At 36.8% G+C, this 57,671-nt stretch carries 56 protein-coding genes, 1 pseudogene, 1 riboswitch and 2 other annotated features (2 of these 60 cut by a window edge); of the genes and pseudogenes, 45 read left to right on the top strand and 12 right to left on the bottom strand.

What is annotated here, in order from left to right; genetic code table 11:
• From OWO01_RS04250 to OWO01_RS04245, 3 genes are all read right to left on the bottom strand, one after another.
• Positions 1 to 433, bottom strand: the 5' portion of a protein-coding gene (locus tag OWO01_RS04250) for a GNAT family N-acetyltransferase (RefSeq protein ID WP_268779189.1). 83 nt of this gene lie to the left of the window's left edge; the window shows 433 of its 516 coding nt (coding positions 1-433); the start codon lies at positions 431 to 433; its stop codon lies off the left edge, out of view.
• Between the two features lie 88 nt (positions 434 to 521).
• The gene (locus tag OWO01_RS16120; RefSeq protein WP_418936199.1) at positions 522 to 947 is read right to left on the bottom strand and encodes a VanZ family protein; all 426 of its coding nucleotides are present in this window, start codon (positions 945 to 947) and stop codon (positions 522 to 524) included.
• A gap of 342 nt (positions 948 to 1,289) precedes the next feature.
• Complete coding sequence (locus tag OWO01_RS04245) at positions 1,290 to 1,763, bottom strand: LiaI-LiaF-like domain-containing protein (protein WP_268779188.1); 474 nt, start codon at positions 1,761 to 1,763, stop codon at positions 1,290 to 1,292.
• 152 nt (positions 1,764 to 1,915) lie between these two features.
• Between OWO01_RS04245 and hemA the strand changes: the two genes are divergently transcribed.
• The 3 genes from hemA (at position 1,916) to spoVID (ending at position 6,061) form a co-directional block, all read left to right on the top strand.
• Positions 1,916 to 3,187: a glutamyl-tRNA reductase gene (gene hemA / locus OWO01_RS04240; protein WP_268779187.1), complete on the top strand. Its 1,272-nt coding sequence runs from the start codon at positions 1,916 to 1,918 to the stop codon at positions 3,185 to 3,187.
• Positions 3,188 to 3,226: 39 nt separating this feature from the next.
• Positions 3,227 to 4,510, top strand: coding sequence for a glutamate-1-semialdehyde 2,1-aminomutase (gene hemL, locus OWO01_RS04235; RefSeq protein ID WP_268779206.1), 1,284 nt, complete (start codon positions 3,227 to 3,229; stop codon positions 4,508 to 4,510).
• Positions 4,511 to 4,843: 333 nt separating this feature from the next.
• The gene (gene spoVID, locus OWO01_RS04230; RefSeq protein ID WP_268779186.1) at positions 4,844 to 6,061 is read left to right on the top strand and encodes a stage VI sporulation protein D; all 1,218 of its coding nucleotides are present in this window, start codon (positions 4,844 to 4,846) and stop codon (positions 6,059 to 6,061) included.
• A gap of 346 nt (positions 6,062 to 6,407) precedes the next feature.
• On the opposite strand, the gene OWO01_RS04225 is transcribed toward spoVID, so the two are convergent.
• The gene (locus tag OWO01_RS04225; protein WP_268779185.1) at positions 6,408 to 6,596 is read right to left on the bottom strand and encodes a hypothetical protein; all 189 of its coding nucleotides are present in this window, start codon (positions 6,594 to 6,596) and stop codon (positions 6,408 to 6,410) included.
• 242 nt (positions 6,597 to 6,838) lie between these two features.
• Positions 6,839 to 7,108: a binding site (T-box leader), on the top strand.
• A gap of 231 nt (positions 7,109 to 7,339) precedes the next feature.
• Between OWO01_RS04225 and OWO01_RS04220 the strand changes: the two genes are divergently transcribed.
• From OWO01_RS04220 to OWO01_RS04210, 3 genes are all read left to right on the top strand, one after another.
• Positions 7,340 to 9,988, top strand: a complete 2,649-nt coding sequence (locus tag OWO01_RS04220) for a valine--tRNA ligase (protein ID WP_268779184.1) — start codon at positions 7,340 to 7,342, stop codon at positions 9,986 to 9,988.
• 213 nt (positions 9,989 to 10,201) lie between these two features.
• Positions 10,202 to 11,482, top strand: coding sequence for a bifunctional folylpolyglutamate synthase/dihydrofolate synthase (locus tag OWO01_RS04215; RefSeq protein WP_268779183.1), 1,281 nt, complete (start codon positions 10,202 to 10,204; stop codon positions 11,480 to 11,482).
• A gap of 269 nt (positions 11,483 to 11,751) precedes the next feature.
• Positions 11,752 to 13,500, top strand: coding sequence for a sensor domain-containing diguanylate cyclase (locus OWO01_RS04210; protein WP_268779182.1), 1,749 nt, complete (start codon positions 11,752 to 11,754; stop codon positions 13,498 to 13,500).
• Positions 13,501 to 13,584: 84 nt separating this feature from the next.
• Here OWO01_RS04210 and OWO01_RS04205 read toward each other — a convergent pair whose 3' ends face one another.
• Genes OWO01_RS04205 through OWO01_RS04195 form a run of 3 tightly spaced genes read right to left on the bottom strand, consistent with a single transcriptional unit; the run spans position 13,585 to position 16,274 of the window.
• Positions 13,585 to 15,351: a hypothetical protein gene (locus OWO01_RS04205; RefSeq protein ID WP_268779181.1), complete on the bottom strand. Its 1,767-nt coding sequence runs from the start codon at positions 15,349 to 15,351 to the stop codon at positions 13,585 to 13,587.
• A 6-nt stretch (positions 15,352 to 15,357) separates the two neighbouring features.
• On the bottom strand, positions 15,358 to 15,876 hold the full coding sequence (locus tag OWO01_RS04200) for a type IV pilus modification PilV family protein (protein ID WP_268779180.1): 519 nt from the start codon (positions 15,874 to 15,876) through the stop codon (positions 15,358 to 15,360).
• Positions 15,873 to 16,274 carry a type IV pilus modification PilV family protein gene (locus OWO01_RS04195; protein ID WP_268779179.1) on the bottom strand — a complete coding sequence of 134 codons (402 nt, stop codon included), beginning with the start codon at positions 16,272 to 16,274 and terminating at the stop codon, positions 15,873 to 15,875. Before OWO01_RS04195 ends, OWO01_RS04200 begins: the two co-directional genes overlap by 4 nt.
• 280 nt (positions 16,275 to 16,554) lie before the next feature.
• On the opposite strand from OWO01_RS04195, the gene OWO01_RS04190 reads away from it, so the two are divergent.
• The 28 genes and pseudogenes from OWO01_RS04190 (at position 16,555) to pheA (ending at position 42,445) form a co-directional block, all read left to right on the top strand.
• Complete coding sequence (locus tag OWO01_RS04190) at positions 16,555 to 18,216, top strand: GspE/PulE family protein (protein WP_268779178.1); 1,662 nt, start codon at positions 16,555 to 16,557, stop codon at positions 18,214 to 18,216.
• A gap of 8 nt (positions 18,217 to 18,224) precedes the next feature.
• Positions 18,225 to 19,259: a type IV pilus twitching motility protein PilT gene (locus tag OWO01_RS04185; RefSeq protein ID WP_268779177.1), complete on the top strand. Its 1,035-nt coding sequence runs from the start codon at positions 18,225 to 18,227 to the stop codon at positions 19,257 to 19,259.
• Positions 19,256 to 20,470, top strand: coding sequence for a type II secretion system F family protein (locus OWO01_RS04180; protein ID WP_336283713.1), 1,215 nt, complete (start codon positions 19,256 to 19,258; stop codon positions 20,468 to 20,470). Before OWO01_RS04185 ends, OWO01_RS04180 begins: the two co-directional genes overlap by 4 nt.
• 8 nt (positions 20,471 to 20,478) lie before the next feature.
• Positions 20,479 to 20,560: riboswitch (cyclic di-GMP riboswitch) on the top strand.
• Positions 20,561 to 20,587: 27 nt separating this feature from the next.
• Positions 20,588 to 21,010, top strand: a complete 423-nt coding sequence (locus tag OWO01_RS16000) for a type II secretion system protein (RefSeq protein ID WP_272505990.1) — start codon at positions 20,588 to 20,590, stop codon at positions 21,008 to 21,010.
• Positions 21,011 to 21,049: 39 nt separating this feature from the next.
• On the top strand, positions 21,050 to 21,802 hold the full coding sequence (locus OWO01_RS04170) for a prepilin peptidase (RefSeq protein ID WP_268779175.1): 753 nt from the start codon (positions 21,050 to 21,052) through the stop codon (positions 21,800 to 21,802).
• Between the two features lie 19 nt (positions 21,803 to 21,821).
• Positions 21,822 to 22,787 carry a type IV pilus biogenesis protein PilM gene (pilM, locus tag OWO01_RS04165; RefSeq protein WP_268779174.1) on the top strand — a complete coding sequence of 322 codons (966 nt, stop codon included), beginning with the start codon at positions 21,822 to 21,824 and terminating at the stop codon, positions 22,785 to 22,787.
• 3 nt (positions 22,788 to 22,790) lie between these two features.
• A complete protein-coding gene (locus OWO01_RS04160) occupies positions 22,791 to 23,363 on the top strand; it encodes a PilN domain-containing protein (protein ID WP_268779173.1) in 573 nt (190 codons plus the stop codon).
• Positions 23,353 to 24,003, top strand: coding sequence for a type 4a pilus biogenesis protein PilO (gene pilO / locus OWO01_RS04155; protein WP_268779172.1), 651 nt, complete (start codon positions 23,353 to 23,355; stop codon positions 24,001 to 24,003). Before OWO01_RS04160 ends, pilO begins: the two co-directional genes overlap by 11 nt.
• Positions 24,004 to 24,250: 247 nt before the next feature.
• Positions 24,251 to 25,102: an SPOR domain-containing protein gene (locus tag OWO01_RS04150; protein WP_268779171.1), complete on the top strand. Its 852-nt coding sequence runs from the start codon at positions 24,251 to 24,253 to the stop codon at positions 25,100 to 25,102.
• A 439-nt stretch (positions 25,103 to 25,541) separates the two neighbouring features.
• Positions 25,542 to 26,111 carry a RadC family protein gene (gene radC, locus OWO01_RS04145; RefSeq protein WP_268779170.1) on the top strand — a complete coding sequence of 190 codons (570 nt, stop codon included), beginning with the start codon at positions 25,542 to 25,544 and terminating at the stop codon, positions 26,109 to 26,111.
• 523 nt (positions 26,112 to 26,634) lie between these two features.
• Positions 26,635 to 27,786 carry an RNA-dependent RNA polymerase family protein gene (locus OWO01_RS04140; protein ID WP_268779169.1) on the top strand — a complete coding sequence of 384 codons (1,152 nt, stop codon included), beginning with the start codon at positions 26,635 to 26,637 and terminating at the stop codon, positions 27,784 to 27,786.
• A 110-nt stretch (positions 27,787 to 27,896) separates the two neighbouring features.
• Positions 27,897 to 28,037: pseudogene (locus tag OWO01_RS04135) on the top strand (JAB domain-containing protein); the annotation flags it as partial.
• Between the two features lie 196 nt (positions 28,038 to 28,233).
• The gene (locus tag OWO01_RS04130; RefSeq protein WP_268779168.1) at positions 28,234 to 29,274 is read left to right on the top strand and encodes a rod shape-determining protein; all 1,041 of its coding nucleotides are present in this window, start codon (positions 28,234 to 28,236) and stop codon (positions 29,272 to 29,274) included.
• Between the two features lie 15 nt (positions 29,275 to 29,289).
• Entirely contained in the window at positions 29,290 to 30,225 is a 936-nt protein-coding gene (gene mreC / locus OWO01_RS04125; protein ID WP_268779167.1) for a rod shape-determining protein MreC, read from the top strand.
• Positions 30,225 to 30,764 carry a rod shape-determining protein MreD gene (gene mreD / locus OWO01_RS04120; RefSeq protein ID WP_268779166.1) on the top strand — a complete coding sequence of 180 codons (540 nt, stop codon included), beginning with the start codon at positions 30,225 to 30,227 and terminating at the stop codon, positions 30,762 to 30,764. The genes mreC and mreD overlap by 1 nt, the downstream gene beginning before the upstream one ends.
• Positions 30,765 to 30,825: 61 nt before the next feature.
• Complete coding sequence (gene minC / locus OWO01_RS04115; RefSeq protein WP_268779165.1) at positions 30,826 to 31,509, top strand: septum site-determining protein MinC; 684 nt, start codon at positions 30,826 to 30,828, stop codon at positions 31,507 to 31,509.
• Entirely contained in the window at positions 31,502 to 32,302 is an 801-nt protein-coding gene (gene minD, locus OWO01_RS04110; protein WP_268779164.1) for a septum site-determining protein MinD, read from the top strand. The genes minC and minD overlap by 8 nt, the downstream gene beginning before the upstream one ends.
• Before the next feature lie 657 nt (positions 32,303 to 32,959).
• Positions 32,960 to 34,114, top strand: coding sequence for an N-methyl-L-tryptophan oxidase (gene solA, locus OWO01_RS04105; protein WP_268779163.1), 1,155 nt, complete (start codon positions 32,960 to 32,962; stop codon positions 34,112 to 34,114).
• Between the two features lie 116 nt (positions 34,115 to 34,230).
• Positions 34,231 to 35,004 (top strand): M23 family metallopeptidase, encoded by a 774-nt coding sequence (locus OWO01_RS04100; RefSeq protein WP_268779162.1) that lies wholly within the window; start codon positions 34,231 to 34,233, stop codon positions 35,002 to 35,004.
• Positions 34,988 to 35,851, top strand: a complete 864-nt coding sequence (locus OWO01_RS04095) for a M50 family metallopeptidase (RefSeq protein ID WP_268779161.1) — start codon at positions 34,988 to 34,990, stop codon at positions 35,849 to 35,851. Before OWO01_RS04100 ends, OWO01_RS04095 begins: the two co-directional genes overlap by 17 nt.
• 9 nt (positions 35,852 to 35,860) lie before the next feature.
• Positions 35,861 to 37,324 carry a ribonuclease E/G gene (locus OWO01_RS04090; RefSeq protein WP_268779160.1) on the top strand — a complete coding sequence of 488 codons (1,464 nt, stop codon included), beginning with the start codon at positions 35,861 to 35,863 and terminating at the stop codon, positions 37,322 to 37,324.
• A 39-nt stretch (positions 37,325 to 37,363) separates the two neighbouring features.
• Positions 37,364 to 37,446: a sequence feature (ribosomal protein L21 leader region), on the top strand.
• Between the two features lie 15 nt (positions 37,447 to 37,461).
• Positions 37,462 to 37,770 carry a 50S ribosomal protein L21 gene (rplU, locus tag OWO01_RS04085; RefSeq protein WP_268779159.1) on the top strand — a complete coding sequence of 103 codons (309 nt, stop codon included), beginning with the start codon at positions 37,462 to 37,464 and terminating at the stop codon, positions 37,768 to 37,770.
• A gap of 12 nt (positions 37,771 to 37,782) precedes the next feature.
• Entirely contained in the window at positions 37,783 to 38,115 is a 333-nt protein-coding gene (locus OWO01_RS04080; RefSeq protein WP_268779158.1) for a ribosomal-processing cysteine protease Prp, read from the top strand.
• 14 nt (positions 38,116 to 38,129) lie between these two features.
• Entirely contained in the window at positions 38,130 to 38,420 is a 291-nt protein-coding gene (gene rpmA / locus OWO01_RS04075; RefSeq protein ID WP_268779157.1) for a 50S ribosomal protein L27, read from the top strand.
• A gap of 626 nt (positions 38,421 to 39,046) precedes the next feature.
• On the top strand, positions 39,047 to 39,574 hold the full coding sequence (locus tag OWO01_RS04070; RefSeq protein ID WP_268779156.1) for a Spo0B domain-containing protein: 528 nt from the start codon (positions 39,047 to 39,049) through the stop codon (positions 39,572 to 39,574).
• 12 nt (positions 39,575 to 39,586) lie between these two features.
• Entirely contained in the window at positions 39,587 to 40,867 is a 1,281-nt protein-coding gene (gene obgE / locus OWO01_RS04065) for a GTPase ObgE (RefSeq protein ID WP_268779155.1), read from the top strand.
• A 246-nt stretch (positions 40,868 to 41,113) separates the two neighbouring features.
• Positions 41,114 to 41,563: an ACT domain-containing protein gene (locus OWO01_RS04060; protein WP_268779154.1), complete on the top strand. Its 450-nt coding sequence runs from the start codon at positions 41,114 to 41,116 to the stop codon at positions 41,561 to 41,563.
• A gap of 18 nt (positions 41,564 to 41,581) precedes the next feature.
• Positions 41,582 to 42,445, top strand: a complete 864-nt coding sequence (pheA, locus tag OWO01_RS04055) for a prephenate dehydratase (RefSeq protein WP_268779153.1) — start codon at positions 41,582 to 41,584, stop codon at positions 42,443 to 42,445.
• 219 nt (positions 42,446 to 42,664) lie between these two features.
• Here the strand turns inward: pheA and OWO01_RS04050 are convergent, their stop codons facing one another.
• Positions 42,665 to 43,207: a transcription repressor NadR gene (locus OWO01_RS04050; protein WP_268779152.1), complete on the bottom strand. Its 543-nt coding sequence runs from the start codon at positions 43,205 to 43,207 to the stop codon at positions 42,665 to 42,667.
• Positions 43,208 to 43,222: 15 nt separating this feature from the next.
• The gene (locus tag OWO01_RS04045; protein ID WP_268779151.1) at positions 43,223 to 44,338 is read right to left on the bottom strand and encodes an IscS subfamily cysteine desulfurase; all 1,116 of its coding nucleotides are present in this window, start codon (positions 44,336 to 44,338) and stop codon (positions 43,223 to 43,225) included.
• A 116-nt stretch (positions 44,339 to 44,454) separates the two neighbouring features.
• Here OWO01_RS04045 and nadB point away from each other — a divergent pair, with 116 nt between their 5' ends.
• Genes nadB through nadA form a run of 3 tightly spaced genes read left to right on the top strand, consistent with a single transcriptional unit; the run spans position 44,455 to position 47,975 of the window.
• Entirely contained in the window at positions 44,455 to 46,011 is a 1,557-nt protein-coding gene (nadB, locus tag OWO01_RS04040; RefSeq protein ID WP_268779150.1) for an L-aspartate oxidase, read from the top strand.
• Positions 46,008 to 46,841 (top strand): carboxylating nicotinate-nucleotide diphosphorylase, encoded by an 834-nt coding sequence (gene nadC, locus OWO01_RS04035; protein WP_268779149.1) that lies wholly within the window; start codon positions 46,008 to 46,010, stop codon positions 46,839 to 46,841. The genes nadB and nadC overlap by 4 nt, the downstream gene beginning before the upstream one ends.
• Positions 46,842 to 46,868: 27 nt before the next feature.
• Positions 46,869 to 47,975, top strand: coding sequence for a quinolinate synthase NadA (gene nadA / locus OWO01_RS04030; protein ID WP_418936198.1), 1,107 nt, complete (start codon positions 46,869 to 46,871; stop codon positions 47,973 to 47,975).
• A gap of 74 nt (positions 47,976 to 48,049) precedes the next feature.
• On the opposite strand, the gene OWO01_RS16115 is transcribed toward nadA, so the two are convergent.
• The 3 genes from OWO01_RS16115 to OWO01_RS04020 form a co-directional block, all read right to left on the bottom strand.
• Positions 48,050 to 48,199: an IS3 family transposase gene (locus tag OWO01_RS16115; RefSeq protein WP_418936196.1), complete on the bottom strand. Its 150-nt coding sequence runs from the start codon at positions 48,197 to 48,199 to the stop codon at positions 48,050 to 48,052.
• Between the two features lie 132 nt (positions 48,200 to 48,331).
• Positions 48,332 to 48,637 (bottom strand): hypothetical protein, encoded by a 306-nt coding sequence (locus tag OWO01_RS04025; RefSeq protein ID WP_268779147.1) that lies wholly within the window; start codon positions 48,635 to 48,637, stop codon positions 48,332 to 48,334.
• 106 nt (positions 48,638 to 48,743) lie between these two features.
• Entirely contained in the window at positions 48,744 to 49,727 is a 984-nt protein-coding gene (locus OWO01_RS04020; RefSeq protein ID WP_268779146.1) for a D-alanyl-D-alanine carboxypeptidase family protein, read from the bottom strand.
• Between the two features lie 507 nt (positions 49,728 to 50,234).
• On the opposite strand from OWO01_RS04020, the gene safA reads away from it, so the two are divergent.
• From safA to queA, 8 genes are all read left to right on the top strand, one after another.
• Positions 50,235 to 51,611, top strand: a complete 1,377-nt coding sequence (safA, locus tag OWO01_RS15995) for a SafA/ExsA family spore coat assembly protein (protein ID WP_336283706.1) — start codon at positions 50,235 to 50,237, stop codon at positions 51,609 to 51,611.
• Between the two features lie 363 nt (positions 51,612 to 51,974).
• A complete protein-coding gene (gene nadE / locus OWO01_RS04010; RefSeq protein WP_268779145.1) occupies positions 51,975 to 52,715 on the top strand; it encodes an NAD(+) synthase in 741 nt (246 codons plus the stop codon).
• Positions 52,716 to 52,849: 134 nt separating this feature from the next.
• Positions 52,850 to 53,578 carry a YebC/PmpR family DNA-binding transcriptional regulator gene (locus OWO01_RS04005; protein WP_268779144.1) on the top strand — a complete coding sequence of 243 codons (729 nt, stop codon included), beginning with the start codon at positions 52,850 to 52,852 and terminating at the stop codon, positions 53,576 to 53,578.
• Between the two features lie 198 nt (positions 53,579 to 53,776).
• On the top strand, positions 53,777 to 54,097 hold the full coding sequence (locus OWO01_RS04000) for a hypothetical protein (protein ID WP_268779143.1): 321 nt from the start codon (positions 53,777 to 53,779) through the stop codon (positions 54,095 to 54,097).
• A gap of 628 nt (positions 54,098 to 54,725) precedes the next feature.
• On the top strand, positions 54,726 to 55,379 hold the full coding sequence (locus OWO01_RS03995) for a BofC C-terminal domain-containing protein (RefSeq protein WP_268779142.1): 654 nt from the start codon (positions 54,726 to 54,728) through the stop codon (positions 55,377 to 55,379).
• Positions 55,380 to 55,597: 218 nt separating this feature from the next.
• Complete coding sequence (gene ruvA / locus OWO01_RS03990; protein WP_268779141.1) at positions 55,598 to 56,203, top strand: Holliday junction branch migration protein RuvA; 606 nt, start codon at positions 55,598 to 55,600, stop codon at positions 56,201 to 56,203.
• Between the two features lie 18 nt (positions 56,204 to 56,221).
• Positions 56,222 to 57,223: a Holliday junction branch migration DNA helicase RuvB gene (ruvB, locus tag OWO01_RS03985; RefSeq protein ID WP_268779140.1), complete on the top strand. Its 1,002-nt coding sequence runs from the start codon at positions 56,222 to 56,224 to the stop codon at positions 57,221 to 57,223.
• A gap of 103 nt (positions 57,224 to 57,326) precedes the next feature.
• Positions 57,327 to 57,671, top strand: the beginning of a protein-coding gene (gene queA, locus OWO01_RS03980) for a tRNA preQ1(34) S-adenosylmethionine ribosyltransferase-isomerase QueA (RefSeq protein ID WP_268779139.1). It continues 684 nt past the right edge of the window; 345 of the gene's 1,029 nt are visible here — the first part of the coding sequence; the start codon lies at positions 57,327 to 57,329; the stop codon falls past the right edge of the window.

The following is a 57,671-nucleotide window of genomic DNA, read 5'->3' as shown; positions in this document are numbered from 1 at the left end:
AACCATATTTCAATAGTAACGTTTGTCCTGGTAGGTTATTAGCAGCGATTGTATCAATCATTTTTTCACCGCCAAATTCATTAAAAAAGTACAATAATAAATGAGTAATTGCTTCTTTTGCATAACCATTGCGACGATATTTATCGGCAATTTTTATATTAAATTCTGCTGTACTATTTAAACAATCGTATCGATGAAAGCTTACTTCACCTACTGGCTTATCTTCGTTGTTGTAGATGAGACAGTAAAAGTTATTACCGTCAGTTGGGTTAACCATCCTGTTATACCACGCTTCTTTTTCACTTTCATCTAAACATACAGGTCCCCCCACACCACACATTGTTTCGATGTCAGCCCATAACCACTGTACAAAGTCTAATTCATTATATTCAGGTTGTTTAATATACATATTTCTTCCTTTGCTTAAAAACATTTATCATTCCTTCTTTCTTCTATAAAACATCCATAATAAATCAGCAATACTCTCTCAACAAATAACCATTCGTTGAAAAAGGGCAGCTCTATAACCCAAAATCAAATTTGTTTAACAAGTATGAATTTTTAAATTTTCTTAAAGTAATAATCAGTATTTTATATATAAAATAGCCTATTATAGCTCCAGATGTGTTCAATATAATATCATCCACATTAAACGTTCTATTTGAGCCAATAGTTAAGCTCATAATTAATTGTATAGTCTCTATCGATGTGCTTACAAAAAATGCTGTTAAAATCGTTAATTTTAAATTACGTAGACGCCGAAATAATAAAGGTGAAAACACTCCTAGAGGAAAGAGTAATATGAAATTTTGCCAATAAGCACTCCCTATATATCCACTCTCTATGGAATCGAAAACAAAATAAAAAGGAATTAACTGAACTGAAGCTGGAAATGGAAATGGTGTAAACATTATGGGTAGTAATGTAAATTTTATTACATGAATCATGTAATAAATAAAACTGTAAAATACAAACATACGTAGTAATGAACGCTTTCTAAGTCTATAACGAGTGAGGTCATAAATTACATAGATAACAAGAAATACAGTCGCGGATAAATGAAAAAATTCTTGGTCTATCATAAATAAAACTCCTTATATACACATTATAGTTGAAATTAAGTCTAGGCTAGTTCTATTTAATTTGTTCGAAAAACCCAATTACAATTATTACATATAATGAAAATTTTTACAATCTTATTTTTGAGCATTTTGCCATTAACACAATAGGCGGTTATTTTTATTTATCCAGGATATAAAAAAAGATAGGATTCGGATATTTTCCGTTTCCTATCTTTTTTTAAACAATAGATAAAAGCCAAAAACAATTAGTGCAACCGACCAATAATTCTCCAAAGTGTGTTGCAACGAGTCAAAAATAATAGGATTATTAGCAGTCAAGATCACAAATAGTCCAACAAACGTTAAAATAATACCCGGATACAGGCCGAGCTTTGTTTTCTGGTAACGAAACAAAAACGCTATGCCGATAATTAAACAATACACGCCCCATTGATCAGTCCAGAAATCATAAGTGGATAATCCGTGAAAGTGAACACCGAGACCAAGAATAACTACACCTGGGAAGATTTTGTCGTAATCTCGACCAAGATAACTATGTAATAGAAAACTTGCACCAATAATGATCAATAACGTTGGCCAAGTAGAAAGTTGTTGAAAGAATGGTATTTCTAATTGTTGAATCAAAAAATAAGTGCCGATTCCGATTAGGATATAAGCAGATAGTTGATTTTTTTTTCGCATTATCTTCTCCTTTATTACCGAAAAATTGTGAATCGATGAGATGGTTTGTTAAAATAGAATAAATGTGATGAGAAATTAAGTTTTTCTATGAAATGAAATAGTTTCACAATGATCATATTTTAGCATAATTTTATGAATCTGAGGGTGATAGATTGAATATTTTAATGATTGGTATTGATTATCACACCGCTCCGATTGAAATTCGCGAGCAATGTGCTCTCGATCAAGCCTCGATAAGTAAAGCGTTACAACAGGTTAAGCAAAAGTCATACATAAAAGAAAATGTTATTCTTTCTACTTGTAATCGTACAGAGATTTATCTTGTTGTGGAATCATTTGATATGGTTTGTGAGAAGATGGAAACAATCATGAATGAGTGGTTTTCCTTACCGATAGAAAAGTTATCCAATTATTTCGTTATCTATAAAAACGAGGAGGTAATCTCGCACCTTTTTCGTGTTGCTTCTGGGCTTGATTCGATGGTGCTTGGAGAAACACAGATTATCGGTCAAGTGAAACAAGCATTTGAAATGGCTAAACAAGAACAATCGTGTGGGTGGATATTTAATCAACTATTTAAACAAGCGATCACAATGGCAAAAAAAGCGCACAAAGATACCGGAATTGCAGATCACCCGGTTTCCTTAAGTTATGTAGCGGTGAAATTTCTGCAAGATTATCTAGGAAAGCTAGCTGGAAAGAAAGTACTGATTTTAGGTGCGGGTAAAATGGGAACGTTAGCGGCTACAAACGTGGAAAAATTTGGTCTTAAGGAATTAGCAATTCTGAACAGAAACTACGAAAAAGCCAAAGAACTAGCAAAAACAGTGAGTGGAGTTGCCTATCCGATCGAGCAGTTAACCGAACGGTTGAAGTGCATGGATATAGTGATTAGCACGTTTTCTGTAGATACTCCCATAATTACTGAAAAAATGTTAGATAATATTAGTTTTCAGCAAAAAAACAAAAAGTTGATCATGATGGATTTGTCGTTGCCGAGGAGTATTGATCCAAATCTAAGACATTTTAATCAAATCGATTTATATGACATCGATCAAATACATGAGATGATTGATGATAGTTTTGCTAATCGAAAAAAAGCTGCGAAAGAAATTGAACAGGTCATCCAAAAAGAAGTAGTTCTTTTTCAAGAGTGGCGGAAAATTCAACAGATTGCACCAACACTAGCAGCAATGCAAGCAAAAGCAAACCAAATTGAACAAGAGACGATGACAAGTATTCAACATAAGTTGTCTCATCTATCTGCACATGATCAGAAAGTTATTCAAAAACATATAAAGAGTGTCAGTAATCAATGGTTAAAAGAACCTATTCGTAACTTGAAACAACTTGCGATCAAATCGCAACATAAAGAGACAACAAAAATTGTGAAACAAATAATGGGACTCGATGAAATAGAGTAACGACTAGTTAATGAGCAGGAAGGGGTAGTGATGCAAATGATTCATAATTTTAATCAATCAATCGCTGCATACGATAAAGCACAAATGCTAATGCCAGGTGGTGTTAATTCGCCAGCTCGTGCGTTTAAATCGGTTGGAATGCAGCCGATTTTCATGAAAAGTGGTCAAGGGTCAAAAATTTCAGATATTGATGGCAATGAATACATTGATTATGTGTTAAGTTGGGGGCCGTTAATATTAGGTCATGCTGATTCGCATGTGGTAGAGAGTTTACAGAAGGTCGCTATACAAGGAACAAGTTTTGGGACACCGACGATCTTAGAAAATGATTTAGCAGAATTAGTGAAAGAGCGAGTGCCTTCAATGGAGATGCTTCGAATGGTTAACTCAGGGACAGAAGCAACGATGAGCGCGTTAAGGCTTGCTCGTGGCTATACAGGGAGAAATAAGATTCTAAAATTTGAAGGGTGCTACCATGGACATGGAGATTCTTTGCTCATTAAAGCAGGTTCAGGGGTGGCAACATTAGGACTGCCTGATAGTCCGGGTGTACCAGAAGCAGTTGCGGCTCAGACGATTACCGTCCCTTATAATGATTTTGACAGTGTACGCTATGCATTCGAACAATTTGGCTCTGAGATTGCAGGGGTAATCGTTGAACCAGTGGCTGGTAATATGGGAGTTGTTCCACCAGTCGATAATTTTTTAACGAAATTACGAGCGATTACTGAAGAATATGGAAGTTTACTAATTTTTGATGAAGTGATGACAGGTTTTCGTGTTGGCTATCACTGCGCTCAAGGACATTATGGAATAACACCGGATTTGACTTGTTTAGGAAAAGTAATCGGTGGAGGACTTCCTGTCGGTGCATATGGTGGTAAACGTGAGATCATGGAAAAAATAGCTCCTATCGGTGATATTTATCAAGCTGGTACTTTATCAGGCAATCCGCTCGCCATGACGGCGGGGTATTCAACGTTAATTCAGATGGATTTCCAAGCATACGAGCGATTAAATACTTTGTTGGAACGTCTAGTAAAGGGCTACCAACAAGCCGCGAAGAAATATCATATCCCACTTCAAGTGAATCGTGCAGGCTCAATGGTTGGTTTCTTCTTTCATGATCAACCAGTGATCAATTATGATACAGCTAGTCAATCAAATAGGGAATTCTTTGCAAGGTATTATCGATCAATGATTGAGTTTGGCATCTTTTTACCACCATCCCCATTTGAAGGAGTATTCTTATCAACTGCACATACAGAAGCAGACATTGACCAAACCATTGAAGCAGTTGATCAGACCTTCGCGAAATTATAGGTGCCTGTCACCACCCGAATTGTGTAGATATTTGTCGGATTCTGCTGGTAGGTTGTTTCTAATATGCCAGCTTTTCGAAACCACAAGGTAATCCTATGGTGGAGAAAGGTTTTTATATTGAATTGCTTCAAACGTTTAAACTGTACCTCAGAATTTAACTAATTATTTTTTTCAATAATATTGAGGTCCTTATGCTGATTTTTTAGCTCTATGAGGTCGTTTTCTTACTGAGTGTTTTTCCTCCTATTCGATCAATCTTTACTAGGTATATTTCCATTTTTCAAACATATATCTGTAAAGGAGAGGCTTGTTGATTTGAAAGGAGGAATTCAAATGTCGCATGATCCTTCATCCGTGTTCACATTTGATTTAAATGAAGCACTTCGGTTTCAGAACGGACAGGGAGTAGCGGAAATGATCGGTATATCCTTAGACCCTGAGATATCCATTCAAACTTATCAAGATCATGTTTCCATTCGTGGAATTATTGAATTGAATGGAGAATATTTTGCTGATGCTAACGAGCAATCGGAAGATCTATCTTTAGATCAGATTGATCAACGTGATTTTCCGAGCGAGCGTTATATCAATGAGGTGGAAGCTGAACCGAATGGAGTCCATCATTTCAAACATCATTTTCCAGTAGAAATTTCAATTCCAAATGAACGAATTGAAACATTGGATGATATTTTTGTTGGAGTGGACACGTTTGATTATCAATTACCCGAACAAAGTAAGTTGATTCTTCGTGCATCTGTTGCGATTCATGGTTTAAAAGATGAACGCACTGCACAAGTAGCAGAACCAGAAACTGAAGAAGAAACAGAAGACACATCTTTACCGAATGTTTTTGACTTTCCTGAACAGGAAGAAGAAGCAGATGCTTCAGATACATTTCGTTTTGATGTGAAAGAGAAGAAGCAGCCTGAGGAAGAACTTGATGTAGTTGATGAAAAAGAAAGAGAAGACTTAGCGCAAGAAACAGATGAAGAACCAAAAAGTACGGAACCAGTAGAAGAAAAATCGTCAACTAATGAAAATGAATCAGGGCGGTGGCCGAAAAAGAAATACTCTTCGATCTCTTCATTATTTGACAAAAAAGAACCCGAACCAGAGCTTTCAGATACGGTGGAAGAACCCGAACCAGACTTAGAACCCGAACCTGATCCGGATCCGGATCCCGAATTTTTAGAAGATCCTGAATTGGTACGAGAATCCCCTGACAACGTATCAAGGATAAATGATCCTGAGCCAGTGTTCACAGGAAATGATGATCCAGAGCAAATAACACAACTACATGCTCAGTCGAAACCAGAGGAAGAGACTGGTCGTGAACAGAGCTATTTATTGGACATTTTTGCAGATGAAGCGGAAGAAGGAGAGCGTTTTACTTCGCTGAAAGTGTATATTGTTCAAGACAGTGATACGATTGACTCGATTGCAGAAAGATATCAAGTGTCTCGTGGATCTATGTTACAAGTGAATAATTTAGATGGAGATTCGATTTCGGGAGGACAATTGTTATATATACCGAATAATGTAAAACAGTAGAGTATGGATGAAGGATAGGTTCGCGTGTTGAACCTATCCTTCCTATGTATTTAATCCCAAGTTCTTTGAAAAAAGAGTGAATTGGAAAGAAATGAGCTCAAGAATTGCAAAGTTGTCCGAAAAAGGGGTTCATTCGGACAGAAATGAGCTCAAGAATTGCAAAGTTGTCCGAAAAAGGGGTTCATTCGGACAGAAATGAACCCAAGCATCATAAAGATGTCCGAAAAGTATACTCACAGTCTTATTGCACCACTGATAGTTGTTGCTATTCGTAATTATTTGTTCGTTTATGACAAAATAAACAATCCACAAGGAGTAAAAACTCCCCGCGGATCAAACTTTTACTTCATATCCATTTTAAATAAAAACAAATATACAGACCAAGCAGTAAAAACAATAAAATTACATCAAAAGTAGTTGGGAAAAGTAATGTTCGAATTCCTTGAAATACACAGATAGGTATCATCCAAGACTCAATAACTAATATCCACTGACGTAGCCATGGTGGCAGTCGGTAGCGATAAAATTGTGCCATTTCTCCACCTCTTTTTTGTTCCTTTTGGTGTATCTTATGATGAAACGCCTAAAGCGTGTTACTCCTTTTTCCTCGTACATGTCTCGTTGTTCCTTTACAAACAAATAATATATCTTCCTGTTGGGAAATGAATTCGTTCGATCTTCACTTCAAAACTACAAATAAATACTGAAATTGAAGAATCCTTGCATTCTTTGTTGACTTTTACTAGCTGAATTGGATAAAATAACTGTTATACAATGTGAAATGCAATGATGAGGAAGAGTACAAACCCAAAACCTTAAGAGAGGAAAATCATATGCTGAAAGATTTTCTAGGTTAAATTGATTTGGAAGGTAGCCTCGGAAGCAGTTTCTTTGAACGCCTAGTGAGTATTTATAATTAGGTTCAGTAGGGGAAGCCGGTTAGAAACCGTTAAAATCTAACAAGTGTATAGCATGAACCTTTTGGTAGGAAGGGTTCAGCTATAAACAAAGGTGGTACCACGGAATATAACCCTTTTCGTCCTTTCTATTAGGATGAATAGGGTTTTTTATATTAGCATTTTTCTAGAGTAACCGTCCGTAAGACTCCCACTTCAATACAGTGTTTAAGTAGAGTAACGGACACTAGCACCGCAAATGGTTTACCTAACAATTAGTGGGTGAAAACCTAAAACTCCCACTGATCGAAATTCCACTTTATTTCAGAGCATTGTTTAGAGGGAAGTAGGATTACACCTACACCAAAAGGAGGACATAAACATGACAGAAAATGGACAAAATTTACCACCGAAGTATGATTCGACAGCTGTAGAAGCTGGGCGTTATCAATATTGGGTGGAAGGGAAATTTTTTGAGGCAACAAGAGAAGAAACGAAACAACCGTATACGGTAGTAATACCACCACCAAATGTTACAGGGAAGCTACACATTGGTCATGCATGGGATACAACGTTGCAAGATATTATTGCGCGAATGAAACGGATGCAAGGCTATGATGTTCTATATTTGCCAGGAATGGACCATGCAGGAATTGCGACTCAAGCAAAGGTAGAAGCTAAACTTCGTGAAGAAGGAGTAAGTCGTTATGACCTAGGTCGTGAAAAGTTTCTTGAGAAAGCGTGGGACTGGAAAGAATCTTATGCTTCTTTTATTCGCGAACAATGGGCAAAAATGGGTCTAGGTTTAGATTATTCAAGAGAACGTTTTACGCTTGATGAAGGTTTATCAGAAGCAGTTAAAGAAGTATTCGTGAAATTGTATGAGGAAGGTTTAATTTATCGCGGAGAATATATTATTAACTGGGATCCTGCTACGAAAACAGCACTTTCTGATATTGAAGTGATTCATGAAGAAGTAACTGGTCATTTCTATCATATGAGATATCCACTCAAAGACGAAGAAGGATATATTGAAATTGCTACAACACGTCCGGAAACAATGCTGGGAGATACAGCTGTTGCTGTTCATCCAAAAGATGAACGTTATCAACATTTAATTGGAAAAAAAGTTGTTTTACCTATCGTTGGGCGAGAAATTGAAATTGTTGCAGATGACTATGTTGATATGGAATTTGGTTCTGGTGCAGTAAAAATTACTCCAGCTCACGATCCGAATGACTTTGAAATCGGGAATCGTCATAATTTAGAGCGCGTGCTTGTCATGAATGAAGATGGAACGATGAACGAGAAAGCGGGAAAATATAAAGGATTAGATCGCTTTGCATGTCGAAAACAATTAGTAAAAGACCTTCAAGAGGAAGGGATTCTATTCAAAATTGAAGAACATATTCATTCAGTTGGACATTCCGAGCGTAGTGGGGCTGTTGTAGAACCATATTTATCAACACAATGGTTTGTTCATATGCAGCCTTTAGCAGATGCAGCAGTTGAATTACAACAAAAGAATTCTTCTGAAAAAGTAAATTTTGTTCCAGAAAGATTTGAAGGTACGTATCTGCGTTGGATGGAAAATATCCGTGATTGGTGTATTTCTCGCCAACTATGGTGGGGACATCGCATCCCTGCTTGGTATCATAAAGAAACAGGAGAAATTTATGTAGGGAAAGAAGCGCCAGCTGATAGTGAAAACTGGGAACAAGACACAGATGTTTTAGATACGTGGTTCTCTTCTGCACTATGGCCGTTCTCTACCATGAACTGGCCAGATACGGAAGATCCTGATTTCCAAAGCTACTTCCCAACCAGCACATTAGTTACCGGTTATGACATCATTTTCTTCTGGGTAGCTCGAATGATTTTTCAATCAAAAAAATTTACAGATGAACGTCCATTTAAAGATGTACTCATTCACGGTCTTGTGCGTGATGCCGATGGACGAAAAATGAGTAAATCTCTAGGCAATGGTGTTGATCCAATGGATGTTATCGAAAAGTATGGAGCAGATTCTTTACGTTATTTCTTAGCAACCGGCTCAACTCCTGGCCAAGATTTGCGATTCCAATGGGAAAAGGTAGAATCGACATGGAACTTTATCAATAAAATCTGGAATGCATCTCGTTTTGTGTTAATGAACGTGGAAGGCATGAAATATAACGAGATTGATTTAACAACAGAAAAAAATGTTGCGGATAAATGGATCCTCACAAGACTTAATGAAACGATTACTCAAGTAAATAAGCAAACTGAACGATATGACTTTGGGGAAGCAGGAAGGTACTTGTACAACTTCATCTGGGATGACTTCTGTGATTGGTATATTGAAATGGCTAAATTACCGTTGTATGGAGAAGATGAGCAAGCAAAGCAAACAACACGATCAGTGCTTGTTCATGTGCTCGATCAAATCATGCGCATGCTTCATCCGTTCATGCCATTTGTGACAGAAGAAATCTGGCAGTACCTTCCACATGAAGGAGAGTCGATAACGCAAGCAGCTTGGCCAGAAGTTAACGACGCATTAAATGATCCACAGTCTGCAGCAGAGATGCAACGGTTAGTTGGTATTATCCGATCGGTACGTAACATCCGAGCTGAAGTGGATACACCAATGTCGAAACAGATTGTTTTAGCGATAAAAGCAAATGATCCAACTATCGAACAACAACTGAAAGATAATCGTCATTATCTTGACCGTTTCTGTAACACAAGTGAACTGACAATCGCAATCGATGTGAAAGCCCCAGAAAAAGCAATGTCAGCTGTTGTTACCGGTGCAGAATTGTATCTGCCATTGGCTGGTTTAATTGATGCCGAAAAAGAAATTGCACGTCTGCAAGCAGAATTAGAGAAATTGAACAAAGAGGTAGAACGTGTACAAAAGAAATTAGCGAATGAAGGATTTACGAAAAAGGCTCCAGAAAAGGTAGTAGAGGAAGAACGACAAAAAGAGGCTGACTATTTAGAGAAACGCGCGAAAGTTGCTGCTCGAATCGAAGAATTACAGCAATAATTCGTTGGTTAAAAACTTGATAGGTTAATAACGGGAATACTCCCCTTTTGCACAGAGAAAATCTGTTACGCTAAAGGGGAGATTTTCGTTTTTATGATGACTAATTTTTTGAGGAAATACATAAAGAATTTTTATAATATTTACGCTATTTGACAAATTGTTTGGTATAATTAAGGAATTAGATATAGGAAATAAGGGGGAAGTACGATCAATATGAGTATAAAGATCGATAGAATAGATCAATTTTTTACCGAAAGAAATAAAGTTGGAATTAAACCAGGATTAGATCGAATGGAACTTTTGTTACAAGCAGTAGGCAACCCTGAGAAAGAGCTAAATGCAATTCATATAGCTGGTACGAATGGTAAAGGATCTACATTAACCTACCTATCAAAAACATTTGAAACGGCAGGTTATCGTGTAGGCACTTTTTCCTCCCCAAGTATAACTACAAGACAAGCGATGATCCAAATAAACGGTGAGCCAATTCAAGATGAAGATTTTATCCGCTATTTTGTTGCATTACAACCGATTATTTCCGAATTAGATGAAAAGAATAATCCGGCTAGTGCGTTTGAAATTATCGTTGCTATTGCAATGCAGTTTTTCGCTGATGTGAGCGATATTGCAATTATTGAAGCGGGTATGGGAGGTAAAGAAGATGCAACAAATTGCTTTACTCCCCTTCTATCTATTATTACTTCTATCGGACTTGACCATGTCGAGTTTCTAGGCGACACCTTACAAGAAATTGCAACCCACAAGACAGGGATCGTTAAGCAAGATAGACCTGTTGTTATTGGAAAATTGCCTGAATCAGCCCGTCATGTCATTGTTAAAAATGCTACAAAGAAACAGGCCCCAGTTTATCAATGGAACAGTGATTTTTTTGCACAAAAAGTAACGATGAATCAGAACAGGCAAGAACAGTTTCATTTTCGTTATCACCAGGAAGATATTGCGATTACCTTAGCAATGGCAGGAGTTCATCAAATTGAGAATGCCTCTCTGTCTATTATGTCTTTACTCTTACTAAAAGAAAATTATCCTTCTATAACCAATGAAGTGATTCAAATGGGGGTAAAAAAAGCACAAATTCCCGCTCGATTTGAAGTGATTCATCGAGATCCAATGATCATTATTGATGGAGCACATAACGAAGCAAGCATAAATGCACTTCTTGCAACGATAGATCGGACATATCCTGGACAAGCAAAACAACTTGTTTTTGCTGCATTTCAAGACAAGCCATTAAAACGAATGATTGAGAAGGTAGATGATCATTTTGATCAAATTGTTTTCACAACCTTTGAACATCTACGTGCTTCAACTAGTGCAAGTTTATATGCTCTTTCCTCCCATCCCTATAAACGTGATGAAGGAAATTGGCGGTCTGTCATCGATCAAATAATAAATAGTGAACAAAACTCTCGCATTACTTTTGTCGCAGGTTCTTTGGATTTTGTTGGAAAAGTCAGACAATATATTAAGTAATAAGTACTGATGTATGTTATTTTAGTAATAATACAATAAAGTGAAACTTCAATCAGTGGGGTTTTTAGGTATCCCTCACTGATTGTTAGCCCTAAAGGATGACCTAAAGGCCCTTGTACTATTCGGGGTGCTAGCGTCCGTTACTCCCACTTAAACAACTTGATATTCTCGTTGTTTTGAAGTGGTAGTCTTACGGACGGTTGCTCCGGGATAAACGAACTAGATTAGCTAAATTCTGTTGAGAAATATACAAGAAGGGAGTGTTTTACATGATATCAAAAGCTAAAAGACAAGGTATATGGGGTTTGTGGGCAATCTTTTGGCCATTAATTTTAATTTTTATTTACTATAACTTTCCTGTATCAGCACCGATCGATTATCCAACGGTTTTTTCCTTTGTCTTACTTGGAATCATTGTCGCATTATTTCCAATTACACTAAATAATACACCCGTTTTCTTAGTGAATAGTGTGAGTTTAGCCACATTTCTGATCTTCGGGTTGGGTGTTGAAATGATCGTTACTCAAATTGCGATCTTAACTGTTATCTTTCGCTTGAAAATCAATAAAAATGATATTTTTAGAATTCCTTTGAATTTGCTAATGTTCTCAATTATCTCCCTTTTAGGTGCGATTGTTTATTATTTATTTGAAGACATGTATTTTTTGGGTAGAACAGATCTTCTTGGGATCTTTGGTTATGCTGTTATTGTTTTTGTTGCCAATCAAGCTTTATTAAAAATCATCCAGATTTCCCTATATAATAGAAAAGTTAAGATTTTTGACGAGGGATTTTATTTTTCCCTAATGATGAATGTTTACATGATTCCTATTGCATTGATTCTCGTCTATATGTATGAGGCATTTGGAGTAGCAGGTATTTATGTAGTTGGAATCCCAATCATCAGTGTATCGATAAGCATTAAAATGTATTATGCGAGCAAAACGATAAACGTGTATTTACAAAGTGCGAACCAAATTGCCCAAAAACTAACTGGTCATTTAAATCGATCGGATGTTGTAGATACGTATTTAACGGACCTTCCAGAGATCTTTACGATTTCCTGTGTTGCGGTTTATGATGTTCAAGATCAAAATAATGTGCAATTAATACGAAGCTATGAAAAAGAGAGTGGTATTGTTAACAAACAAGTAAATATTTCATTAAATAACCAATCGGTTTTGGTAGAAGCTAGAGATAGTGACCAAATGATTAGTGTGTCCACGGGAAAAGGGTGGAAAGATCGAGTGCCAGAACATTTGAGAGAGATGGGGGAAAGTCTTGTTGCGACTCCTGTGAAACGAAATCAAGAAATCGTTTCCATCATTGTGTTGGTAGCGAAACAAAAGCACGCTTTTGATGGGAATTTATTGGTAATTTTAAAGGTTTTGAACAACTATTTAGGTATTGCTCTAGAGAATGCTAAGCATTATGAAGAATCTCAAGCAGAAGGTCTGACCGACCATTTGACAGGGTTACCAAATTTCCGATTTATTGAACAGACAATTGCTACAATAAGAAATCAGCAACAACAAGCGTGGATGTCAGATATTGCAGCAACTGTGGAGGAACAAATCGAAGCTTCACAATCCTGTTCATTAATTCTTCTAGATTTGGACCGTTTTAAAAAAGTTAATGATACGTATGGACATGAATGTGGAAATGAAGTGTTACAAAAATTAGCGAACCGTATGAAGGACTTCATTGGAGATCGTGGGTGTGTTGCTCGATACGGTGGGGAGGAATTTTTGGTCTTTTTGCCGAATAGTATTCATCAGGAAGGTCTCCAAATTGCGGAAGATCTACGACTAATTATTGCAGGTGAACCATTCTGCTGTGTTAACCATATGGACGCTGATCGAGAAAAGGTAGATATTCACTTAACAGCGAGTTTAGGAATCGCAAGTTACCCGGATCATTGTGATGATCCAATGGAACTTGTACGTCTAGCAGATCGAACCATGTATGTGGGAGCAAAGCATAACGGTCGGAATAAAGTATCTGCGTATCAAGTATAGATTTTTGAAAAATATGTTTGGAATTTGGAAATAAACTAAAATAACACCTTACAAGTTCCTTCTTGTAAGGTGTTATTTTAGGTTTTAGTTTATAATATTTCTGTTGGACTCTCTAATAACGATATTATCAGCAGATGGAAGTGCATCAGGTGGATTTTCAATCAGGTTAGGGTTGTGTTTTATTCGCAATCTGGAATCGTTGCTACTAAGAGTTGCTTGCCTATTACTCCGTTCAAATGACCATGAAACACCAGAAGGACTGTAGTATCCCCATCTATTATTTTGATTAAACGAATCTCCTCTAATAGCATTTAATACGATATCCTTTGCAAATATTCCACCCTCTATTTCAATATTAGAACCAACACCGTAAATCTCTAACCTTTCATTGGAATAGAAAAAACCTCTGACCCTACTAATTCGTGAGCGATCATTTTCAAAAGAACTAATATTACTTATTTTTACTTCCCCATCTCCAAATAATACAAGTGATGATTCACCTTCTTCTCCAGATTGTATACCACGCAATCGAGAGTTACGAATTTCTGTATCACCAGCTACATATAATGTGGAGTCAAATTGTACGTCAGCTCCACGAATAATTAAATCTCCAGTAACATAGACAGGGCCTTTTATAGATATGTCTTCATAATTATTGACGTTATTGGCATTACTACTTGTATTACGATCCCCGATGTAAAGGTTCCCGTCTACATATAATCCACCTCTAAATGCGCCGGATGCATCTTGCCAACCGAAAGTAAGATTGGCCCCATCCCGAATATCAGAATCTCCTTCAAGATGAAGTCCACCAAAATGTTGTGTATAATTTAATCGAGGAGATAAAGAATTAAATCTAGGTTTTACCAATTTGTCCGCATAACTCCCTTCTAGTTCTAAGTATCTCCATGACAAGTAAGGTCTGTGATCTCCATTTGGTTGAACATCAGGAGAATTAATCTTAAATCGGTTTTCAGAGCTAGTTGCTTCAATAGATGAAAAATCGGCTTCCACACTTGATATTGTTGGGGGAGAACAGCTAAAGACGTTAGCGTAGTGCTCTGGTTGCATGGAAGTGTAACTTGCATGAGTATTTTGGTTTAAGTGACGCTGATAATTTGAAATATTATTTACTCTAATAATTTGCCCTAACACAGTAGAGTTATCTGAATCTACGCAAGGATAGAGCGATGGAATATAATGATCACCGCTACTAAATACCTGTGCATGGTTATAAACATATAAATTATTACCAGTATAAAGATCTCCTTCAATAGTTGAGGCGCCATGAAGAAACACATTTCCCTCAGCCCCAACTGCGTAACTTAGCACTTCAAAAACTCCACTCGCGGAAAGAGATAGTGTATAGATAATCTCCTTACTAACCCCTCCTGAAGTACCAATACTTTTGATATCAAAGTTTCCTTCTACAAATGAATCGGATTCCCGTAAATCTAAATCAGTTGGATCAAATGTTAAGGTGAAATTTTGATCTGGGGAAGCGTATCCATCTTGAAAAGGTTGAAGAATATCTAATAATAATGACGTAAACACATCGACAAATGAAAAGTCCTCACCAAAGTCTTCTGGGTTATAACCTAAACTTGTTAAGTCAATACTGCCTTCTTCATCTCGATAATCGTCAAAGCTACTATCAATATAAGCTAATGCATAGTCAACCCCCATTTGAGAAGAATGTAGTGCTTGTGTATCATGTTGTCGAAAGTTAACATTTTTTACCCCGGTTAAAGTAGAACCGAGTAGAGCCGTGCCAAGAACCGTGAAAATAACAACCATTAGCAAAACGAGTATGAGAGAAGAGCCATCTGAATTATTTATCCATCTTTTCATGTTCCATCAGTCCCCCCTCATAAAATTAATTCGACTTTGTAGCTGTATTCCTTCCATTCCTTCTTGCCGTTGATCATGAATATATAAATCTACATAAACTGTGTTACCGATTGTTGTAATGGTAGACTCCTTGCCACTAACTGTATCGGTAAAAAGATATTGAGTGTTGTGGATTGGTATAATATCTGTTGGGGTTGGATCTTCTGGATGAAAAATTTGACTAATACCAGCTTTACCTTCTGGAGTAAAACCAAGTAAAACACGCTCTGTCTCATTTATACGTACTTCGATGATATTCTCACTTGGTCCATTAGTAATACTATTTGATGTATAAATATAATTCAAGAAGTTTGCCATCACGATATCTGCTTCTTCTCGCAATCGAACTTCGCGAGATAATCTAGTATTGTAATTCATAACATTGACCATTACAGATACGACTCCAATGGAAATGATCGAAAAAATAACAACAGTTACTAATAATTCAACTAAAGAAACTCCTTTTTGATTTATGATCTTATTCATGGTTTTATATACCCCTCCAGGGTTGCTAAAGTATTATTACTATTTTCTCTAGTTATTAATATCGTAGCTACATATAAAGAAACATCAGCGTCTGAAGCTTTAATATCAATTTCTGTTGTATAACGATCACCATTTATAATCGGTGTACAGTTTGTACTTTCATCTTCGCAAGGAGTTAAGGTATAAGAACCGATGGTATTAATATTGTTATATCCTTCCGTTTGTAACCTTATTAACGTAGACTGAGCTAGGTTAATAGCTACTAATTGATTGTGATTGTTATGCTCAATGCTGGTAGATTGATAAAAAAAACCCATCAAGGATAAAATGATAATAGATAAAATTGTCATTGATATAAGTGTTTCAATAAGTGTGAATCCCTTGTTGCTTTTTATCAATTTTATCAACCTCTTTCTATAAATAAACTCTAAAAGTAATAATAATTTCTTAATCCTTATATTATATGATAGTATTGTACTAGACAACCCTAATCTCTATTTTTATTTACTTAATTTTGAAATTTTTATTTACTTTTTACCTAATAGTATATTATGATTAATGTAATATGATAATTGTCCTAAATTTAGAAGTTTTTGTTGAGTATGAATTTTATATGATTATCATTTCAAGATATTAGTAAAAATCAGCCAACTCCATCATAGTTAGAAGGTGTTCAAATTGAAAAATCCTAGAAAGAGATTAGGAGACCTACTTTTAGAATCAGGGTTAATTTCAGAGCAACAATTATCACAAGCATTGAAAGAGAAAAAATCAAATCAAAAGTTAGGGGATAAACTTCTTCAATCAGGAGCTATTACTGAGCAACAATTAATAGAAGTTTTAGAGTTTCAATTGGGAATCCCTCATCTAAGCCTGTATCTCTATCCGATTGATCCAAAAGCGACATCGTTGATTGAAAAAGATGTTGCGAAAAGAAACTTTTTAATGCCGATTAAAGTTGAAAAAAATAAATTACTTGTTGCGATGGCAGATCCAATGGATTATTTCGCTATTGATGACATACGACTCTCTACTGGTTTTGAAGTAGAGGTAGCAATAGCTACAAAAGATGATATTATCAGATCGATCAATAAATATTATGATTTAGAAAATGATGTTGAAGATCTGATTGAAGAAAAAGAAGAGCGTAACACCGATCAATTAGAGTTTGTTGTTGAAAATAATTCACCAATGATAAAGTTGGTGGATGAAGTATTGTTGCGAGCAGTTCAAGAAAGAGCAAGTGATATTCATATAGATATACAAGAAAAGCGTGTCTTAATTCGCTATCGAATTGATGGAGTTTTGACAACAGAACGTACGTTACCAAAGCAAATGCAGAAAATGTTAATTGCTAGAATAAAGATAATGGCTAGTTTAGACATTACAGAAAGTCGAATTCCTCAGGATGGTAGAATAAAGGTCAACGTAGAAGGACATCCGATTGATTTGCGTATTTCTACTTTGCCAACGGTTTATGGGGAGAAAGTAGTAATGCGGATTTTAGACTTAGGGAACTCATTAAATGAACTTGATAAATTAGACTTTAGTGAAAAACATTTTCGACAATTAAATGAAATGCTTGAGCAGCCAACAGGGATTGTCTTAATTACAGGGCCAACTGGATCTGGGAAGTCTTCTACATTATATGCAAGTTTAAATAAATTGAACTCCGATAAAGTAAATATTATTACGGTAGAAGATCCAGTAGAATATCAGTTGGAGGGCATAAATCAAATCCAGGTGAATAGTAAAGTTGGAATGACTTTCGCAAGTGGACTTCGATCCATTTTAAGACAGGATCCAGATATTATTATGGTAGGTGAGATTCGTGATTCAGAAACAGCAGAAATCGCGGTTAGATCATCACTAACAGGTCACTTAGTATTAAGTACAATTCATACAAATGATTCGATTAGTACGGTTAATAGATTGCTAGACATGAAAATTGAACCATTCTTATTAGCTGCCTCCTTATCAGGTATCGTTTCTCAACGATTAGTGAGACGAATATGTCGAGATTGTCGTGAGGAACAAGAAACGACAGTAAGGGAGCGAGATATCTTCAAGCAAAGAGGTATGGAAATAGAAACGGTTTATCGTGGCAAAGGATGCCCTACTTGTAATATGACCGGTTATCGTGGACGTTTAGCCATTCATGAAGTTTTTGTCGTAGATGAAGAAATCAAAAAAATGATCATGAATGATAAATCATCCAATGACTTAGAAACTTATGCTATCGATCAAGGAATGAACTTCCTGATAGATGATGGCTTAGAAAAGGTTAAAAGAGGGTTAACAACTACGGAAGAAATATTACGCGTAGCAGCTCATAAGTAGGTGGAATAATGACTCAAAGTCTTAATACTATATTAACTGAAGCAATTCAACTAGAGGCTTCAGATATCCATTTAACCATAGGGAAACCTCCTGTACTAAGAATTCATGGAGAATTAGTTACGTTTGGTTCCGAACCACTAACACCAGAAGATACAGAGCGTATGAAAGATGAAGTTCTCCCTGATACCTTGAAAGATCATTTGGAAACACATAGAGAAGTTGATTTTTCTTATGGAATACCAGGGGTTTCAAGATTTCGTTTAAATGCTTATTATCAACGCTCACATCTAAGTATTGCGATACGAGTGATTCAGATATCTATTCCCACCCTTGACGAGCTTCAAATGCCTAGTGTATTAAAAAGCATTGCCGAAAAGAAGCAAGGGTTGGTCTTAGTTACTGGTCCAACAGGAAGCGGGAAGTCGACTACATTAGCAGCAATGATAAAACATATGAACGAAAATACCAAAAGACATATCATCACCTTAGAAGATCCAATTGAGTATTTACATCGTCATAATCAATGCATTGTTGATCAACGAGAGGTAGGTGCTGATACAAAAAGCTTTAGTACAGGCCTTCGAGCTGCGTTAAGACAGGACCCTGATGTTATTCTCGTCGGAGAATTGCGTGATCTTGATACAATTGCAACTGCTATTACAGCGGCAGAAACAGGCCATCTTGTATTAGGCACTTTGCATACGTCGAGTGCAGCGGCTACTATAGATCGAATTATCGATGTGTTTCAGCCAAATCAACAAGGACAGATTAGAATTCAACTAGCCTCTGTTTTGGTAGCTATTTTTTCCCAAAGGTTATTAAGAACAACACATCAACAGGGAAGGCATGCTGCTACGGAAGTGCTTGTAAATAATTATCCGATTGCCAATTTGATTCGAAATGAAAAAACTCATCAAATTGAAAATGTGTTGCAAACAAGTAAAGCAGAGGGCATGCACACACTAGAAATGAATGTCCAAGAACTTCTGAAAAAAAACATCATTGACTATGCAGAAGCTAGACCTTATCTGAAAGAGAGGTGATTTTTTTGCCGCAATACAAGTATCGAGGACGCACGGCACAAGGTGTGAAAAAAGAAGGCGACGTTACAGGGAAGTCAAAGAAACATGTAATAGAAAAACTTCGTGAGCAAGGAATAGCAATGGCTCAATTAGAAGAGGTAGAGACATCTTTTTTAAATCAAGAAATCGTTATTGGAAATCCTGTAAAATTGGAACATTTCGTTATTTTCTTAAGACAATTCTCTACATTGTTGGAGTCAGGTGTGACCATTGTAGACGCTACGAACATCTTGTCAAAACAGACAAGTAGCAAACCATTAATGAGAGCACTAGAAAGTATTGAAGAAGAACTTTTATCCGGAAGTGCTTTCTCTGATGCCGCGGCTAAGCATAAGAAAATATTTCCTCCTATTTTTATTAACATGGTTCGATCAGGCGAGGCTAGTGGTGGTTTGGAAGAAGCGCTAGATCAATTGGCTGTTCAGTTTGAAAAAGAACATGAGACAAAACAAAAGATTAAATCAGCTCTAGCTTATCCTATTGTGATTGCTTTTGTCGCAATCGCAGTAGTTATCTTTCTACTTACCTCGGTTGTTCCGATGTTTGCCTCCATGCTAACGGATGTTGGAGGAGAATTACCTGCTATTACGAGGTTTGTGCTGGGCGCAAGTGATTTTGTAGGAGGTTATTGGTGGTTAATCATTCTTTTCTTTCTTTCAATTGTTATTGCAATTATCTTACTTAAAAGAAAACCAGAAACAAAATATTATCTTGATTTTTTTGTTCTGAAAATCCCTATTTTCGGTGTATTATTACAAAAATCTGCGATAGCCAGGATGACGAGGACTTTGAGCTCACTACTATCTAGCTCAGTTCCTATTTTGCAGTCATTAAAAATCGCTGAAAAAGTTATCGACAATGAAGTAATCAGTCAAACGGTAGCAAGTTCTCGTACTGCACTGCAAGAGGGTAGACAATTAACAGAACCATTGCAAGATAGTTGGGTCTTCCCTCCATTAGTGGTTCAAATGATTTCGATTGGAGAGGCGACAGGTTCCTTGGATGCGATGTTAGGGAAAATTGCTAATTTTTATGAAAAAGAAGTAGAATATGCAACAGATCGTCTAAAGTCTTTAATCGAGCCCATCTTAATCGTTGTTTTGGCAGTGATTGTAGGGGTTATCGTTATATCACTGATTGTACCAATGTTTCAAATTTATAATGAAATTTAGAATGATGGGTATTTTAGGAGCGATGAAGCATGATCTTTATCTGGGCACTTGGATCATGTCGAGCTAGTAGTGCAACCTACTTTTAAATATAAAAAATATTTCAAAGGAGAGGTACACATGTTTAAAAAAATGGTAAAGAATCAGAAAGGTTTAACATTAATTGAGTTACTTGTTGTTGTAGTTATCTTGGGGATTATTGCAGCAATCGCTATCCCAAGTGTAGGAGGATTAATTGGTAATGCAAGGAAAGATGCACACGTTGGTAATGCACAACAAATGGTGAATTCAACAAGACTTTACATCACATCTACTTCAGATACACCAGCTTATGTAACTTTAGACACACTTTTAGATGGAAATTACATTGAGCCTGTAGATCATCCGGAAAATGGAGAAAGTTATCATTTAACGAATAGTAGAGTCACGATTACAAATAGCGGTTCAGATATTGAATACAGAGTTACACTAGAAGATGATAGCGGGAATGTTATAATTGACGACGAATTGTCACGAAATTTAGATCGAGAGAGCGTGAGATAGTAAGTGGAAGTATACACCTTATAAATAGGAGGGTCTAAAATGGAACTGTTTTTATATGCGTACATATTCGTATTAGGTGCCATTTTAGGCTCCTTTTATAATGTTGTTGGAATGCGAGTGCCAGTCGGAGAATCGATCGTTAAGCCACGTTCGCATTGTCCGAACTGTAAGCACATACTAAGATGGACGGAATTAATTCCTGTCCTTTCTTTTTTATCTCAAAAAGGACAGTGTCGAAATTGCAAACAAAAAATATCTCCAACTTACTTATTTTTTGAATGTTTAACAGCCATTCTTTTTGTTCTATCTGCTCTAGCTATTGGTTGGTCAGTAGAATTATTTGTTGCGTTATCCTTAGTTTCTTTACTTATAATCATTACAATATCTGATTTTAGGACCATGCTTATTCCAGATGCAGTACTTATTTTTTTTCTCGTAATTTTTATCAGTTTACGTATCTTCTCTCCACTAACACCATGGTGGGACAGTATTTTAGGAGCTATGGTTGGTTTTACGTTACTATTGCTCTTGGCAATTGTCTCGAAAGGTGGTATGGGTGGTGGAGATATAAAATTATTCGGAGTGTTAGGAATCGTATTAGGAACAACTGGTGTTCTCTTAACGTTATTTTTTGCTAGCTTGGTTGGTGCAATAGTTGGTTTAATAGGAATGGTTAGTGGGAAGACGAAGCGAGGAAATCCTATTCCCTTTGGACCATTTATTTCTGTAGCTGCATTATTCAGTTATTTTTTCCACAGTTCCATTATTGAATGGTATTTTAGTTTATTTTAAGTGGAAGGTAGGGGAAAGTGTGTTTTCAATAAATCTTAAGAACAATGCTTCAACTGCAATTCAGATAAAAGATCATGTAATTAGGTATGTGACAACTAAAGGGCCAAGTTACCAAGATGTAGAAAGTTTTGGTGAGACAATTTTACCTAGTGGTGTTGTAGAAAAAGGAACTATTGTAGATGAGGTAAAATTCAATCAAATATTTCAGGAATCGGTCGGAAAATGGAATTTGAAAAATAAACAGGTTATGTTTCTTGTTCCAGATGTATTTTTGTTTTTTCGTAAATTATCTATACCAGATGAGCTTGAAAATGAAGAAATTAGAGGTTACTTGAATTTCGAGATTGGGGCAAGTATTCATCTTCCATTTGAAGATCCTTATTTTGATTTTCACATTCTTCCCAAGGCTAGTGAAAAGGAAAAAGAAATTCTTTTTTTTGCTATTCCAGAAAAGCTAGTGAAGCAATATGAAAAAAAATTCGAACAATTCAAACTAAAACCTGTTGCAGCAGATGTTTCAGCCATCTCGTTTTTTCGATTGTTTTCTAGGATCCAAGAAACAGAAAAAGATGAACATTATCTTTTAATTGAATATAATTTATCATCGATCAATTTAAGTATTTTTCACGATAATATACCAATATTTATGAGAGAACAACCTTATCCTTTAATAGATGATGAATGGATTATTCATACAGAGGAAAACGTCGCTTCAATAAATTGTAAGGATTTAGCCCAAATGGAAACAAGAATTAATGAGCAACTAGCAGAAATAGATCGTGTTTCAAATTTTTATAAATATTCATTAAATAAAGGGGAAAAAGACATCACGACAATCCTTTTGACAGGAGACCATCCCTTGCTCCCGGATATTAAGAAACAATTAATGCAAAGAGATGTAAACATACTGGCTTTGTATGAGATGAATATAGGTATTCATAAACATTTTCATCTACCTTTAAGCCTATGTTTAAAAGAGGTGTAGTCCATGCTTGTTGAAATAAACTTACTACCCGAGAAACCGAAAAAAAACTATCTAATCCTGAGTATTGCTGGAACAAGTATTGTTGTCGGGCTACTGTTATTTTTATCAGGAGTTATCTACTATAACTCACTTAATCGAGAAATCGAGAGAGTGGAAAAAAGTATTGAAACGGTTGTCGAGATGCAGACCCTTGCAATGCAAGAGCAGTCAACAGATAGAACAGATCAACTTTTAGGTGAAACAGTTACGTGGCTCGAAGCACAACAGTTATCATCAACTAAGGTTTTGGATTCCCTTGTGCATCAATTACCATCCGATGGTTCTTTTGTGAATTATTATTATTCTGATGATGCTGAGGTTGAATTAACTGCAAGATTTTCTGAAGAAAGAGATGTTTCTAGTTACTTGCACAATCTTGATCAGTCACCTATGGTTACAAATATTGTCGTTAATACGATTCAACAAGGAGATAATGAATATGTAGCATCATTTTCAATTCGTTTAAACATATCTCAAGATAAGCAAACGGAAGATAATGACAGTGAAGAGTTAGAAGGTGAATCTGATGAATCTTAACGGGAAATTGATCAATCAGTTGTTAATTGTTTTTGCAGTGATAACTTTGCTTGGGTTAGGGATATTTTATTTCTTTTACCTTCTTCCCACGAGTAGGGATCTTTCTACTGCCAATGATCAATTAGTGAATGAAGAAGAATATTTAGCAGTGTTGCAAGAGAACAAAGCTTCTGCTGATGTTGATGATGGACAGTTACTTGAATATCTCGAAAGGATTCCTCCTAAACCATTTATGGAATATTGGCTAGTGGAGCTGGAAGAAATTCAAGAGAGGTCGGAGACAAATATAGATAGTTTTAATTTTAGTAGATCTGAATTAGAGTATAGCTTAACAGAGAACGATGAGGATGCTGAAGACAATTCATCTGCTTTACAACAAATAGATGCTACATTATCTGTTGAAGCGGACTCTTATGAGCAACTTTACTCGTTTTTAGAGGAATTAGAAAATTTAAACCGTATAACAACAGTATCATCTTTTTCTTTTTCCGAACCATCTATAACAGATTCTGGTACATCTATTATGCTCGACATTAATATAAGTACGTATTATATGAATGAGTTTGCAAATCAATTTCCAAATTATGAATTGGATGGTTCATTTGTTAGTCCAGAAGAAAGATCAAATCCGTTTCAATAAAAGTATCTCAAAGGGTAATTCCTTCGAGATACTTTTTATTTTTGCTAGTGAAGAGTATTATAACAATTTATGATAAGGGGCAATAAATCTAGCTTTATTTGAAGAATAGTTCTGTAAATCGATTCTTCTAAATTTTTTGCAAAATTAGCAAAGAATTTGTTTGTTTGCATTTGACAAATGTCTACGTTGTTTTTATGAACTTCATGATAGAGTGTTTGTTATAACCGAAATAATGGAGGCATTAAATATGGAGGACAAAAAGAAAATCACCGTAAAACTATCAAATGATCCGACTGAAGATTATCTATTTTCTAGTTATCAAGAAGAAGCTGCTAGTCTGGATGACATACCAGAACTTCAATATAAGAGTGTGAAAACAAGTAAGCTCAAAAAAAGTGGAAAAAAGTTCGGGGGAAATCACTCATCTTCCATAAAAAGTTTTATTATTACGGCCTTGTCTGCAATTGTCATTGGTGTTGGGCTGGGTATATTCATTTTGAATATGTTTGTCGTAAATGAGGAAGAACCAACAATGTCACAGCCAGTTTCTAGAGAACAAGAAGAAGGTGATCGTAATACAACGGAAACAACGGGCAGTAATCAGTTAGAATTAGCATCGCTTCAAGCATATGTGATTCAAGCAGGTGTGTTTTCTTCTTTGGAGCAAGCAAAGATCTCACAAGACACGATTCATCAAGCTGGTTTTCAAGCAATTTTATGGGAAACGGAAGAAGACATTCGTCTTTTTACCGGCGCTTATGGCTCTGAAGTAGATGCAAAACAAATGGCAGAAGTGATGGAAAGCGCTGGCTTAGATTTATATGTGCGGTCATGGAATAATGAAAGTGATGTGGCAAGTTTAGAGCAACCAGTAGCAGATTGGTTAGGGTTATTCACTGATTTATGGAATGCATCGCTTACAGGAATGACAGATCAAATGCATTCCAATTGGAACGATTGGGTCTTAGCGGCACCAGATAATATGCCTGATTCTGTAATGGAACTTAAAGAGAGAGTCGAACAATTTTTAAAACAGCCCAACAATGATATTCTCGATTCCGAATTACTTGTTTGGTGGTATTTGTATGATCAGCTATAGAAGTTTGTAACATTGATTTTGATTCTTAAAGAACAATTCTACTGTATTTTTTTGAAAGAAAAGAGTGTATCGCAGTAAGGTTTGATGGTTGCTTTCAAATAAGTAAAAAGACAGATGATCACTTATGCTCATCTGTCTTTTTACTTGTTTCTTGTTGTAATGAGTCACGCTATAGCGTGATGTGACAATCAGCAGCTTGTCACCGTATAACCTCTTATTGCTTCTCAAAATGACCTGTTGAACTCCCGGTCTTTTCCTTTAAGAAAACATGCGTTGAATCGATAAAATAGCTTTTTCTACGCACCTAATTTTTCATTTTTCTCGTAACAATAATTCTGTTTTTAACGCATTTTTATAACTCAAATACACAGATTGGTAATTTGTTATTTTTCGGATTGTTGCTAGAATGAAAATAAGTATAGAGAAAGGAGGTAATGCAATGACCGGATTACACGTGACAATGAAGGACATGCCAAAACAAGATCGACCACGGGAACGTCTCATGGAACTTGGAGCAAGCCATGTTTCCAATCAAGAATTGCTGTCGATCTTATTAGGAACAGGAACAAAAACAGAATCTGTACAAGCATTAGCACAGCGAGTGCTAATGCATTTTGAAGGAATCAATTTATTGCGCGAATCGACACTGGAAGAACTTACGGCAATAAAAGGAATTGGAGCCGCCAAAGCTGTTGGTATTTTAGCTGCAATTGAACTAGGAAAACGCATGAATCAACTGAAATCAGAAGATCGTTATGTGGTACGATGCCCAGAAGACGGGGCTGATTTCGTAATGGAAGAAATGCGTCTACTAAAGCAAGAGCACTTCGTGGTTTTATTCCTCAATACGAAGAACCAAATCATTCACAGACAAACTATTTTTATTGGAAGCCTCAATGCCTCAATCGTCCATCCACGCGAAGTTTTTCGCGAAGCCGTAAAAAGATCGGCCGCATCCATTATTTGTGCGCATAATCATCCCTCTGGCGTGCGCCTACAATGTGGTTAATTTTAGCGATTATCTAGTAATCTAGAACTCCTTGCAATGTTCTATGGTCAGCATCTTACTTTGAACGGAAACGTGTCAAAGGAACATAGCATGATGTGAAAAGGAGAAGAGACGATAATGCTATCAACATCGAATCCGTTCTTCAGACCAAGTGATGTATGGTAAAAGCTGAATTGTCTGAATCCTAGACGAATGTGTGTTGGATCCACCATTATTTATGATAGCTAATAGATAATGCGAACAAAATGGCAACAGATCGTCAGACTGTTAAACTAGAATTAATTCTTGCCATCGTAAGGTTTGTTCGGCAAATTTCAAATCGAAATAACCGTCGAAAGGGATACCTAACCATCACGCTACTAAAATTAATGATTAGGTAGGGATTACCTAAGTGCAACCCATATCTATGTTGCATAAGGTAACGGAGTCTTCATAGTACTCTACGTTTGCGAGTAATTCGTATAGCATGGGGAAGGGAGACAGGTTGGTTCATCAACTGAAAAGTGTGGAAGGAGTCATGAATATGGCAAAAAATCCATTTCACCAATTAGTCGAAATTAGAAAAGTATCTGCTCGTAATCAACCAGTAAAAGATTGTTATCGCTTATTGTATAAGAAAACGTTGTGGAAAAAGAATTATCAGGAAATCTTTTTAACAAAAGCGAATATCGATGATAATATTTCATGTTTAATAGACCAAGTAATTAATCAATTACGATGGGGTCATTTTCAATTTTCAGAAATCACTAACCGAACAGAAAAGGAATATCAGATCGTGACAAAAGTATATTTGCGAGTGATTATGAGTGTTATGCTTCAAATATATGCACCTGTGTTCACTTTGAAGACAGAACGAACTAGTCTTCCTCACAAAATAATTGAAATCAAAAAAACATGGGATGAGGTCACGTGGGTAATCAAAGGTGAATATATTGATGTACCACTGAAGCAAAAACGAGCATTTCTTCTTGAAAAGATAAGGGAAAAAGTTGCTGATGAGCGCTTTATAAGGTTACTTAGTCAGATCATTCGTAATGCCCGATGGAGAAATGAGTTCCCAGAGTTTGATCGATTGTTTCAAAAGATCTATTTTTTTGGACTCGATACAGAAATGATGTGCGAACCTTTCAGTGAACAAATTAAATATATTCGCTACCAAGAAGAATTTTTAATTGGAATAAAATCGAGAAAAGAGAATGCAGTAAATGTACAGCAAGAAATCAGGTTGGCACTAGGTAAAAAGACACGTTTTCTATGTCTAAAGATGAATAATACTATTCGACATATTCATCAATCAACCTTATTTTTCGATTGTAATTTCTTCAGAATTCCCACATCTACTGATAATCCAACGAATACATCCTTTCAATTCCACATTCCTGATATTAAATTGAAGCAATATGTACAAAAATATAACTATGGAAACATCGACGATCGGACGATTGATCCCAGAAAAGCATGCATGAATTATTCTGAAGAAAAAATCATGAACATTTTCCAAAAGGAAATACATCAATTCAAAACGAAATATTATTTTGCAGATAATTTCAAAAGTCAATTCCATACGTTGATTTATTATGCAAAAGGAAGTTTATTAAAGACAATAGCGATGAAACGTAGAACAACTGTTAACAAGCTTCGAAAAAAAGGTTGCGAAATAAGGAGTCTTTTCTAATAAGAACTAACTGGCGAGCCGTATACATTGAAAGGTGTACGTACGGTTCTGAGGGGGGAGTTATGAAACCTACCGTTGTTGTAAAGTAAGGCGCATAATTCCTACCCTACGATCCATCACCGTCACAAGAAGATATTCATGTGACAAAGCGCCTTAGTGAATGTGGTAAGATGATTGGCATCGAACTTTTGGACCATTTAGTTATTGGCGACCACAAATTTGTATCATTAAAAGAAAAAGGATATGTATAGCACTATCTATTTTATGATTTTTTTCGTATAATTAAATAGGCGAAAAAGATAATGGGCGCCATAACATAAGAAATTTTCTTGTGTTAGGCGCTTCTTGTTATGTTAAAATAAAAAGAACCCATTGTTTTTATGCTAACAATTACAACCATAACAAGAATATTAAATTGACTTTTGACAGATAGAGAGGAAGATTTTTGTGGCAAGATTTAGTTTTACACAAGACTTAGGAATAGATTTAGGAACAGCAAATACATTGGTTTATATTAAAGGAAAAGGAATCGTAGTTAGAGAACCTTCCGTTGTAGCTCGAAATAACTCGACTGGTGATATTGAAGCAGTCGGAAGTGATGCGCGCAACATGATCGGAAGAACACCCGGGAATATATCAGTGATTCGTCCAATGAAAGATGGTGTTATTGCTGATTATGATACTACTGCATCGATGATGAAATATTATATACGATTAGCACAAAAAAATCGCTCTGCTCTTGCTAAGAAACCAAACGTAATGGTATGTGTTCCATCAGGTATTACAATGGTAGAAGAGAGAGCTGTAATTGATGCGACAAAACAAGCAGGGGCAAAAGAAGCATACCCTATTGCGGAACCATTTGCAGCTGCAATTGGAGCTGGATTACCTGTTTGGGAACCAACCGGTAGTATGATTGTTGATATCGGCGGTGGTACGACAGAGGTAGCTATTATCTCCTTGGGTGGGATTGTCACTAGTCAATCGATTCGAACTGCTGGTGACGATATGGATGATGCAATTATCCAATATATCCGTAAAAAATATAGTCTGATGATAGGAGAACGCTCAGCAGAGGCAATCAAGATGGATATTGGTAATGCTGGCAAGCCGGAAGAAAATAGTTCGATGGACATTCGTGGTAGAGATTTATTAACTGGTTTACCAAAAACGATTTCAGTAACTGCTGAAGAAATTGCAAACTCTTTGCGTGATACAGTTGTGGCAATTATTGATGCCGTAAAGAACACACTAGAAAAAACACCACCAGAATTATCTGCCGATGTAATGGACCGTGGTATCGTACTATCCGGTGGTGGTGCATTATTAAAAGGTTTGGACGAAGTAATTAGTGAGGAAACGAAGATGCCTGTCTTTGTGGCAGACCAACCACTTGATAGTGTTGCGATTGGAACCGGTAAAGCACTGGAATATATCGAGCATTTCAAATCTCACCCTAATATTGCTTCTCGTTCATCCATGGATTAAAGAGGGTGTCTATTGATGTCTTTTTTTCGTAGAAAACGGCTCTTCACTATTTTACTTGGTTTTATTATTCTTGTTTCTCTGATAGGCTTTTCCATGCTTGATCGAGATGATCTGTCAGCAGCCGAAGAGTTTCTTCAAGATACGATAGGTTGGTTGCAACAAATTGTTTTAACACCGATTAACTATACGACAAATGTGATTGACAATATAGATGATATGAAAAATGTCTATGAAGAAAATAAAGTATTGAAACAACAATTGGCAACCTACCAACAGACGCTTTATGAAGTCCAAGAACTAAGAAAAGAAAATGATGATTTAATGTCGATATTAGATAAGACCAATAGCCTTAGTGATTATCAACCGATTCAAGCAACAATTACTGCTCGTAGTCCAGAGCAGTGGTTTAAGCTAGTGACGATTAATAAAGGAAAGCAACATGGTGTGGAGAAGGATATGGCGGTTATTACTGGAAAAGGAATGATTGGTAAAATTCAATCAACTTCACAATTTACTTCTACCGTGCTTTTACTAAATGGATTTGATCGATCAAACAGAATTTCGGTAAATGTAAATCTATCTGAGCAAGACGAGGATGCGAGAGGTTTTATCTTAGGTTATAATGAAGATAGAGAACAATTGTTATTAGAATTTACCGATTACTATGAGGGAATATCTGAAGGGGAATATGTTTTTTCTTCAGGATTAGGTGGTGTATTTCCAAAAGGATTGCAAATTGGAACGATTGAAGAAGTGACAACGGACCAATATGGGTTAACACAAATTGCCTATATAAAACCTTCAGCAGATCTCTATGATTTAAATCATGTAATTGTTGTAGATCGGGAAATGCCTACATCTAGAGAGATAGCTCAAGATCCAGAAATAACGGACGAAGAAGATGAAGAAAATGATGATGAAATAGATTTACAAGATGAGGAGGAAGATTAATGTCCCGGTTATATCTTCCGTTACTTCTTTTATTTTTACTTGTTTTACAAGGTATTGTCTTTAACTTTATTCCGAACAATCTTATTCAAGCTGGATGGATGTTTATTGTTCATTGGGTATTTATCTTTCTGGTTTTGTTTACTTTGTTCTATGATTTAGAGGATACCTACTACTCGGTCTTTTTTGCGATTTTATTTGGTCTAATGATTGATGTCGTTTATACAAGCGTAATTGGTGTTTATATGTTTAGTTATGCTATTGTGATTTATTTTGTCCATGGATTGCGAAAAATTCTACATGCGAATTTTTATGTTGCTTTTTTACTATCGATCGTTAGTGTTGGTTTGGTTGATTTTATTATCTACCTAATCTATACATTTATTGGTATTAGTGATATGGGGATGGATACTTATTTTGTTTATCGATTTTTACCAACGATAGCAATTAATTTATTCTCTTTTATTATTCTGCACGTGATGTTTAAAAAGAAATTAGTTCGCTGGTCTAATCAACGTTTTGATGTAAAAAGCTCCACATAATTATAATTATAGATATGAATTTTTTTTGGTGCAAATAGATTGAAAATGGGGGGGAGCGATCGTGGTCACTACCAATCAGTTAATTGTAATTAAAGGGACGCGTCATGGTTTAACTTTATATCTCGATGATAGTTGTTCTTTTCACGATTTATATGTTGAACTAGATCGAGCGCTGTCTACCGATTATATGGATACGGAAGACTCGATGATTACCGTAACAGTTCAGTTAGGTAATCGTTATTTACATAAAGAACAAAAAGATAAATTACGTGATTTAATCCGAAGTAAACACAAATTGGTTGTTCAATCAATGGAATCAAATGTTGTCTCTAAACAGGATGCGCTGCAATGGAAGGAAGATAGCGAGGTTCAAGTTCGAACAAAAACAGTGCGCTCTGGTCAGGTTCTTGAAGTAACTGGTGATTTATTGTTGATTGGCGATGTGAACCCTGGTGGAAAAGTAATTGCGACAGGCAATGTTTTTGTACTAGGAAATTTGCGAGGTATTGCACACGCAGGGGTTGAAGGGAATACTGCCGCTGTTATTGTTGCTTCTTATATGGATCCTGTGCAATTAAGAATTGCTGATTTTCTTAGTCGGGCCCCTGATTATGAATCAGCAGGTGTTTATATGGAGTGTGGCTATATTGATGAAAGTAAGAAAATCGTAATCGATCGTTTACAAGTGCTAACGAAAATAAGGCCAGAATTAAGTGGGTTTGGAAGGAGTGTTTTGAATGGCTGAGGCAATCGTAATTACTTCCGGAAAAGGTGGAGTTGGGAAGACAACTACTTCTGCAAATTTAGGAACAGCACTAGCGCTAATGGATAAAAAAGTTTGCTTAATGGACACGGACATTGGTCTTCGTAATCTCGATGTCGTAATGGGACTTGAAAACAGAATTATTTACGATATTATTGATGTGGCGCAAAAAAGGTGTAAATTAAAACAAGCACTAATTAAAGATAAACGATTTGATTGTTTATATTTACTGCCAGCAGCGCAGACAAGTGATAAAAATGATTTATCACCAGAGGCTATGGTGGAGATGATCGCAGAACTTAAGCAGCAATTTGAGTATATTATTATTGATTGCCCAGCTGGAATTGAGCAAGGGTACAAAAATGCTGTTGCGGGTGCGGACAAGGCTATTGTCGTTACTACACCAGAAAAATCTAGTGTTCGAGATGCCGATCGTATTATTGGTTTGTTAGAAAAAGAGAATATTGAGTCTCCAAATCTAGTAATCAATCGAATTAGAAATCATATGATGAAAACAGGAGATATGCTTGCGATTGATGAAATCGTACAAATTCTATCAATCGATTTACTGGGTATTGTTGCTGATGATGATGAAGTAATTAAAGGATCGAATCATGGAGAACCTGTTGCATTTCAACCAAACACAAGAGCATCGATCGCATATCGTAACATTGCTCGACGAATTTTAGGTGAGTCTGTTCCATTGATGTCATTTGAAGAAGAAAAAGGCGTTTTTTACAAAGTGAGAAAATTCTTCGGAATGAGACAATCATAGTATAATAAAAAAGAGTATGAACGGATTTTTGTTCATACTCTTTTTTTTTATCTTATCGTATTGTAAATGGCAAGGCTTTTTTTAGTATATATCGATTAATATACTAGAGGTTAAGAGGGCTTATCCTTTAAGAAAAATCTGTTTGTAGTATTATAATAACTGTATATATCGAGATATTCAATAGAAACACATTATTGGAATTTTTGATCATTTCAAAAAAGGAGTGGGAAAATGGGATTATTCAGATATTTATTCTCGAAGTATAAGCACGAGATCTTTACAACATTTGATGACGCAACTTATTATCGGATTGTTAATTCTCTTCAAACAAATGATATTCCTCACCAAACTAACATAAGGAGAGGAGGAGGAATGTCGCGCTCCTATGTACAAGAGCACCGGCTCAATATACACTGTATGTGCAAGAAAAAGATAAAGTGAAACTTCAATCAGTTGGGATTTTTAGGTATTCCCCCACTGATTGTTAGCCCTAAAGGATGACCTAAAGGCCTTTGAACCATTCGGGGTGCTAGCGTCCGTTACTCCACTTAAACAACTTGATATTCTCGTTGTTTTGAAGTGGTAGTCTTACGGACGGTTGCTCCGGGATAAAAACCGAGCATTACAAGCGATACATGATAGATAGGGGTGAAAGTAGTGAAGTATGATGTGATTGTTATTGGTGCAGGAACGATGGGTTTAGCAACAGGATATTATTTAGCAAAACAGAATGCTCGTGTCTTAATGATTGATGCTAATGACCCACCGCATCAAGAGGGAAGTCATGGCGGTGATACCCGGCTTATTCGACATGCTTATGGAGAAGGTAGGGCATATACGCCATTGGCATCAAGATCGCAAAAACTTTGGGATGAGTTGCAAAAGAATAGTGAAGAACCTATTTTTAAGAAAACAGGAATAGTAAGTTTTGCTAATGAACAATCTGCATTTATCAATGAGATTAAGCAAAGTGCCAAACAATATGATTTACCATTAACAATGTATGATCAAGAAGGTCTTCAAGAGCAGTTCCCTGGCTTAAACTTTCCAACAAAAGAAACACATGTAGGGTGTTTTGAATCGGAGTCTGGTGTCCTCTTTGTTGATCATTGTTTGAAAACTTATCGAAGGTTAGCTCTGGAAGAGGAAGCAGAACTATTAGTTAATAATCAGGTAATAGACTTGGTTATTGATCAAGATACGGTATGTGTAGTAACGAAAGACGGACAGCACACAGGGAAACAGGTTGTCATTGCTACAGGTGCGTGGCAAGCTCAGTGGTTTGAAAAATTAAAATTAGAAGTGAAAATTACACCGAAACGACAGGTGTTCGGTTGGTTTGAAGCAGATCCGACTTTGTTCGATGCTAGTGTCTTTCCTGGTTTCACTGCCGAAACCAAAGAAGGCCTTTTTTACGGTTTTCCTAGTATAGATGGAAGTGGTGTCAAGGTAGGTCGCCATGATTATGGTGAACCTGTTGATCCGAATTCATTTGAGCGTGACTTCGCTTATAACTCGGAAGACGAACGAGTGTTACGATCTTTTCTAGAAAAATGGATGCCCAAAGCTGCAGGGCAAATTAAAAAAGGAAAAACCTGCCTATATACGATGACAACCGATGAAGATTTTATTATTGACCAACACCCTGACCATAAACAAGTATGGTTAGCAGCTGGTTTCTCCGGCCACGGTTTTAAGTTTGCTAGTGGAATTGGTGAGAGTTTGGCTGATCGGGTGATGAATAAAGAGAGTCCGATTGATCTGTCTATGTTTAAGCTAAATCGTTTTAGTAACGTCACGAAAGGGAAGTAAAGTTTTCTAATTTGAGCTTAATTGGTTTGTCTTTTTTTACACAGTATTTCATCTTCATATTTGTGACGACAACTTCATAGACTTGTACAAATAGCTAACGAAGGATTGTGACGAGAATGAAAAGAGATATTGAACAGATACGAAGAGATATCGCGAAACGTAAACAACAGCGAGGGATAAAGTCAACCAAACAATCAAATTATATTGGTAGTGATTTTGTTCAAGATGAAGAACGACATGGATATATATCGCCCTCTTCATTTTCAAGTAAATCGATTGAAAAATCATCATCAGAAAATGTAAAAGTTCCTAGCTTTATTTTAAAATCCATTTTGGCAGGTGTACTATTTTTCTCTGTAGCGATTACGATGCAGTGGGATGCCAATTGGTTAACGAAACCGAAAGAATGGACAACTACTGCTTTAACAGAGGATTTTCCTTTTGCAACCGTAAACTTGTGGTATCAAGAACAATTCGGTGCACCGTTTGGTTTCTTATCTTCTCCTGCAGATGTAGCGAATATGGATGAAAGATCTGTGCCCGTTAATGGCGTAATAAGTCAGCCTTTTCATGCAAATGGTAAGGGTGTATGGATAGCAACGGAAGATCAATCAGATGTTTATGCTGTAGAGCAAGGCACGGTGTTATTTGCGGGGAACGATCGAGAAACGAATAAAACGGTTATTATTCAACATCCAGATAGAAGCAAAACCATTTATGGGAACCTAAGTGAAATTAATGTAAATCCTTATCAATTTGTTCAAGCCAACCAAGTGATCGCTACATTTGAGCCGACAGAAGATAATTATGGGGGAGTTTATTTTGCGATACAAAAGAAAAATGAATATATTGATCCTGTTCAGGTGATTCAAGTTGACGAAAGTTCGTGAATTATTAAGAAAGATACACATTCATCCAACACTAGGCTTTAGTATGGTTGTAGCGATTCTAACTGGCACATTTACTGAAATGTGCATTATTTTTTTCATTGTAAGCTTTCACGAGTTTGGACATTGGTTTGCTGCTACGTATTTTGGTTGGCGAGTTCGAAAAATTGTATTTTGGATGTTCGGTGGGGTGATGGAAACCGAAGAATATGGAAGTAAACCAATTCGTGAGGAAATGATTATTACAATTGCTGGCCCTTTTCAACATTTCGTAATGTACATAATGATTTTTATTGCTGAGTATTATCATATGCTCCCAAAAGAAGTTTTAGCTATGGCTTATCAATACAATACGACAATCTTATTATTTAATTTGCTACCGATCTGGCCGTTAGATGGTGGGAAATTAGCTGGTTTAGTGTTGGCTAAATTTCTTCCCTTTCGAAAAGCGCATAGTTATGCTATTCTTACTTCAATCGGATTTATTTTTTTCATAGCTTCTCTACTTATTGGGGTTCATCAATTTGTTTTGAGTACATTAATTTTATTCTTTTTTCTCCTTTGGGAAAATCGTGTCGAGTGGAAACAACGTTTTTATGTTTTTTTGCGTTTCCTAATGAAACGAGCAGAGGATCCCCCTTCAGCGGATCATAAATTGATGCCATTAATGGTAGATGAAAATATGAAATTGATTGATTTATTTGCTCATTTTTATCGAAGTTATCAGCACTTAATCTTTATCAAAAATGACCGATCCATCGTAAATGAAGCCAATTGTCTTCATGTATATTTTACATTAAAAAATCATCATGCTACTGTAAAAGAAGTAAGTGAACAGGAAAAGAAATGAGGATAACTAGTGATTTCATTATACATCTTAACAAAAGCAACCGAAAAGATTGGACTTGCAGTTGCGGATCAGAAGATTCGTGAACTCGTGATAGATCGTCCGGAAGCGCCACAACTAATAGGCTCGATATTTTTAGGGAAAGTGGTAAAAGTCGACAAAGGTTTGCAAGCTGCGTTTGTGGATATTGGATCAGATAAGCACGCATATCTCGAGCGAAAAGAACTGCCGGAAGCGAGAAGAGATCCCAAAAAACGTATGGAATCACTAATTACAGAAGGACAGTCGTTGATTGTCCAAGTAATGAAAGATGCCTATGATCATAAAGGAGCGCGTTTAACTGCGAATATTACCTTGCCTAGCCAATCTTTAGTTTATTTACCAAAAGGTCAATATTTTGCTACTTCTAGAAAAATACCTGAACAGTTAGCAAAAGAAAGGAAAGAAAATTTACGTCAAATTAGCCAGGAGGAAGAAGGAGTGATCATTCGAACTTCCGCGCTTCAAGAATCCGATGAACAATTGGAAAACACCTACATTCGTTTACGAAAATGGTGGTATTCATTAATGGAAAAAAGCAAGCATTGCACAGCACCTAGTTGTATATGGAAAGATGATGCCGTTACAGACCGGTTTATTCGCAGTTTTTCTCATGAACAGTTAACTGAAATCTATTTTGAAGATGTAGCTACTTTGAATGATGTAAAAGATCGTTTTCCTGAATTAGAGCCGAAAATGCAGTGGGATAAAACCATCATCAATCAGTTACCAAAATCCATTGACCAATTGTATCAAGAAATACTGGACCCTATTGTGATAGGGAAACATGGAATTACTCTTTCCATCGAACATACAGAAGCACTAACAGTAATCGACGTGAATTCTGCGGGGTACTCTAGTAAACGAGTACATGGAAATACTCAGTTACAGGTGAATCTAGCTGCAATACCAGCAATCACGGACCAGGTACGGTTACGTAATATCTCTGGAATGATTTTGATTGATTTCTTGAAAATGAAAAATACCGATGACCAAAAGAAAGTATTACAGAAATTGAACAAAGAATTGTTGTCTGATCGCGTTCGAACTGAAGTATATGGCTTTACCAAGTTAGGGTTGGTAGAAGTAACGAGAAAAAGGGAGGCACCATTACATAGTAGCCTTATTCGTGATGCTACACAAAAAAGATCTTTGTCTCTATCGAAGGAAAGTCAGCTATATCAATTAGAGCGGTTGATACTTAGTTATCAACAGATGAATACAGAGTCAATTATCATTGAAGTGAACCCTACCTTGTACCGACTATGGCAGGAGATGATTAATGTTGAACAGCTTAGTTCACACGTAAGACAAGACATCTATTTTGTATTAACAAAAGGTGTTGCACATTTTTCCGAAAAATTGATTGGTTCTACACAGCTGATAGCTGATTATCTAGCAGAAAAACCGAAACAAGTGATTGACAAGGTGATCTAGCTCATGATAATATTAGTACGTTATGCAAGAAAGTAGCACCTGTTGCTACAACCGCACAGAACAGGTTATCGATAGTAAGTTAGCAAATGCTAACACCTGCGATGGCGAGTCTGAGTTATTTAAAGGAGGTGCATGGGATGTACGCAATTATTGAAACTGGTGGTAAGCAAGTGAAGGTGGAAGAAGGTCAAGAAATCTATATTGAGAAATTGGCTGGAGAAGCTGGAGATGCGGTTACTTTTGACAAAGTCCTTTTTGTAAGTGGTGATGACGTTAAAGTTGGAGCTCCATACGTGGAAGGTGCTTCTGTTTCGGCTAAAGTTGAAAAACAAGGCCGTCAGAAAAAAGTAACAATCTACAAATTCAAACCGAAAAAGAATTACCATCGTAAACAAGGTCACCGTCAGCCATATACAAAAGTTACGATTGAAAAAATCAATGCGTAAGGTTGACTAACTATGATTCAAGTTACGATTTATCGTAAAAAAAACGGAAATATTACTGCTTTTGAGCTGAGTGGACATGCTGAAAGTGGGCCGAAGGGGCATGATTTAGTTTGTGCCGCTGTTTCAGCCGTATCTTTTGGAATGGTCAATGCAGTGATAAAGCTTTGTGAGATTGAGCCAATAGTTGACCAAGGTGGCGCAGGTGGTTATTTAGCTGTGACATTGCCGGATGAGTTAACAGAAGAACAAGCGAATCAAGCTGAACTTCTACTCGAAGGAATGTGCGTCTCGTTAGAAACGATCGAGCGTGATTATGGTCAATATATATCCATCTCTGAAAAATAAGGAGGTGCAAACCGATGCTACGTTTAGACTTACAGTTTTTCGCTTCAAAAAAGGGTGTAGGTAGTTCAAAAAACGGTCGTGATTCAGAATCAAAACGTCTTGGCGCAAAGCGTGCTGACGGACAAGAGGTTACTGGAGGTTCGATCCTTTATCGCCAACGCGGAACGAAAATCTACCCAGGCACAAACGTTGGTCGTGGTGGAGATGATACTCTATACGCAAAAACAGATGGTATCGTTCGCTTTGAACGTGTGGGACGTAACCGCAAAAAAGTGAGCGTTTATCCAGTTGCTCAAGAAGCATAATGACACAAAAGACTCTAGCCTATTGAATTGGGTTAGGGTCTTTTTTTGTAGTCTAGGAGATGATAAAATTTCGTTAGTTGGGGATGGTTTTTTGGAACAGAATTCAGCTACGTTCTTCTCCGAGCTAAAGACAAGGCAACATCACGAAGCAATCTGCGATAAGTCATCATCGGTTTGAAAGCAAAATGAGATTCCTTTATCTTCGTTGATTCACGCTAGTTGCTACGTTATTAACCGATGCTCTATCCTTTTGTTCCAGGTTAAGAAAGTTTTTTAAAAAAAGTTATATAGCGATATTTTTAGGTATTAGTATTATCGTTAAATAGATGCAACAAATTTCTAGCATAACGGTGGGGTCACGCTATAGCGTGACATGACAAGCGGTAGCTTGTCACCATCAGCCCCTTACAAACGATAGCATCTTATTGTTTTTTAAAAGGACCGGTTGGTTTTTCCTTATGATAATTGATATTCGTTCAAACCTTATCGAAAAAACACCACTTTTGATTGATTCTTTGCAATAGCGGAATATTAGTAACAGAATATGCTTTAATATCGTCTAACTTTCATACTAATTTTTTTTTTGCTATAATTTTCATAATCAGAAAAATCAGGGGGACTATTGGATGAAAGAGGAAGAAGTTGTAAAAATATTGCGTCATTATCGCCATGATTGTTTTAATGACATACAAGTAGTTATGGGTTACGCACAAATGGGTAAACTAGACAAAGTGCAAAATAAACTTACTGAAATAGCGGAAAGAATGGCTAAAGAACAAAAATTACAGAATACCCCACTTCCTAAAACGGTTGTCGCCATTTTACAAGTGAAGTTCAACTACAACCAGTTTCAATTGCAAACTTCGGTTATTATTCAGGATAATGCTAGTATTCAACAAGATGATCAGAAATTAGCTAAGCAAATCGAGCAAATCTTTACATTTTTTTCTGAACATGCCATGAATTTAGTACTTTATCATGGTACAATAAAGATTCAACAATTAAATAGACAGGAGCTTAAACTTACGATTGATTTATCGAATGGATTCGATCAACCAGATGAACTAATCGAGAAGTTGAAGCAAATTGATGAGAAAATAGAGATAAGCAACCCTGATCCAGAGAAATTTCAAGTTGGATGGGTTGCCAAATAAAGAGGTGACAATATGTTTGTCGATCAGGTCAAAGTATATGTTAAAGGTGGCGATGGAGGTAACGGGTTAGCTTCGTTTCGCCGTGAAAAATATGTTCCATTAGGTGGACCTTCTGGTGGTGATGGCGGAAATGGTTCGGATGTTGTATTTGAAGTGGATGAAGGTTTGAATACATTAATGGATTTTCGTTATCAACGTCATTTTAAAGCGAAGCGTGGAGAGAACGGAATGAGCAAAGGAATGCATGGGAAAAATGCAGAACCGATGGTATTATCAGTACCTCCAGGCACAACGGTTAAAGATGATGCAACAGGTGAAGTTCTAGCAGACTTAACAGAACATGGTCAACGTGCAGTTATTGCTAAAGGGGGGCGTGGAGGTCGTGGTAATACACGTTTTGCTACTGCTAAAAATCCAGCTCCTGAAATAGCAGAAAATGGAGAACCTGGTATTGAGCGTGATATTATCATTGAGTTGAAACTGATAGCGGATGTTGGTCTAGTAGGGTTTCCTAGTGTAGGTAAATCAACCCTATTGTCGGTAGTTAGTGCAGCTCGACCCAAAATTGCTGATTATCACTTTACTACACTTGCTCCGAACTTAGGTATGGTTGAAACAGAAGATAACCGGAGTTTTGTTATGGCAGATTTACCAGGATTGATTGAAGGTGCTCATGAAGGTGTGGGGCTAGGTCATCAATTCCTTCGTCATGTAGAGCGAACGCGCGTAGTGGTACATGTAATAGATATGGCTGGTACAGAAGGAAGAGATCCTTATCAGGATTTTCTAACCATTAATGAAGAATTAAGAGCGTACGATTCAACCTTATTGGAGCGACCTCAGATTATTGCAGCCAATAAAATGGACATTCCTGAAGCAAAAGAAAACCTAGCTCAGTTTGAAAGTCAGTTGGAGAAAAAGTACCCTATCTATCCAATTTCAACGGTTATGAGAATGGGACTTCGTGACTTACTATTTGCGGTTGCCGATCAGTTAGCATTAATTCCAAAGATGTCAAAACCGTTAGAAGAAGCGCCAGAAAGAATTGTATATCGACATCAACCAGAAGAAGCTGCTTTTCAGATTACCCGAGATCCAGATGGAGCTTATGTCTTATATGGTGCAAAAATTGAGAAACTCTTCAAGATGACGGATTTTTCAAGAGATGAATCTGTTCAGCGTTTTGCTCGACAAATGCGAGGAATGGGTGTTGATGAAGCACTTCGTGAAAAAGGGGCTAAACATGGAGATACAGTGCGGCTAGTTGATTATGAATTTGAATTTGTAGAATAAAGAGAAATCTCGGTACAGTAACATTCAGGCTTCCCGCATCGACTGCTAGTCTCAAAGGATAATCAAAAGGCTTTCGAACCATTCACTTATCAGTATACTTCCGCTTAAAAAACCTTTGGCTTATTTGGTTTTGAAGTGCGAGTTTTGCTGTTGCTTGAATTATTCAGAGCCTTTTGTGTTACATAAGTATGCGCTCCAAACAAATAGAAAGAAAACAAAGTGTGAGAAAAAAGGGGAGTGTTTTGGATGAAGAAAAATGAAGAGACTTTTTATTTAGTAAGAGGTGATTTTCTTCCAGAGGCAATGCGCAAAACATTGGTAGTAAAAGAATTGCTTGAACGTGGCAAAGTTGAATCGATTTTTGAAGGTGCTAAACAGACAGGATTGTCTAGAAGTGCTTTCTATAAATATCGAGATGCTGTTTTTCCGTTTCAAGCGATGCAACAAACCCGAATCATTACGCTTTTTTTTCATTTAGAAGATCGATCGGGGACATTATCGACCCTTTTGGCTACTGTTGCAGAAGCGGGAGGAAACATTTTAACGATTCACCAAACGATTCCGATTCATGGGAAAGCGAATGTGACAATATCTTTGAATATCGAGAATATAACAGTTGAATTGGATACGTTAATTTCAAGGTTAAAACAGCAAGATTTTATTGATCGAGTGGAAATACTTAGTTCAGGTGCATAGATAAAGGGGGAATGGCGTATGTCATTAGCAGTTGGTTACTTGGGTCCAAAAGGTACATTTACGAAGAAAGCGGTCGATGCTTTATTTGCTGGTGAAAATACAATGAGTTATCAAACGATTCCAGCCTGCATTGATGCAGTTAAGTTTGGGCATGTGAAGTACAGTGTTGTACCATTAGAAAATACGTTAGAAGGTACGGTCAATCTAACTTTGGATTATCTAATTCAAGCAAAAATGCTTAAAATCGTCAGTGAAGTGGTTGTTCCTGTACGCCAACACTTTATGGTTCATCCTGAAAATCTAGTCACTTGGGGTCAGACAGAAACGATCTATTCTCATCCACACGCGTTAGCACAGTGTCACCGATTTTTAAGTAATGATATGAAACGATCAAACCAAGAAACATACACTTCAACAGGAGCAGCGGCAAAATTTGTTAGTGAGCATCCTGAACAGAAGATCGGTGCAATTGCGAACGATTTGGCAGCGGAAGAGTATGGTTTAGAAATTGTTTGTCGTGATATTCATGACTTTGCTAATAACCAAACACGGTTTGTAGTTTTACATAAAAATGATACAGCACTTCGAATCAAGAACTTAAGTCGAAAGGGTTTTAAAACAACATTGATGGTTTCCTTACCAACGGATCACGCTGGGGCACTTCATCAAGTGTTATCTGCTTTTGCTTGGCGTCGCATTAATCTATCAAAAATAGAATCGCGCCCTATGAAAACAAGTCTTGGCCAATATTATTTTTTAATTGATATTGAGCAAAAAATGGATGATATACTCATTCCAAATACAATTGCTGAGATTGAAACATTGGGATGTTCGGTAGAAGTATTAGGTAGTTATCCGTATTATTGGAGTGATGAAATTTAGCGTTTCAAGAGAAGAAGGATTGTTAGAAAGCACCCATCAGAACCTACTGTTATACTAGAAAACTCATTGCACCTATTTAAAGATAAGACACCTAAAAAGCTCAAAAAACTAAAATGTTTAAACATCCATAGCTAGAAAAGAACCCGTATAGATAAATGCGGGTTCTTTCATTTAGTTATTGTTTCATTACGCGTCAAATTATCCTTTAATTGAAGTAGATTATTTGTTGTCGATAATAAATCCTAATTTTTTTAATGATTGATATGCTGCTTCTAATTTTGTTTTGCTTTCTGCTTCAATGGTATGTAAATGAACACCATTGGTCAACTCTAAAAGATAGGGTGCTTTAGTTGATGCTACTTTATCGATGAATTGGTTGACATCATGCCGATCACTAACCATAATCGATGCTTCTAAATCCCCATAAATAGGGTGTTCAATAATGACATTCTTCACAGTGACCCCATGATCAACGATACATTCTAATTCTTGTCTAGTTTCTTCAGGCTCGTGATGACAAGCAATGATTCGTTGCCATTTATTTGATTCTGTTTGATCAGTCATATAAATATATCCCTGACTTGTTGCAACGATTGGTTTGTTTTTTGCTTTTAAAAGCGAAATATCTTGTACAATCACTTGTCTACTTACGCCAGCTTTGTTAGCGAGCTCTCCTCCGGTTATCGGCTCGTTTGCTTTACGCAACCAATCTAGAATAGTCTTTCGTCTTTCTGATCCAGTTAATTTATTTGTCTGACTCATTGTCGAGATCCTCCATCATGTCTTCCACTTGTTAAGTATATTCTCACATATTTCTATCGTTTTTTCCAGATCCTTTTTTGTAGTGGCGTTACCAAGTGAAAGACGAATATAGTTCTTCGCTTTTTCTTTTGGTACCTGCAATGCTGTGATTGTTCTTGCGGGTTCTTGATTTCCGACTGTACATGCGCTTCCTGTAGACAAATATACGCCATTCTGATTAAAGCTGAGCATGGCATAATCACCAGCCATCTCATCGAATAATATCCCGATAATGTGTGGGAGTTGGTTTGGGCTCGTAAAAACTTGTAAAGGAAGCTTTCTTTTCAGCAATTCATTTACAAAAAAAACTCTTAGGTTACGCATGCGGTCTAATTCACTTGTGGATGCATTTATTGCAAGACTAGCAGCAGTAGTAAATGCAGCGATACTAGGAACGTCTATAGTAGCAGATTCAAGTACATCGTACTGATTATTCGCTACCATATTCTTTTTCAAAAAGAATGCTCCAGTTCCTTTCGGTCCATAAACCTTATGACTGCATACTGCATAACTATCTACATGAAGGAGCTTCACATTTGTTAAGATTTTACCAAATGCTTGTACACCATCACTATGAAATCGAATGCCTTGTGTCTGTAACCAAGCCCCAATATCTTCGATTGGTTGAATTGTTCCGATTTCGGGATTCACATGTTGAATAATAACTACACATGTATCTGTTCGAATTGTATCTTGAACATCCTTTAAGTGGATTTCTCCATATTCATTCGGCTTTAAGTAACTTATTTCGTAATCTTCCTGTTCTGCTAACCTATCCAAGTATTTAGAAATGGACGGATGTTCAAAAGGGGTTGTAATAATATGTTTCCCTTTCTGTTTATTTGCTTGTATGAGTGTTTGAATCGCTAATTGATTTGCTGCTGTTCCACTACTCGTAAAATAAATTTCATTTGGTGAGGTATGAAGTAATGTACCAAGACTAGTTCGGCAATAATCCAGTACTTCTTTGGCTTTATTTCCTACATCATGTAAACTATTGGTATTTCCATAAAAGTTGGTTGCTGTTTGTTGATAAACAGCTAAAGCTTGCTTATCCATTGGTGTTGTAGCGGCATAATCTAAGTAGATCATTACTTTTGACCCTCGCAATCTTCGAAAAATTTATCTTTATTGTAAATTAAGTGTTGTCACATGTAAACAAATATGTAAAGATAGGTGTAAAGACAGATGAGTAAGGAGTGCGAAAAATGGAGAAGGAACGCGTGCTCATAATTGGTAGTGGTATAGCAGCCATGACATTAGCTAAACAATTACCGAAAGATAAAGAAATTTTGTTAATAACAAAAGGTAAGATAGATGATAATAACTCCGTCCGAGCACAAGGAGGGATCGCCGCTGTAACTGATGCGAAGGATAGTTGGAGAGCTCATTTTTACGATACGATGCAAGCAGGCTATCAGATGACAGATCCTGAAGCGGTTACGATGTTAGTAAAAAAAGGTCCAACATATATACAGAAGATGGTTGCTGATGGACTTACGTTTGATAAAGATGAGAGCGGTCATTTTTTATTAGGGCAAGAAGGTGCCCATAGTCAAAGAAGAATCTTACACGCAGGTGGAGATCAAACAGGCAAGAAGATAATGGATTATTTATTTGATACATTACCTGATAATGTTCAAATCATCACAAATATTACGGTAGTCGATTTACTTGTATCTAATAATCAATGTTATGGTGTTCTTACGGTAACAGAGGATGGGGAAACATGTACTATTTATGCGAATCACATTGTATTAGCTACAGGTGGTTGTGGAGCACTATACCAATTTAGTTCGAATGATCCGAATATAACTGGTGATGGTATTGCAATGGCCTATCGAGCTGGTGCTAAAATAACAGATTTAGAATTCATGCAATTTCATCCCACGTTATTAGTGAAAGATACGCAGAGTTATGGATTAGTCTCTGAAGCAGTACGAGGTGAAGGTGCGCGCCTAGTTACGAAAACTGGGGAAGCAATTATGGATAAAGTTCATCCATTGAAGGATTTGGCACCACGAGATGTAGTAGCTAGAACCATTCAAGCTTATTTAGCTAAAGGCACAAATATTTATTTGGATATAACGATGATCGAGCGTTTTAGAGATAGATTTCCAATGATCAGTGCATTATGTGATCAAGCAAATCTCGATTTATCGACGGGGTTATTACCCGTTGCACCAGGAGCTCATTTCTTAATGGGGGGAGTTGCAACAAATTTAGCTGGGGAAACCTCAGTAAAACAATTATATGCGGTTGGTGAAGTTGCGGCGTCCGGGGTGCATGGTGCAAATCGGCTAGCAAGTAACTCGTTATTAGAAGCAATTGTTTTTGCGAATCGATTGGCTCGGGCGATTAAACGTGCAAAGCCAATAAAAACACCGATAAGAAAATCAAGAACAAAAACGATTGCATGTGCAGAAAAGCAATTAGTTTTGCCTCGTAAAACGGACTTACAGACAAGAATGATGTTACAAGCAGGAATAATTCGTGAACAATCACAATTAAGTGATTTAAAGCAATGGCTAGAATCGTTTAACATACACCAAGATATTGATCATGTTATTCCAAGCCAACGAATGTATTTGAATCAACTACTCACCTGTTGGCTCATTGTAACGTCCGCGCTCGCTCGTACAGAAAGTCGAGGGGCTCATTGGAGAAGTGATTATCCAACCATGGACAGTAAGTGGGAAGGAAAACATATCACTTATTGTCATGAACAACTTGGACATAAATGTGTACCTGGAGGAGAACGATGAATCAATTAAAAGCAAAAAAACGAATAGAGCAGTTTTTATTAGAAGATGTTGGTGATCACGATTTAACAAGCGAAATACTTTTTCCTAAAAATACAACAGCACGAGCAACTATCATGGCAAAAGATATAGGAGTTTTAGCTGGTACAGAATTAATTGAGCTTACTTATCATCTGATTGATCCTACGATAGAGGTTGTTGTAATCAAGAACGATGGAGCAGATTTGGCTAAAGGGGAAACAATAGCTACGGTTACTGGAAATGTTCAATCGATTTTAACTGGTGAGCGAGTGGTTTTAAATCTATTACAGCGAATGTGTGGGGTCGCAACCTTAACGAATCAAGCCGTGAAAGCATTAGGCAGTAAGCAAACGAAGGTACTAGATACAAGAAAGACAACACCAGGATTACGTATGTTTGAGAAATATGCCGTTACATGCGGTGGGGGATATAATCATCGCTATGGCTTGTATGATGGAGTGATGATTAAAGATAATCATATCGCACATTATGGTTCGATTTCTAAAGCAGTTGAGCAAGTAAAAACAAAACTAGGCCACATGGTTAAGGTAGAGGTAGAAACAGAGAATCAAGATCAAGTGGTAGAAGCAGTTCGTGCTGGTGCAGACATTATTATGTTCGATAATCAATCACCAGAAGAGATTGTTGCAGCGATTCAATATGTACCAGATTCGATTGTGACCGAAGCTTCAGGGAATATCAATCTAACGAACATTCATAGCTATCGAGATTGTGGAGTTGATTATATTTCATTAGGATTTATTACACACTCTGCTATCGCTCTAGATATTAGTATGAATATTGATTTATAGATTATTAGGAGGGGTTTTTTTATGGATATGCTCGCATTTTTACAAAAAAAAGAGACAGAATCAATGTTGCCGGATCGTTATAAAAATCTTTCTGTTACAGAAATGGAAGCGGAAGTGCGCCGGATTAAGGATAAATTAGGCGATCGACTATTTATGCCAGGTCATCATTATCAAAAGGATGAAGTGATTCAATTTGCAGATGCAGCAGGTGATTCCTTACAACTGGCGCAATTGGCTGAACAGAATAAAGCAGCTGAATACATTGTGTTTTGTGGTGTGCACTTTATGGCTGAAACTGCAGATATGTTAACAGAGGATAGACAAACAGTCGTTCTTCCAGATATGCGTGCAGGCTGTTCGATGGCAGACATGGCAAACATTAATCAAACAGAGCAATGTTGGGATATTCTTCAAGGCATGTTTGGAAATACAATGATACCTTTGACATACGTTAACTCTACTGCAGCGATCAAAGCTTTTGTTGGTAAACATGGAGGAGCAACTGTAACTTCATCTAACGCAAAAAAAATGGTGAAATGGGCATTTAAACAGAAAGAAAGATTACTATTTTTGCCTGATCAGCATCTTGGGCGTAATACAGCCTATGATTTAGGTGTACCATTAGAAGAAATGGCTGTTTGGAATCAACAAACGAATAAATTAGAATATGAAGGTAATTTAGATGATATTCGTGTAATCTTATGGAAAGGTCATTGTTCGGTTCATGAGAATTTCACTACAAAAAATGTAGATGATTTACGAGCAAAGGATCCAGAGCGTAAGATTCTTGTACATCCTGAGTGCAGTTGGGAAGTAGTTCAGGCATCTGATTATGCAGGTTCAACCAAATATATTATCGATATGATTAATCAAGCAGAAACGGGTAGCAAGTGGGCAATTGGAACAGAAATGAACTTAGTAAAACGCTTGATTGATAAGAACCCAGATAAAGATATTGTTTCATTGAATCCATTTATGTGTCCATGTTTAACGATGAACCGGATTGATTTACCACATTTATTATGGACGTTAGAGTCAATAGAATCAGGGGAAATTGTTAATCAAATTAAAGTAGATCAAGAAACAACTGAGTTATCGAAACAAGCATTACAAAAAATGCTCGCACACGCGTAATAAAAAAAACAGGCAATTTAGGGATAAGAATCAGAACGGCATCCTGTAAGCAGACAGTGAAAAAACAAAAAATTCTATGCGAGAGCCTGATACTGAAATTCCATCGGTGTCGGGCTGTTTCGTGTTTCCTGGAATCGTTTGTAGTTATAAAACACCATATACTCTATCATATCCTTTTCAAGTGATTGGGAAGTGGCGCACAGGTTTAAGCGGTAGGATTCCATTTGAAGTGCCTAAAAAAGCTTACCATCGGTCCGTCATCCATGCATGTTCTTACCTGGTTATTTTACGTCTGGTATTTTTTTCGACTTCCTCTATTAGTAGATTTAAAACGCTTATTACTTATAGTGCTTTATCTATTGTCGCAAAACCGAATTTGATGAGATATTGAATTGAAAGCAAGTTGAATCTAATCCAGAAGAGGTGTTCAGATAATGTTCAACCGCCTGGGTATTCAATTTCATACGAATAATTTCTCCATCCTTTAGATCCTTTAAACATACAACGGCACCGGCTTGATAACCACGAAGCCAATTTCTCAAAGTTGTATCGCTCATTTCTTCTGCCCTAGCTAATAAATATTGTGAACCGTCTTCGTTACGTATTCTCATGACTATCTCGTACTGTTCATTTAAGTTGTGTTCTGTTCTTCTTTTAGACATAACAAAAACTCCCCTTATCGTGTCAGGGAATTTTTATTATTTCTCTGTCTACGATAAGGGGAGCATATTACTTTATTCAGTGCCCGTTGCTTTTATTTAAGAATCATTATTGATGGTATTGATTCAGTTGATGAAAAGCTTGCTCATAGAGCTTTTCTGTTTCAATAAACCGTTGCATAATAGAATCTGTCCCCATTACAACAGATACAAGTCGCACACCATTTTGTTCAACAGTACCTGTAAACCCATAACCCGCTAGATTAGTGTAACCAGTTTTTAACCCATCGACGCCAAGATAAGAAACGTGGTCTGCTAGCATTAAATTTGTATTAATATATTCTCGATTATTAGCTAAGTACTGTGGTTGACTTGTAATAGCTAATAAAGACGGGTGATGATTGATTAAATACCTGGCAAGGGTTGCTAGGTCTTGAGCAGACATTTTGTTGGTATCATCAATTGTTCCCACTGAGAAAAACTCACCAAGGTGACGATTATCTAACCCTGTGCTATTAACAAATATCGAGGCCTCCAACCCTAACTCATTTGCCCTCTGGTTCATCTGTTGAACGAATAACTCTTCGCTACCACTCACTGCTTCTGCAAGGGCAATCGTTGCACCATTAGCTGAATGAATCGCCATGGCTTGAAATAATTCATCAACTGTATATGTTTGATCTTTTACAAGATGAACAGAAGCATAACCAGGATGATGTGAAATTGCGTATGCATAATCACTGATCGTGACATCCGTTTCCCAATCAAGTTCTCCCGCTTCAATTGCTTCTAAAACAATCAGCTCAGACATCATTTTAGACATACTTGCAGTTGGTAAAGAGAGGTCACTATTATCTTGATAAATGACTTTTCCTGTTTCTGCATCGATTAATATGACAGAGCTTGCCGTAAGGTTAATATCTGTTATTTTCCATATTCGCTTGATTAGTTGATCCGATATCGTCCGATTTTCTACCAATCTGTGTACCGGCTGAACCGGATAACCAGCAAGAGTCTGAATCTCATTACCACTAAAGATAAAAACACTAATTATACTAATGATTAATAGCGAGATAAGCGAGATGTATTTCATCGTTCTAACCCACCCAATTTAAGATTTAGCTTTACTGTACCATATAATTAATCTTAGCGGTGAAAAACAATCGTTTTTTTCACTTGCCTCACTCGCTCTTCGTATAAAGAATCCATTTTAAAAATTATATCAACTGCTTTTTCCATTTGATCAAAAGAAACAAATTCGAATGTCCTGTAAAAATTCTCTTCTAAAAAAAGAAGTAATAAGCAATACAACACTGAGAAATTCACTTCGTGGTTATCGAGCCTAAGCACAAGATAAAAACTCCCCTTATCGTGTTAGAGAATTTATATTACTTCTCTATTTACTATAAGGGGAGCATATCAATCGAATGCCTGTTTTTTTTGTAATAAATATCGTTTTCTTAAATTAAATCGAAAAAACGCGAGTTATCTACTGTTTTTTAATCAACTTTTACGGGCGTCTGCATATCTTGTTAGGGAATGATCCTGTTATATGCCTATTTATTAACAGATTAAACAATAAAGGAAGGAGTTTTCGATTGTGAAGATTCATGTTGTTCAAAAAGGCGACACATTATGGGAATTAGCCAAAAAATACGGTGTCGATTTTAGTGAACTAAAAAAAGCGAATCATCAGTTGGCGGATCCAGACCAGATTATGCCTGGAATGAAAATAAAAATACCAACTTCAACAAAGCAAGTTGTAAAAGAGACTGTTCCTGATAAGGTTATGCATCCTTATCAAGATACATCGAAAAAGGCACATCCAGTGATTAAAGAGGACGATAAAAAAGAGAAAAAACAAGTGAAGAAGCAAATGCCACAGAAAGAAATGCCAATACCAAAACCACCAAGCAAACCAATTCAATTACCTAAGTTGCCGAATATTTATTCTAATCATTATAATATCGATTTAGGGATTGAGGATAATGATTTTTCCTTCAATCAACAAACCATAGATCAGACAAATCAAACGATAAACTATCAATCAAAAGAAAAAGTCGAAAAAAAACCTGAAAAACAACCAACTTTACCACCAGTAACTGCACCAAAGTTGCCACCAATGCCACCAATGGGTCCGATGATGCCTTTTTATTGCTGTATGCCTTATCCTTTTCCATTTCATCCAGCTCCGGTGCATCCGCCAGTGGCACCACAACAGGACTTGTGTGATACCTATGCTAAACCTGATTGCTCATGCTCAGAGGTAAAACATGACCATGGAAAAAAAGCCGATCATTTGCAAGGTCATCCGTATCAACCAATGCCAATGCAACCTTTGGGTCAATGGCAACCAAATGCTTCACAGATGACACATCAAAGCCCTGTTGATTGGAGTTCGCACCAATTTAAGGATCCGGTTCATCCTCATGATTATGAACATGACAATGAAGGACATGGTTTTATTCCTTACAATAATGATGAGTATGAGGAGAATACAGATAACTTAGCCCAAGATCCAAATTTTGCTGGTATGCCACCATATCCAATGATGGATCCGCAGATGGGATTAGGACAGCAGGGTTATCCTATGATGCCACCACAAATGGGACCAGGACAACAAGACTTTCCGATGACGGATCCACAGATGGGGCCAGGGCAACAAGGTTTTCCAATGATGCCACCACAGATGGGACCAGGACAACAAGGTTTTCCAATGATGGATCCACAGATGGGGCCAGGGCAACAAGGTTTTCCAATGATGTCACCGCAAATGGGACCAGGACAACAAGGTTTTCCGATGATGGATCCACAGATGGGGCCAGGGCAACAAGGCTTTCCGATGATGCCATCACAGATGGGACCAGGACACCATGCATTTCCAGGGGATCCAAATATGGGAGGAATGCCTCATCATGGAATGCCCCCTTTTGGATCAGGTCCTCCATTTCGCGATGAAGAAGGCACCGAAGAATAAATAAACTACAGTGAACGAAGACGATTCATTTTTATGAATCGTCTAATTTTTTATCCCAGAGCAACCGTCCGTAAGCCACCCACTTCAAAACAACGAGAACACCAAGTAGTTTAAGTGGGAGTAACGGACGCTAGCACCGCGAAAGGTTTAGGTCACCCTTTAGGGCTAACAATCAGTGGAGGAATACCTAAAAACTCCCACTGATAGAAGTTTCACTTTTTTTATTTATCGCAAGAAGTGATATGTCCAATCTCATCTTGCTCTAATGGAAATTATTGCGTTTGCTATTGAACTAAGAGATAATAAAAAGAGAATATTAAGAAAGAATAATAGGTATACGGAATGTAGAAGGGAGATACAATAATGCAAAAAAAAGTTGATGTATTAGTAAAATGGTTACAAGATCAAATGAAAGAAACGGGTGTAAAAGGTTTACTGGTTGGTATTAGCGGTGGAATTGATTCGGCAGTTGTTACAAACTTAATTAAATTGGCTGCCCCCGATAGTTCCCTAGGAATCATGATGCCTTGTAAAAGTAATCCAACCGATCTCGCGCATGCAACTGAAGTGGCAGAAAAAGCAAGGATTGACCACTTGACTATTGACCTTAGTCGAACCCATGATGTTTTGCTTAGTGATATTAAAACAGAGTTGGTTACAGCTGGCCTACATAATCCAGACCAGGAAAAATTAAGTGATGCCAATTTACGTGCTAGACTTAGAATGAGTACACTTTATACGGTGGCAACTAATCATCAATACTTAGTAGTGGGAACCGACAATGCAGCGGAGTGGTTTACCGGCTATTTTACGAAATTCGGAGATGGTGGGGTTGATTTAGCACCATTAGCTCATTTAACAAAAGGTGAAGTAAGAGAAATGGCAAAATATCTTGGTGTTCCAAATGTAGTAGTAGAAAAGCAACCAAGTGCAGGACTATGGGAAGGCCAAACCGACGAAAACGAAATGGGTACAACATATGAGTACATTGATAAATATTTAAAAGGAGAAGAAATTCCTGAAAAAGATAAGTCGATTATCGAAGAAATGAATCGTAAGACGGCACATAAAAGAGAAATCGTTAAAATACCACCAAAGTTTTAACGTCCATAAAGATGCCTCTTTACTACTTAAAAAATGCAGACTATGCAAAAGGCATTTTTCGGTTTATCCACTCATATGCCTATGATATAGTGTTAACTGGATGAAATTTTAAGATGTAGAGAGGAGCATAATATATGGCTGGCCATTCTAAATGGAAGAATATTCAACACAGAAAGAGTGCCCAAGATGCTAAAAAAGGTAAAATCTTTATGAGAGCAGCAAAAGAAATTTATACTGCTGCCAAAGAGGGTGGGCCTGACCCTGAAATGAATGCTGCCCTGCGCTTAGCGGTTGATAAGGCAAAAGCAAGCAATATGCCAAATGATAATATCGAACGTGCAATAAAAAAAGCTTCTGGTACGTTGGATGGCGTAAGTTATGAGGAAGTTATTTATGAAGGCTATGGTCCTGGTGGTTCTGCTGTGATGGTTGAAATTTTGACAGATAATAAAAATAGAACCGCTTCTGATGTTCGCCACGCTTTCTCGAAAAGTAATGGTAACTTAGGTGAAAATGGGTGTGTTTCCTTTCTTTTTGATCGTAAAGGATATTTGGTTATTGATCGAACGACAACAAATGCAGATGAAGACGAGATGCTACTTGCAGTGATTGAAGCGGGAGCAGAAGAGATGGAAACAAGTGACGAGGTATTTGAAATATATACGGAACCAGAGCAATTTAAATCAGTAAAAGCTAGCTTAGAAGAAAAAGGTTTCCTGTTAGATACCGCTGAAATTTCTTTGTTGCCACAAACGTACAACGATTTATCGGTATCGGATCAGGAGAAGTTAGGACGACTGATTGAACGTTTGGAAGGTTTAGAGGATGTTCAAGAAGTTTATCATAATGGTAAAATGGATTGATTTCCCCTTCAAAACAACCATACCAAAGTTGTTTAAGCAGGATCGATACGGATGATAGCACCCCGAATGGTTCAGCTAACAATCAGTGGAGGAATACCTAAAAACCCCCACTGATTATAGTTTCACTTTATCTAGTTCCGATTGTTAACTTGCTTCATATGCTATTAATAATTTGATATATCGAGGTGTTTAATTAAAATGGGTGAAACAAATGATAGTGATCGATTTTCTGAATATGATAAACAAGATTCCATAAAGTTTTTAGATCGTTTTATCAATGAAGAAAAAGAATATTATGTGATCTATCAAAAGAAAAAACAAAACACGATTCGAGAATTGCAATTTAACCAAGTGAAAAAACTATCGGAAAATCGCTATTTAATTACTATGCATCAAGAAAATCTTCATCATTCTGTTTGTTATTATGTTGGAGAAGAAGTAGAGCTAACTTCAGATGAAATTTTAAAGATCCGAATTGTTGATCCTCTTGATTATGATTTTGTTGTGTATACCGACTAATATTTAGTCGGTATTTATTTTTGAATTTTAGTAGATAACCCAATTGAACAAACCAACTCAACACCCTTCCATCATCCCCAAATAATTTCCCTTTGTCTATTTACGTATTGATTCCAGACCAATCGTTCATAAGACTCCCACTTCAAAACAACGAGAATTCAAGTGGGAGTAGCGGACGCTAGTACCCAAATGGTTCAAGGGCCTTTAGGGCTAACAGTCAGTAGGGGGATATCTAATCCCCCCCAAAAAAAGATTGAAGTTTCACTTTATGTATAAACTGCGAGGTGTGAATCTAGGTTTAAGTAGGCGTTTCAGCAAGGTTGCAGCCCTTTTTTAGGATCAACCTAAGTGAAAGAAGTAGTTTCGACGAGGTTAGCCCCAATTTTAGCCCTCAACCTAGGCAAGATAGGTCATCTTGACGAGGTTAGCGTTATCTCCTGCCCTGAACCTAGGGGAAAACCCCGCCTTAAAGAAGTTACAGTTCTTTTGATCCTCTACCTTCGAGTGAACCTCATTAGAGTGAAAAAAATAAATTATTTACCACACAGTTTGCATCTACTATGTTGTAATTAAGCATGAAGGATCAAATCAGTAGATACTAAAAATAATAAGAAGATTTCTATAGAAGATGAGTAAAATAGCGGAAATTGGTCAAGCTAATAGTAAACGTAACAAAAACTTGATTGAGGTGAACAAGATGAATCGAAGAAAAAGATTTATTATGTTGGCAATTGCTATCTTAGGCTTATTTATATTAATAAGCTTAAATCCTGTAGATGAAGACTTAGAGAAAGTTGAAGAAAAGTCAGAAAATGAAATAGAAACAGCTGCAGCCATTGATATAGAAAATCAAAATAATCCAGATGATTTAGCAGTAATAGAAGTGATACTACAAGAACAGTATATAGACGGACGAATGGAGACAAAAATCATTGAAGAAACAATTAGTGCTATGGAAGATTTTTGGAGTGAATACAGTGATTATCAGCTAATCGATCAAAAAGTAGGTCAACTTACTTTCCGAAAACAAATTGATGATGTTTCTACTTATTTGAAAAAAGTTGGCCATTTTGGTCTTTATGATGATACGTTAACTATTTTTGAAGGAGAACCAGAATATGAACAAGTTATACAGTCTTTTTATCATATAGATAAAAATGAATTAACAAAAGAAGATATCGAACGATTAAATAATGGAATTAAAATTGATTCTAAAGAAACCTATCAACAAACATTAGAAGTTTTTCGAAGTTATAGTCCAACGGAACAAGTGCAAGGCTAATATCAGAGTGTAGACTGCTTCCATTATGTATAGGATAAAACTGAAAGAGCCCTGGCATCAAGTCAGGGCTCTTTCAGTTCGAAAAATCCCATTCATTAAGTTCATAGTTTTCTCCATTAATAGTCTGAACTCAATGTCACCAGCAAAGGGTGTGCGAACATACGATTGTATGATAAAATACTAGTAGATAGTGAAGTGAAGATTAGGGAGAGATAATGATGATCGCATACATACATGGTAAACTAGAGTCAGTAACCGATTTGGTGGTTATTATAGAAGTGAATGGAGTCGGATATGAAATCATTTGTGCAAATCCACTAAAATTCCAACATAAGCTTGGTGAAATAGTGAAAATTCATACATACCATCATGTTCGTGAAGATGCACAAATACTATATGGCTTTGAAAAAATAGATGAAAAAACATTGTTCTCTCAAATATTGAATGTATCGGGTATTGGACCAAAAGGTGCTCTAGCGATTGTTGGTAATGCAGGTGTAGAAGAATTTACGCTTGCTATTGAAGAAGAAAATGAAAAATTCCTAACAGGATTTCCGGGTGTCGGAAAGAAAACAGCAAGACAAATGATTCTTGATTTAAAAGGAAAGTTACCGTTTGTGATCACACAAACAGCCAATGATCAGGGACAAACTGTCTCTAGTCCAACTACCATAACCAAGGAAGTGACCGAAGCGATCGAAGCATTAAAGTCGCTAGGATACTCGGATCGAGAACTTAAAGCAATTACACCTGCTCTTAAACAAGAAAATACGAAAAGTATTGATGAGTTAATACGTAAAGGGTTAGCATTATTAATGCAATAACAAGCGGGGGGTGAAGATATGGAAGAACGTGTAATTTCCGGGGGAATACTAGAGGAAGACTCATCAGTTGAACTTAGTTTACGTCCAAGTACGTTAGCACAATATATTGGTCAAACGAAAGCAAAGAAAAATTTAGCGATATTTATTGAGGCTGCGAAGCTCCGTCATGAACCGTTAGACCATGTTTTATTGTACGGGCCACCAGGACTTGGGAAAACTACGATGGCTTCCATTATAGCGAATGAAATGGAAGTTCAATTTCGAACTACATCTGGTCCTGCAATTGAACGAGCAGGAGATTTGGCTGCAATTTTATCCTCGCTAGAAGCAGGAGATGTCCTGTTTATTGATGAAATCCATCGGTTGCCTCGTGCTGTAGAAGAAATATTATATCCCGCAATGGAAGATTTTTGTCTCGATATTGTTATTGGTTCTGGTTCTACAGCAAGATCTGTTCGGTTAGATCTACCACCGTTCACTTTAGTAGGTGCAACGACAAGAGCTGGTTTGTTGACCGCTCCGCTAAGAGATCGTTTCGGTGTTCTAAGTCGTTTGGAGTATTACGAGATTGATGATTTACGGGAAATTGTAGAACGAACAGCAACGATATTTGATGTAGCAATTGCTAGAGACGCAGCTTTAGAAATTGCCCGCAGATCGAGGGGGACGCCGCGAATTGCAAATCGCTTATTGAAGCGAGTACGCGATATTTCACAAGTAAAAGGGGAAAAGGCGATTAGTCTTGGGACGACTCAAGAGGCACTAACGATGCTTCAAGTTGATCAAACGGGCCTAGATCATATCGATCATAAGCTATTATTGGCAATTATCGATTCTTTTCAAGGTGGACCAGTTGGCCTAGATACACTTGCTGCTACCATAGGTGAAGAATCACAAACAATCGAAGATGTATATGAGCCCTATTTATTACAGATAGGCTTCATTCAACGTACGCCTAGAGGGCGAATAGTTACCCCGAAAGCGTATGAACATTTTCAGAGAGAAATTCCGAATAGATAATCTAGCTTAATTAAAAGCTAACGGTTATAATGATAACCATTGAGTGTCAATTTAACGTGTCTTTCTATAAAAGAATAAAGCGCTTGTTAGATAGGAGTATAACATGGAGATAAAAGATTTTGATTTTGATTTACCTGAAGAATTGATCGCACAAACACCATTGAAAGACCGTACGTCATCACGCTTGTTAGTGATGAATCGAGCTAATGAAACGATCGAGCATCGTCATTTCCGTGATATTATTGATTATTTGAATCCTGGTGATTGTCTTGTGTTAAATGACACAAAAGTCCTTCCTGCAAGATTATATGGAAGCAAGAAAGATACGGGAGCAAAGATAGAAATTTTATTGTTACATCAACAAGAAGATGATGTTTGGGAAGTACTAGTAAAACCGGCTAAGAAAATTAAATCAGGAACTGAAATTGTTTTTGGTCATGGTCAATTA

The sequence above is a fragment of the Natronobacillus azotifigens genome, from assembly GCF_026805325.1.
GTDB classification, from domain to species: Bacteria; Bacillota; Bacilli; order Bacillales; family Amphibacillaceae; genus Natronobacillus; species Natronobacillus azotifigens.
The sequence above is the reverse complement of the archived record's forward strand: the minus strand, read 5'-3'. Positions and strand labels throughout refer to the sequence as shown.

Bases quoted from the DNA above. Each gene is read 5' to 3' on its own strand.
- OWO01_RS04220 (WP_268779184.1), top strand. From the start codon at position 7,340: ATGACAGAAAATGGACAAAATTTACCACCGAAGTATGATTCGACAGCT.
- OWO01_RS04245 (WP_268779188.1), bottom strand. From the start codon at position 1,763: ATGCGAAAAAAAAATCAACTATCTGCTTATATCCTAATCGGAATCGGC.
- OWO01_RS04025 (WP_268779147.1), bottom strand. From the start codon at position 48,637: ATGTCTAAAAGAAGAACAGAACACAACTTAAATGAACAGTACGAGATA.
- pilO (WP_268779172.1), top strand. From the start codon at position 23,353: ATGAATCTTAACGGGAAATTGATCAATCAGTTGTTAATTGTTTTTGCA.
- minD (WP_268779164.1), top strand. From the start codon at position 31,502: ATGGCTGAGGCAATCGTAATTACTTCCGGAAAAGGTGGAGTTGGGAAG.
- ruvA (WP_268779141.1), top strand. From the start codon at position 55,598: ATGATCGCATACATACATGGTAAACTAGAGTCAGTAACCGATTTGGTG.
- OWO01_RS04200 (WP_268779180.1), bottom strand. From the start codon at position 15,876: ATGAATAAGATCATAAATCAAAAAGGAGTTTCTTTAGTTGAATTATTA.
- OWO01_RS04000 (WP_268779143.1), top strand. From the start codon at position 53,777: ATGGGTGAAACAAATGATAGTGATCGATTTTCTGAATATGATAAACAA.
- pheA (WP_268779153.1), top strand. From the start codon at position 41,582: ATGTCATTAGCAGTTGGTTACTTGGGTCCAAAAGGTACATTTACGAAG.
- nadA (WP_418936198.1), top strand. From the start codon at position 46,869: ATGCTCGCATTTTTACAAAAAAAAGAGACAGAATCAATGTTGCCGGAT.
- OWO01_RS03995 (WP_268779142.1), top strand. From the start codon at position 54,726: ATGAGTAAAATAGCGGAAATTGGTCAAGCTAATAGTAAACGTAACAAA.
- OWO01_RS04185 (WP_268779177.1), top strand. From the start codon at position 18,225: ATGACTCAAAGTCTTAATACTATATTAACTGAAGCAATTCAACTAGAG.
- OWO01_RS16120 (WP_418936199.1), bottom strand. From the start codon at position 947: ATGATTCATGTAATAAAATTTACATTACTACCCATAATGTTTACACCA.
- nadE (WP_268779145.1), top strand. From the start codon at position 51,975: ATGCAAAAAAAAGTTGATGTATTAGTAAAATGGTTACAAGATCAAATG.
- OWO01_RS04050 (WP_268779152.1), bottom strand. From the start codon at position 43,207: ATGAGTCAGACAAATAAATTAACTGGATCAGAAAGACGAAAGACTATT.
- mreC (WP_268779167.1), top strand. From the start codon at position 29,290: ATGTCTTTTTTTCGTAGAAAACGGCTCTTCACTATTTTACTTGGTTTT.
- rpmA (WP_268779157.1), top strand. From the start codon at position 38,130: ATGCTACGTTTAGACTTACAGTTTTTCGCTTCAAAAAAGGGTGTAGGT.
- nadC (WP_268779149.1), top strand. From the start codon at position 46,008: ATGAATCAATTAAAAGCAAAAAAACGAATAGAGCAGTTTTTATTAGAA.
- OWO01_RS04205 (WP_268779181.1), bottom strand. From the start codon at position 15,351: ATGAAAAGATGGATAAATAATTCAGATGGCTCTTCTCTCATACTCGTT.
- OWO01_RS04150 (WP_268779171.1), top strand. From the start codon at position 24,251: ATGGAGGACAAAAAGAAAATCACCGTAAAACTATCAAATGATCCGACT.
- OWO01_RS04215 (WP_268779183.1), top strand. From the start codon at position 10,202: ATGAGTATAAAGATCGATAGAATAGATCAATTTTTTACCGAAAGAAAT.
- OWO01_RS04160 (WP_268779173.1), top strand. From the start codon at position 22,791: ATGCTTGTTGAAATAAACTTACTACCCGAGAAACCGAAAAAAAACTAT.
- spoVID (WP_268779186.1), top strand. From the start codon at position 4,844: ATGTCGCATGATCCTTCATCCGTGTTCACATTTGATTTAAATGAAGCA.
- mreD (WP_268779166.1), top strand. From the start codon at position 30,225: ATGTCCCGGTTATATCTTCCGTTACTTCTTTTATTTTTACTTGTTTTA.
- nadB (WP_268779150.1), top strand. From the start codon at position 44,455: ATGGAGAAGGAACGCGTGCTCATAATTGGTAGTGGTATAGCAGCCATG.
- OWO01_RS04100 (WP_268779162.1), top strand. From the start codon at position 34,231: ATGAAAAGAGATATTGAACAGATACGAAGAGATATCGCGAAACGTAAA.
- OWO01_RS16000 (WP_272505990.1), top strand. From the start codon at position 20,588: ATGTTTAAAAAAATGGTAAAGAATCAGAAAGGTTTAACATTAATTGAG.
- ruvB (WP_268779140.1), top strand. From the start codon at position 56,222: ATGGAAGAACGTGTAATTTCCGGGGGAATACTAGAGGAAGACTCATCA.
- obgE (WP_268779155.1), top strand. From the start codon at position 39,587: ATGTTTGTCGATCAGGTCAAAGTATATGTTAAAGGTGGCGATGGAGGT.
- OWO01_RS04005 (WP_268779144.1), top strand. From the start codon at position 52,850: ATGGCTGGCCATTCTAAATGGAAGAATATTCAACACAGAAAGAGTGCC.
- OWO01_RS04045 (WP_268779151.1), bottom strand. From the start codon at position 44,338: ATGATCTACTTAGATTATGCCGCTACAACACCAATGGATAAGCAAGCT.
- OWO01_RS04080 (WP_268779158.1), top strand. From the start codon at position 37,783: ATGATTCAAGTTACGATTTATCGTAAAAAAAACGGAAATATTACTGCT.
- OWO01_RS04070 (WP_268779156.1), top strand. From the start codon at position 39,047: ATGAAAGAGGAAGAAGTTGTAAAAATATTGCGTCATTATCGCCATGAT.
- OWO01_RS04020 (WP_268779146.1), bottom strand. From the start codon at position 49,727: ATGAAATACATCTCGCTTATCTCGCTATTAATCATTAGTATAATTAGT.
- radC (WP_268779170.1), top strand. From the start codon at position 25,542: ATGACCGGATTACACGTGACAATGAAGGACATGCCAAAACAAGATCGA.
- OWO01_RS04210 (WP_268779182.1), top strand. From the start codon at position 11,752: ATGATATCAAAAGCTAAAAGACAAGGTATATGGGGTTTGTGGGCAATC.
- OWO01_RS04225 (WP_268779185.1), bottom strand. From the start codon at position 6,596: ATGGCACAATTTTATCGCTACCGACTGCCACCATGGCTACGTCAGTGG.
- OWO01_RS04060 (WP_268779154.1), top strand. From the start codon at position 41,114: ATGAAGAAAAATGAAGAGACTTTTTATTTAGTAAGAGGTGATTTTCTT.
- OWO01_RS16115 (WP_418936196.1), bottom strand. From the start codon at position 48,199: ATGGAATCCTACCGCTTAAACCTGTGCGCCACTTCCCAATCACTTGAA.
- OWO01_RS04170 (WP_268779175.1), top strand. From the start codon at position 21,050: ATGGAACTGTTTTTATATGCGTACATATTCGTATTAGGTGCCATTTTA.
- rplU (WP_268779159.1), top strand. From the start codon at position 37,462: ATGTACGCAATTATTGAAACTGGTGGTAAGCAAGTGAAGGTGGAAGAA.
- OWO01_RS04140 (WP_268779169.1), top strand. From the start codon at position 26,635: ATGGCAAAAAATCCATTTCACCAATTAGTCGAAATTAGAAAAGTATCT.